This is a genomic window from Nocardia sp. NPDC050718 (genome assembly GCF_040654235.1).
Lineage (GTDB): Bacteria > Actinomycetota > Actinomycetes > Mycobacteriales > Mycobacteriaceae > Nocardia.
The window spans coordinates 511,844-567,842 of sequence record NZ_JBFAHQ010000004.1 but is presented as its reverse complement, the minus strand read 5'-3'; the positions used below and the strand labels follow the sequence as shown (position 1 = coordinate 567,842).

The 55,999-nt window shown below is 69.5% G+C and carries 52 protein-coding genes and 3 pseudogenes (1 of these 55 only partly in view); 28 read left to right on the top strand and 27 right to left on the bottom strand.

Annotated elements, in window-relative coordinates; genetic code table 11:
• Positions 1–10: 10 nt before the first annotated feature.
• From AB0H54_RS21620 to AB0H54_RS21595, 6 genes and pseudogenes are all read left to right on the top strand, one after another.
• Complete coding sequence (locus AB0H54_RS21620; RefSeq protein WP_357347194.1) at positions 11–430, top strand: HSP20 family small heat-shock protein; 420 nt, start codon at positions 11–13, stop codon at positions 428–430.
• A gap of 23 nt (positions 431–453) precedes the next feature.
• Complete coding sequence (locus AB0H54_RS21615; protein ID WP_357347192.1) at positions 454–765, top strand: hypothetical protein; 312 nt, start codon at positions 454–456, stop codon at positions 763–765.
• A gap of 129 nt (positions 766–894) precedes the next feature.
• Positions 895–1,110: a hypothetical protein gene (locus tag AB0H54_RS21610; RefSeq protein WP_357347190.1), complete on the top strand. Its 216-nt coding sequence runs from the start codon at positions 895–897 to the stop codon at positions 1,108–1,110.
• 58 nt (positions 1,111–1,168) lie between these two features.
• Positions 1,169–1,342 (top strand): annotated as a pseudogene (locus AB0H54_RS21605) (cold shock domain-containing protein); the annotation flags it as partial.
• Positions 1,343–1,470: 128 nt separating this feature from the next.
• Positions 1,471–1,677 carry a hypothetical protein gene (locus AB0H54_RS21600; protein WP_357347188.1) on the top strand — a complete coding sequence of 69 codons (207 nt, stop codon included), beginning with the start codon at positions 1,471–1,473 and terminating at the stop codon, positions 1,675–1,677.
• A 343-nt stretch (positions 1,678–2,020) separates the two neighbouring features.
• The gene (locus tag AB0H54_RS21595; protein WP_357347186.1) at positions 2,021–3,025 is read left to right on the top strand and encodes a site-specific integrase; all 1,005 of its coding nucleotides are present in this window, start codon (positions 2,021–2,023) and stop codon (positions 3,023–3,025) included.
• Positions 3,026–3,166: 141 nt separating this feature from the next.
• On the opposite strand, the gene AB0H54_RS21590 is transcribed toward AB0H54_RS21595, so the two are convergent.
• Both AB0H54_RS21590 and AB0H54_RS21585 read right to left on the bottom strand, forming a co-directional pair.
• Positions 3,167–4,294, bottom strand: a complete 1,128-nt coding sequence (locus tag AB0H54_RS21590) for an acyl-CoA dehydrogenase family protein (protein WP_357347184.1) — start codon at positions 4,292–4,294, stop codon at positions 3,167–3,169.
• A gap of 9 nt (positions 4,295–4,303) precedes the next feature.
• The gene (locus tag AB0H54_RS21585; protein ID WP_355271980.1) at positions 4,304–5,467 is read right to left on the bottom strand and encodes an acyl-CoA dehydrogenase family protein; all 1,164 of its coding nucleotides are present in this window, start codon (positions 5,465–5,467) and stop codon (positions 4,304–4,306) included.
• Between the two features lie 71 nt (positions 5,468–5,538).
• On the opposite strand from AB0H54_RS21585, the gene AB0H54_RS21580 reads away from it, so the two are divergent.
• The 3 genes from AB0H54_RS21580 to AB0H54_RS21570 all read left to right on the top strand — a co-directional run bounded on the left by AB0H54_RS21580 (position 5,539) and on the right by AB0H54_RS21570 (position 7,467).
• Entirely contained in the window at positions 5,539–6,123 is a 585-nt protein-coding gene (locus AB0H54_RS21580; RefSeq protein WP_357347182.1) for a QsdR family transcriptional regulator, read from the top strand.
• 145 nt (positions 6,124–6,268) lie between these two features.
• Entirely contained in the window at positions 6,269–7,024 is a 756-nt protein-coding gene (locus AB0H54_RS21575) for a sigma 54 modulation/S30EA ribosomal C-terminal domain-containing protein (protein ID WP_357347180.1), read from the top strand.
• Positions 7,025–7,044: 20 nt separating this feature from the next.
• Positions 7,045–7,467 carry a pyridoxamine 5'-phosphate oxidase family protein gene (locus AB0H54_RS21570; RefSeq protein WP_357347560.1) on the top strand — a complete coding sequence of 141 codons (423 nt, stop codon included), beginning with the start codon at positions 7,045–7,047 and terminating at the stop codon, positions 7,465–7,467.
• Between the two features lie 17 nt (positions 7,468–7,484).
• Here AB0H54_RS21570 and AB0H54_RS21565 read toward each other — a convergent pair whose 3' ends face one another.
• The 7 genes and pseudogenes from AB0H54_RS21565 to AB0H54_RS21535 form a co-directional block, all read right to left on the bottom strand.
• Positions 7,485–8,339 (bottom strand): universal stress protein, encoded by an 855-nt coding sequence (locus tag AB0H54_RS21565; RefSeq protein ID WP_357347178.1) that lies wholly within the window; start codon positions 8,337–8,339, stop codon positions 7,485–7,487.
• Positions 8,340–8,494: 155 nt separating this feature from the next.
• Positions 8,495–10,008, bottom strand: a pseudogene (locus AB0H54_RS21560) (carboxylesterase family protein).
• Positions 10,009–10,257: 249 nt separating this feature from the next.
• A complete protein-coding gene (locus AB0H54_RS21555; RefSeq protein ID WP_357347176.1) occupies positions 10,258–10,989 on the bottom strand; it encodes an alpha/beta hydrolase in 732 nt (243 codons plus the stop codon).
• A 190-nt stretch (positions 10,990–11,179) separates the two neighbouring features.
• The gene (locus AB0H54_RS21550) at positions 11,180–11,719 is read right to left on the bottom strand and encodes a TerD family protein (RefSeq protein WP_355271992.1); all 540 of its coding nucleotides are present in this window, start codon (positions 11,717–11,719) and stop codon (positions 11,180–11,182) included.
• 71 nt (positions 11,720–11,790) lie between these two features.
• Complete coding sequence (locus tag AB0H54_RS21545) at positions 11,791–12,987, bottom strand: PrsW family intramembrane metalloprotease (RefSeq protein ID WP_357347174.1); 1,197 nt, start codon at positions 12,985–12,987, stop codon at positions 11,791–11,793.
• Complete coding sequence (locus AB0H54_RS21540; RefSeq protein WP_357347172.1) at positions 12,984–13,646, bottom strand: hypothetical protein; 663 nt, start codon at positions 13,644–13,646, stop codon at positions 12,984–12,986. Before AB0H54_RS21540 ends, AB0H54_RS21545 begins: the two co-directional genes overlap by 4 nt.
• Before the next feature lie 43 nt (positions 13,647–13,689).
• Positions 13,690–14,484, bottom strand: coding sequence for a CPBP family intramembrane glutamic endopeptidase (locus tag AB0H54_RS21535; RefSeq protein WP_357347170.1), 795 nt, complete (start codon positions 14,482–14,484; stop codon positions 13,690–13,692).
• A gap of 786 nt (positions 14,485–15,270) precedes the next feature.
• Here AB0H54_RS21535 and AB0H54_RS21530 point away from each other — a divergent pair.
• Together AB0H54_RS21530 and AB0H54_RS21525 are read left to right on the top strand one after the other, a co-directional pair.
• Positions 15,271–16,254, top strand: a complete 984-nt coding sequence (locus tag AB0H54_RS21530; RefSeq protein WP_357347168.1) for a hypothetical protein — start codon at positions 15,271–15,273, stop codon at positions 16,252–16,254.
• 10 nt (positions 16,255–16,264) lie between these two features.
• The gene (locus AB0H54_RS21525; RefSeq protein WP_355272000.1) at positions 16,265–16,453 is read left to right on the top strand and encodes a hypothetical protein; all 189 of its coding nucleotides are present in this window, start codon (positions 16,265–16,267) and stop codon (positions 16,451–16,453) included.
• Position 16,454: 1 nt separating this feature from the next.
• Here AB0H54_RS21525 and AB0H54_RS21520 read toward each other — a convergent pair whose 3' ends face one another.
• Entirely contained in the window at positions 16,455–18,164 is a 1,710-nt protein-coding gene (locus AB0H54_RS21520) for a glycoside hydrolase domain-containing protein (protein WP_357347166.1), read from the bottom strand.
• 364 nt (positions 18,165–18,528) lie between these two features.
• Between AB0H54_RS21520 and AB0H54_RS21515 the strand changes: the two genes are divergently transcribed.
• From AB0H54_RS21515 to AB0H54_RS21505, 3 genes are read left to right on the top strand one after another with little or no spacing between them, the layout of a single operon-like run.
• Positions 18,529–19,980 carry a S8 family peptidase gene (locus AB0H54_RS21515; RefSeq protein WP_357347164.1) on the top strand — a complete coding sequence of 484 codons (1,452 nt, stop codon included), beginning with the start codon at positions 18,529–18,531 and terminating at the stop codon, positions 19,978–19,980.
• A gap of 8 nt (positions 19,981–19,988) precedes the next feature.
• Positions 19,989–20,621 (top strand): 1,4-alpha-glucan branching protein, encoded by a 633-nt coding sequence (locus tag AB0H54_RS21510; RefSeq protein WP_357347162.1) that lies wholly within the window; start codon positions 19,989–19,991, stop codon positions 20,619–20,621.
• Positions 20,622–20,658: 37 nt separating this feature from the next.
• Positions 20,659–21,864, top strand: a complete 1,206-nt coding sequence (locus tag AB0H54_RS21505; protein WP_357347160.1) for a GNAT family N-acetyltransferase — start codon at positions 20,659–20,661, stop codon at positions 21,862–21,864.
• A gap of 342 nt (positions 21,865–22,206) precedes the next feature.
• On the opposite strand, the gene AB0H54_RS21500 is transcribed toward AB0H54_RS21505, so the two are convergent.
• The 3 genes from AB0H54_RS21500 to AB0H54_RS21490 all read right to left on the bottom strand — a co-directional run bounded on the left by AB0H54_RS21500 (position 22,207) and on the right by AB0H54_RS21490 (position 26,295).
• On the bottom strand, positions 22,207–23,754 hold the full coding sequence (locus AB0H54_RS21500; RefSeq protein WP_357347158.1) for a serine/threonine-protein kinase: 1,548 nt from the start codon (positions 23,752–23,754) through the stop codon (positions 22,207–22,209).
• Between the two features lie 354 nt (positions 23,755–24,108).
• Complete coding sequence (locus AB0H54_RS21495; protein ID WP_357347156.1) at positions 24,109–25,371, bottom strand: lipase family protein; 1,263 nt, start codon at positions 25,369–25,371, stop codon at positions 24,109–24,111.
• A gap of 207 nt (positions 25,372–25,578) precedes the next feature.
• Positions 25,579–26,295, bottom strand: coding sequence for a helix-turn-helix domain-containing protein (locus AB0H54_RS21490; protein WP_357347154.1), 717 nt, complete (start codon positions 26,293–26,295; stop codon positions 25,579–25,581).
• Between the two features lie 314 nt (positions 26,296–26,609).
• Here AB0H54_RS21490 and AB0H54_RS21485 point away from each other — a divergent pair, with 314 nt between their 5' ends.
• The 3 genes from AB0H54_RS21485 (at position 26,610) to AB0H54_RS21475 (ending at position 30,621) form a co-directional block, all read left to right on the top strand.
• Positions 26,610–28,070, top strand: a complete 1,461-nt coding sequence (locus tag AB0H54_RS21485; RefSeq protein WP_357347152.1) for an NAD(P)/FAD-dependent oxidoreductase — start codon at positions 26,610–26,612, stop codon at positions 28,068–28,070.
• A 282-nt stretch (positions 28,071–28,352) separates the two neighbouring features.
• Positions 28,353–28,961 carry a DUF308 domain-containing protein gene (locus tag AB0H54_RS21480; RefSeq protein WP_357347149.1) on the top strand — a complete coding sequence of 203 codons (609 nt, stop codon included), beginning with the start codon at positions 28,353–28,355 and terminating at the stop codon, positions 28,959–28,961.
• A gap of 280 nt (positions 28,962–29,241) precedes the next feature.
• Complete coding sequence (locus AB0H54_RS21475) at positions 29,242–30,621, top strand: three-helix bundle dimerization domain-containing protein (protein WP_357347558.1); 1,380 nt, start codon at positions 29,242–29,244, stop codon at positions 30,619–30,621.
• A gap of 67 nt (positions 30,622–30,688) precedes the next feature.
• On the opposite strand, the gene AB0H54_RS21470 is transcribed toward AB0H54_RS21475, so the two are convergent.
• The gene (locus AB0H54_RS21470; protein ID WP_357347147.1) at positions 30,689–31,591 is read right to left on the bottom strand and encodes an RNA polymerase sigma-70 factor; all 903 of its coding nucleotides are present in this window, start codon (positions 31,589–31,591) and stop codon (positions 30,689–30,691) included.
• 166 nt (positions 31,592–31,757) lie between these two features.
• Between AB0H54_RS21470 and AB0H54_RS21465 the strand changes: the two genes are divergently transcribed.
• The 4 genes from AB0H54_RS21465 to AB0H54_RS21450 all read left to right on the top strand — a co-directional run bounded on the left by AB0H54_RS21465 (position 31,758) and on the right by AB0H54_RS21450 (position 36,718).
• Positions 31,758–32,492, top strand: coding sequence for an NAD(P)H-binding protein (locus tag AB0H54_RS21465; RefSeq protein WP_357347145.1), 735 nt, complete (start codon positions 31,758–31,760; stop codon positions 32,490–32,492).
• A 211-nt stretch (positions 32,493–32,703) separates the two neighbouring features.
• Positions 32,704–34,329, top strand: coding sequence for a TlrC/CarA/OleB/SrmB family ABC-F type ribosomal protection protein (locus AB0H54_RS21460; RefSeq protein WP_357347143.1), 1,626 nt, complete (start codon positions 32,704–32,706; stop codon positions 34,327–34,329).
• A gap of 86 nt (positions 34,330–34,415) precedes the next feature.
• Positions 34,416–35,783: an MFS transporter gene (locus tag AB0H54_RS21455; RefSeq protein ID WP_357347141.1), complete on the top strand. Its 1,368-nt coding sequence runs from the start codon at positions 34,416–34,418 to the stop codon at positions 35,781–35,783.
• A gap of 107 nt (positions 35,784–35,890) precedes the next feature.
• Positions 35,891–36,718 (top strand): alpha/beta hydrolase, encoded by an 828-nt coding sequence (locus tag AB0H54_RS21450; RefSeq protein WP_357347139.1) that lies wholly within the window; start codon positions 35,891–35,893, stop codon positions 36,716–36,718.
• A 30-nt stretch (positions 36,719–36,748) separates the two neighbouring features.
• On the opposite strand, the gene AB0H54_RS21445 is transcribed toward AB0H54_RS21450, so the two are convergent.
• A complete protein-coding gene (locus AB0H54_RS21445) occupies positions 36,749–37,714 on the bottom strand; it encodes a WYL domain-containing protein (RefSeq protein ID WP_357347137.1) in 966 nt (321 codons plus the stop codon).
• Positions 37,715–37,776: 62 nt separating this feature from the next.
• On the opposite strand from AB0H54_RS21445, the gene AB0H54_RS21440 reads away from it, so the two are divergent.
• Positions 37,777–38,913 carry an epoxide hydrolase family protein gene (locus tag AB0H54_RS21440; protein ID WP_357347135.1) on the top strand — a complete coding sequence of 379 codons (1,137 nt, stop codon included), beginning with the start codon at positions 37,777–37,779 and terminating at the stop codon, positions 38,911–38,913.
• A 51-nt stretch (positions 38,914–38,964) separates the two neighbouring features.
• Positions 38,965–39,366, top strand: a complete 402-nt coding sequence (locus AB0H54_RS21435; RefSeq protein WP_355272023.1) for a PaaI family thioesterase — start codon at positions 38,965–38,967, stop codon at positions 39,364–39,366.
• Between the two features lie 7 nt (positions 39,367–39,373).
• Here the strand turns inward: AB0H54_RS21435 and AB0H54_RS21430 are convergent, their stop codons facing one another.
• Entirely contained in the window at positions 39,374–40,375 is a 1,002-nt protein-coding gene (locus tag AB0H54_RS21430) for a saccharopine dehydrogenase (protein WP_357347133.1), read from the bottom strand.
• Between the two features lie 64 nt (positions 40,376–40,439).
• Between AB0H54_RS21430 and AB0H54_RS21425 the strand changes: the two genes are divergently transcribed.
• Both AB0H54_RS21425 and AB0H54_RS21420 read left to right on the top strand, forming a co-directional pair.
• Positions 40,440–41,045: a TetR/AcrR family transcriptional regulator gene (locus AB0H54_RS21425; RefSeq protein WP_357347131.1), complete on the top strand. Its 606-nt coding sequence runs from the start codon at positions 40,440–40,442 to the stop codon at positions 41,043–41,045.
• 10 nt (positions 41,046–41,055) lie between these two features.
• Positions 41,056–41,391: a hypothetical protein gene (locus AB0H54_RS21420; protein WP_357347129.1), complete on the top strand. Its 336-nt coding sequence runs from the start codon at positions 41,056–41,058 to the stop codon at positions 41,389–41,391.
• Here the strand turns inward: AB0H54_RS21420 and AB0H54_RS21415 are convergent.
• The gene (locus tag AB0H54_RS21415) at positions 41,361–42,485 is read right to left on the bottom strand and encodes an epoxide hydrolase family protein (protein WP_357347127.1); all 1,125 of its coding nucleotides are present in this window, start codon (positions 42,483–42,485) and stop codon (positions 41,361–41,363) included. The genes AB0H54_RS21420 and AB0H54_RS21415 overlap by 31 nt on opposite strands.
• A gap of 112 nt (positions 42,486–42,597) precedes the next feature.
• Between AB0H54_RS21415 and AB0H54_RS21410 the strand changes: the two genes are divergently transcribed.
• From AB0H54_RS21410 to AB0H54_RS21400, 3 genes are all read left to right on the top strand, one after another.
• On the top strand, positions 42,598–43,059 hold the full coding sequence (locus AB0H54_RS21410; protein WP_357347125.1) for a MarR family transcriptional regulator: 462 nt from the start codon (positions 42,598–42,600) through the stop codon (positions 43,057–43,059).
• A 126-nt stretch (positions 43,060–43,185) separates the two neighbouring features.
• Complete coding sequence (locus AB0H54_RS21405) at positions 43,186–44,733, top strand: alpha/beta fold hydrolase (RefSeq protein ID WP_357347123.1); 1,548 nt, start codon at positions 43,186–43,188, stop codon at positions 44,731–44,733.
• Between the two features lie 5 nt (positions 44,734–44,738).
• Complete coding sequence (locus tag AB0H54_RS21400) at positions 44,739–46,247, top strand: serine hydrolase domain-containing protein (RefSeq protein ID WP_357347121.1); 1,509 nt, start codon at positions 44,739–44,741, stop codon at positions 46,245–46,247.
• Positions 46,248–46,265: 18 nt separating this feature from the next.
• Here AB0H54_RS21400 and AB0H54_RS21395 read toward each other — a convergent pair whose 3' ends face one another.
• The 10 genes and pseudogenes from AB0H54_RS21395 to AB0H54_RS21350 form a co-directional block, all read right to left on the bottom strand.
• Entirely contained in the window at positions 46,266–46,874 is a 609-nt protein-coding gene (locus tag AB0H54_RS21395; RefSeq protein WP_357347119.1) for a VWA domain-containing protein, read from the bottom strand.
• Positions 46,875–47,018: 144 nt separating this feature from the next.
• Positions 47,019–47,660, bottom strand: coding sequence for a class I SAM-dependent methyltransferase (locus AB0H54_RS21390; RefSeq protein WP_357347117.1), 642 nt, complete (start codon positions 47,658–47,660; stop codon positions 47,019–47,021).
• A 1-nt stretch (position 47,661) separates the two neighbouring features.
• Entirely contained in the window at positions 47,662–49,284 is a 1,623-nt protein-coding gene (nuoN, locus tag AB0H54_RS21385; protein ID WP_357347115.1) for an NADH-quinone oxidoreductase subunit NuoN, read from the bottom strand.
• On the bottom strand, positions 49,281–50,903 hold the full coding sequence (locus AB0H54_RS21380; protein ID WP_357347113.1) for an NADH-quinone oxidoreductase subunit M: 1,623 nt from the start codon (positions 50,901–50,903) through the stop codon (positions 49,281–49,283). Before AB0H54_RS21380 ends, nuoN begins: the two co-directional genes overlap by 4 nt.
• Complete coding sequence (gene nuoL, locus AB0H54_RS21375) at positions 50,900–52,786, bottom strand: NADH-quinone oxidoreductase subunit L (protein ID WP_357347111.1); 1,887 nt, start codon at positions 52,784–52,786, stop codon at positions 50,900–50,902. Before nuoL ends, AB0H54_RS21380 begins: the two co-directional genes overlap by 4 nt.
• Position 52,787: 1 nt before the next feature.
• Positions 52,788–53,087, bottom strand: a complete 300-nt coding sequence (gene nuoK, locus AB0H54_RS21370; protein WP_189028720.1) for an NADH-quinone oxidoreductase subunit NuoK — start codon at positions 53,085–53,087, stop codon at positions 52,788–52,790.
• The gene (locus AB0H54_RS21365) at positions 53,084–53,899 is read right to left on the bottom strand and encodes an NADH-quinone oxidoreductase subunit J (RefSeq protein ID WP_357347109.1); all 816 of its coding nucleotides are present in this window, start codon (positions 53,897–53,899) and stop codon (positions 53,084–53,086) included. The genes nuoK and AB0H54_RS21365 overlap by 4 nt, the downstream gene beginning before the upstream one ends.
• Complete coding sequence (gene nuoI / locus AB0H54_RS21360; RefSeq protein ID WP_357347556.1) at positions 53,896–54,456, bottom strand: NADH-quinone oxidoreductase subunit NuoI; 561 nt, start codon at positions 54,454–54,456, stop codon at positions 53,896–53,898. The genes AB0H54_RS21365 and nuoI overlap by 4 nt, the downstream gene beginning before the upstream one ends.
• Positions 54,433–55,680, bottom strand: a pseudogene (nuoH, locus tag AB0H54_RS21355) (NADH-quinone oxidoreductase subunit NuoH); the annotation flags it as partial. The gene nuoI and the pseudogene nuoH, both read right to left, overlap by 24 nt.
• A protein-coding gene (locus tag AB0H54_RS21350; RefSeq protein ID WP_357347106.1) for an NADH-quinone oxidoreductase subunit G crosses the window boundary here: on the bottom strand, positions 55,673–55,999 show its 3' portion. 2,133 nt of this gene lie beyond the right edge of the window; only the last 327 of its 2,460 coding nucleotides appear in the window; its start codon lies beyond the right edge, outside the window; its stop codon occupies positions 55,673–55,675. The gene AB0H54_RS21350 and the pseudogene nuoH, both read right to left, overlap by 8 nt.

Here is a 55,999-nt window from a genome sequence, read left to right as displayed (position 1 = left end):
GGTGGCGACCATGCTGATGCGTACCGATCCGTTCCGTGACCTGGATCGTCTGACCCAGCAGGTGTTCGGGACACCCGCCCGCCCGGCGGCGATGCCGATGGACGCCTGGCGTGACGGCGACGAGTTCTTCGTCGAGCTCGACCTGCCGGGTATCGACGCGGATTCGCTGGATCTGGATGTCGAGCGCAACGTGGTGACCGTGCGCGCGTCACGGCCGGGCCTGGACTCGGGCAGGACGATGATCGCGGCCGAACGCACCCGCGGCGTGTTCTCCCGACAGCTGTTCCTGGGCGAGAACCTCGACACCGACGCCATCCGCGCCGACTACCGCGACGGAGTGCTGCGCCTGATCATCCCGGTGGCCGAGAAGGCCAAGCCCCGCAAGATCGAGATCGCCCGCAACGACGAACGCCAGGCCATCAACGCCTGAGCCGTGCGATGGGAGGTTCGACGATGTCTGCCTCGATCATCGACACCACGCCCGACCGCTGGTGCGACGACACCGAACTGTGGGCGCTGGATCCCGACTACGCCGACCTGGTCGCCGAGATCGAAGCCGTCTTCACCGGCATCGATCCACCACCGCGGCCACCGGCTCGCCCCGGCGGCGGTGACCCCCACCGGCACCGGCCACCACGACAACAGCGGGCCTACCCACCACCGGCCCGGCCGAGCTCACCGCAGTGGACACCGACCCAGCGCAGCCCTCCGTGGCGGCGGAACGGCCGCGCTGTCCCGATCACACAAATTCTCGAAGTGAGGTGATGCGCAATCGACAGATCCACGACATCGACTCTTCCGATGAGCTGAACAACGTTTTCCTTCGGTCCCGGTGGCCGGGCACCGCGCCCGGCCACCGACTCCGTCCCACGAGCCCGTACGAGGAGGACCGCCATGACCGTGCTACCGACCGCGTCCGAGGCCGACCGCCTCGAACAGCACACCTTCGCCGACGAGGCCGACCGCGACCTGGGCCCGGACTTCGACGCCGTCCAGACCGCCACACCCGGCCCGGCCGGACTCGATACCGCCGATGTGGCCGATCGTTTCGAGCAAGCCTGGAGCACCCCCTACGACGATGATGACGACCTCGCATTACTGGCCCACTGACCAGCAGCCCGCCACCGACCCCGTTCACCCTGATGAGACGGCATCGGACTGGACAGCGGGACAGGTCGAATGGTTCGACGCGCAGAAGGGTTTCGGGTTCCTGCGCCCCGACAACGGCGGACCGCCGGTGTTCTGCGACTACACCGCCATCGAGTCCCCCGGCTACAAGACGCTGCACTCCGGCCAGCGCGTCGTGTTCACCACCACCGACACCGGCCGCGGCCCCGAAGCCGCCCGGGTCCTGACCTACCACCGACCCGGCACCGAACCCCAGACCGGCGACCGGCCGCGGTTCCGGCCACGATGCCGACGCCGCGCCACCTGAACCACCGCCCCTGTCCTGCCAGGAGTAGACCCCCTATGCCTCGCAACGTCACGCCCACCCCGACCCCCGGCGACAGCGGAGTCGTCTGCTGGCCCGAACCCAGCCCCCTCGACGACTGGTGGACCGAGATCATGGACGGTGTCACCCCGACCCGTGCCCACACCGCCTGTTCCGGCACCACCTGTTCCGGCGAGCACGGTCATCCCCGCCCCACGCCTCCGTCGCGCCGGGGGGCGGCGTGAACACCGCGCTGGCCCTCGTCCTCGCGGCGACCGTGCTGGCCTGCGCCGCAGCCACCGCCGGCTGGGGCGCAGTAGCACTGAGCTACTACTGGGAGATGCGGCGCCGCCGCACCCCCCGACTCGCACCTTGCCGCCCGCCTCGGCCCGGTCACCACAGCCAACGGCCTGACCCCGGCCAGATCACGCCCCTCCCGCGACGGCGTCCACGCGCCCCGGCTGCGCTGATACCCCGGATAACGGTCTGTTATCCGGGGTAACGTGAGAGTCGACCTGCGGCGGACCTACCGTCGCACCGACGCGAAGCGGCCCCGTTATCCGGGGCAAGCCGGAAACGGGGGATTCGATGGCCGCGAAGGTGACCCGGCTGCGCACCGCGCCGACCCGCACCCTGCGCACCGCCGCCGAGGCGTTCCTCGACACGATCGGCTCGGCGAACACCCGCCGCGCCTACGGCATCGCCATCGTCAAGACCGTCGACCAGCTCGACGGCCGTGGCGAGGACGGGCTGATCGGGCCCAGCCGGGCCCTGGACTCGGTCACCGACGACGAGATCGGCGCCGCGCTGGAATCGTTGTGGGGCAGCGCGGCGGTCAATACCTGGAACGCGCGCCGCGCCGCGGTCGGCAAATGGCTGAGCTGGTGCGCCGAGCAGGGCTGGACCGCACCGACGCTCCCGGCCTCGGCTGGGCGCTCGACGCCGCCGGACTCCGACACCCCGGTCCGCTCCCGCACCGCGATCGACCGGCTCATCGGCCGCCGCGAGATCCATGTGCGGGAGAAGACGCTGTGGCGGATGCTGTATGAAACCTGCGCCCGCGCAGAAGAACTGCTCCAGCTCAACATCGAAGACCTCGACCTGGCCGCACGCAGCGCGCCGGTGAAATCCAAGGGCGCCAAACCCCGCACCCGCCGCCGCGGGCCAGCCCACCACGAACACGTCCTCGAGACCGTGTACTGGGACGCGGGCACCGCCCGCCTGCTCCCGCGATTGATCAAGGGCCGCACCCGCGGACCGGTGTTCGTGGGCCACCGCCGGCCCGGGCCCGGCAAGTACCTTGCCGACCGCGATGTCTGCCCCGACACCGGGCTGGCCCGGCTGTCCTATGACCAGGCCCGCGACCTGCTCGACGCCGCTACCGCGCTCGACGGGCCCGGAACCGGCTGGGATCTGCACGAACTGCGCCATTCCGGCCTGACCCACCTCGGGGAATCCGGGGCCAGCCTGTTGCAACTGATGGCCAAGTCCCGGCACCGCAAGGCCGAGAACCTGCGCCGCTACTTCAAACCGTCCCCGCAGGCGATGCGCGAGCTCACCGCGCTGCTCGGCCCGGACGCCAACCGGCGCTGACCAGCAGCTGCGCCATATCCGCCCGATTTTCGGCGGATGCTACGGCTACCCCACCTACTCCCGCACAACACCTAAGCGATCCGACGGTTGCCGCTCGACATCGCCGCGCTCGCTGTGGTGCGGCGATGTCGAGCAGTGGGCTCAGATCTCGGCCAACTGGTGGTCGGCGACGTGGGCGGCCAGGTAGCGCAGGTGGTCACCGGAATCGCCGAGGGTGTGGTCGATGGCGGTGAGGCGGGCGGTGTAGTGGCCGACCGGGTATTCGGCGGTCATGCCGATTCCGCCGTGCATCTGGATGGCTTCCTGCCCGATGTGCTTGCCGGAGCGTCCGATGCGCAGCTTGGCGCGGGCCGCGACGACGGGGTCGGCGATGCCGTCGGCCAGTGACATCGACGCGTACAGGCTCATGCTCCGGGCGAGTTCGAGTGACACGTACATGTCGGCGGCGCGCTGGGTGAGTGTCTGGAAGCTGCGCAGCGGGACACCGAACTGCTTGCGGGTCGACAGGTAGTCGGTGGTGAGCCGCAGCGCTTCCGACATCGCGCCGACCGCTTCGGCGCAGAGCGCGGCCTGCGCGGTGACGAGGATGTCGGCGATGACATCGGTCGCGTCGACCGGCGTGCCCAGCGGCACCGCGGTCGCGCCGGTGAAGGTGAGGTCGGCCCCGCGCCTGCCGTCGTGGGTGCGGAATCCGGCGACGGTCACGCCCGGATCGGTCGGCTCGACCAGGAACAGCCCGGTACCGCCGTCGGGCAGCGCCGCGCTGACGATGAACTGGTCGGCGTCATCGCCGTAGGCCACCGGGTGTTTACGTCCGGTCACCTGCCAGCTGTCGCCCACCGGCGTCGCCTGGGTGGTGGCGCGCGCCGTCACCGGGCGCACACCGGGCTCGCCGTGCGCGAAGACGATGCGGCGTTCTCCCGCGGCGACTTCGGGCAGGATCTCCTTGCGCTGGATCACCGATCCGGCCCTGGAGATGAGCGCGCCCGGCAGCAGCGCGCAGTCCAGTACCGGCTCCGGCGCCAGGACGCGGCCGAGTTCCTCGAGCACGAGCATCGTTTCGATGGGACCGGCGCCCATGCCACCGTCGTCGGCGGCGATGGTGAGTCCGAGTAGCCCGATCTCGGCGAAGGTCGACCACACCTGCGGGTCCCAGCCCGGGTCGGTGCCGATGACCTCGGTGCGGCGTTCATGGGTGTAGTGGCGGGTCAGCACGCTGCGCACGGTGTCGCGCAGCATGTCCTGTTCGGTGGTGAGTTCGAAATCCATGACGGTGTCTCACAATCCGAGGATCGTCGAAGCGATGATGCCGCGCTGCACCTCGTTGGATCCTCCGTAGATCGATGTTTTGCGGTAGTTGAGGTAGGTGGCGGTGCTGCGGCGGGCCCAGTCGCCGCTGTCGCCTTCGCGGGGGAGGGAGTCGGGTCCGGCGATGTCGACGAGCAGTTCGGTGACCGCCTGCTGGAGTTCGGTGCCGCGCAGCTTCAGAATCGAGGACACCGGGTTGGGGGCGCCGTCGGCCGAGCCGGCCACGACCCGCATCTGCACGAGTTCCAGTGCGAGCAGCTCGTTCTCGAGCTCGGCGATGCGGGCGGCGAAGACCGGGTCGTCGAGCAGGGTGCCCGCGTCGAGGCGGGTCTGTTTGGCGTATTCCTTGGCCAGCCACAGCCGCACCTTGGTCTGGCCGACGGCGGCGATGCCGGTGCGCTCGTTGCCGAGCAGGAACTTCGCGTAGGTCCAGCCCTGGTTCTCGGCGCCGACGAGCTGGTCGGCCGGCACCCGCACGTTCTCCAGGAACACCTCGTTGACCTCGAATCCGCCGTCGATGAGTTCGATCGGGCGGACCGTCACGCCGGGGGAGTCCAGCGGGAACAGCAGCATCGAGATGCCTGCTTGCTTCTTGGGGGCGTCCGGGTCGGTGCGGGCCAGGCAGAACATCCAGTCGGCGCTCTGGGCGGCGGTGGTCCAGGTCTTCTGGCCGTTGATCACGTAGTGGTCGCCGTCGCGGACGGCGACGGTGCGCAGCGAGGCGAGGTCGGAGCCCGCGTCGGGTTCGGAGAAGCCCTGGCACCACCAGATGTCGAGGTTCGCGGTGGCCGGGAGGAAGCGGGCCTTGAGTTCTTCGGAGCCGAACTGGGCGATGACCGGCCCGATCATGTTGGTGTTGAAGGTGAGTGGTTCGGGCACCGAGGCCAGCTGCATCTCGTCGTGCCAGAGGTGGCGCTGGATGGGGGTCCAGTCGCGGCCGCCCCAGGCGACCGGCCAGTGCGGGACCGCGAGGCCGTGGGCGTTGAGGATGCGCTGGGTGGTGACGAAATCGTCTTTGGAGAGTTCGGCCATGTGCCTGGCCCGGTTGCGGATGTCGGCGGGGATTTCGCGCCGGAAGAAAGCACGTAGCTCGTCGCGGAAGGCGAGCTCGTCCTCGGTGAGTGCCAATTGCATGGTCGAGTATGTTACACAGAGATCAATATGTTTCAAATGGTGGTCGCGAGGGAGCCCTTATGCTGTGCGATGTGACGCGAGCCGAGGGGACACGAGCGCCGGGACGCCCCGCCGCCGCCAGCCGTGACGATGTGCTGCGCACCGCGGTCGAGGTGTTCCTGTCCGGCAACCGCATCGACGTGAACGCCATCGCCGCCCACCTCGGCCTCGGCCGGACCAGCATCTACCGCTGGTTCGGCTCCCGCGACGGACTGCTCGGCGCCGCGATCGCCAGCCAGCTCGAGCGGATGGTCGCCTACGCCGACCGCACCAGCGAGGCCACCGGCGCCGAACGCCTCAACGAGATCCTCGACCGGTGCATCCACTGGTTGGTCGAAGACGATTCCCTGCGCACCTACTTCGACAACGAATCCACCGCCGCCCTGCGGCTGATCACCCGTAGCGACGGCCCCGTCCACCAGGCCGCGGTCGCCGTCGTCGAAGGACTCATCGCCCGCGCCGAAGACCAGGGCTACGTGCCGCCGATCGACCGTGGAACCCTGGCCTACGCCCTGGTCCGGCTCTGGGAAGCCTTCCTGTACAACGACGCCGTCGCCGGCTTCCGCGGCGATGTCGAGCGCCTGCGCCAGGTACAGGCCGCGCTCCTGCGCGCCTGACCGCACGACCCGACCGCGCAACTTCGGGTCGATGGTCACGACGCACCGGGACCTTCGCCCCTAAGCACGGGCATGCCGGAGTGGTGCTATTGCTCGAAGCCCTTGCGTGAGGGAGTGAGCAGCAGCGGAAGCGAGGTCGGAGTACGTGAGTTCTCCTGAACTACGGTGGGCCGGTCCGGAGATCGGCGTGACGACCGGCGGCGCTGTCGACACGGCGGATGTCTCCCGGACAGCGCGCGCGGTCGCCGCGGTCCTGCGATCCCAGCGCATCGACGGTCCGGCCCGAATCCGCTTGTCCACCACATCTTCCCGCGATGGGTCTGTGCTCGCGCAGGTCAACGCGGGCCGCGCGGGCGCGGCGGTCCGGGTGCAGGTGGAAGGCCCGACCGGCTTCGTCGCCACGATCGTCGCCGAACGACTCGACCGGGCCGTCTCCCGATCGCGGCCGGCGGGACCGGTGCGGCGATGGCCGGATCCGGCGCGACCGCCGCTGACCTCGATCACCGGCGACCGGCCGATCGTGCGGCGCAAGCGCTGCGTGCTGCGCAGCGCGGACCCCACCACCGCGACCCGGGCGATGGACGCCCTGGACTACGACGCGCACCTGTTCGTCGACGCGGAATCCGGCGAGGACGCCCTCGTCTACTGGGCCGGTCCGCTGGGCGTGCGGCTGGCGCGGCAACACCTCACGCGACTACCCGACGGGCCCGCGCTCACGGTGAATCCGCATCCGGCACCGCGGCTGACCGAGTCCGACGCCGCGAGCCGGGTGTGCCGATTCGGGTTGCCGTACGTGTTCTTCACCGACGCGGACAGCGGTCGCGGCCACCTCCTCTACCGCCGCTACGACGGTGATCTGGCCATCGTGCAGCCCGTCCACGACCCGGAGGACCGGTCGTGAGCGCGCCGGCCGGGGACGAGATGGGCGGCCGGGAGGTCGTCGACCTGGACCGCGCCGAAGCTATGCGGCTGGTGGCGGAGGCGCCGTTCGGGCGGGTGGTGTTCACCCGCAACGCGCTGCCCGCGATCCGCCCGGTCAACCATCTGGTCGACGAGCACGGCGTGATCATCGTCCGGACGCGGCTCACCGCGCGGCTGACCGGTGCGGTGGCCGGCAACTCACCGGTCGTCGTGGCCTACGAAGTCGACGACATCGATCCGGTGCGGCGCATCGGCTGGTCGGTCACGGTCACCGGGTTGGCGCGCACCGTCACCGACCCCGTGCGGGTCGCGCATTACGAACGATTGTTGCGGCCGTGGGTCGGCCGGGTGATGGATACCGTCGTCGCCATCGAACCCGAGATCGTCGCGGGCGTGCGGCTGCTCGCGCGGCATCGTCGTTGACCCGCGGGACAGATGTCTCAGCGGCGGTCGAGGATGATGAGCGGGATCTCGGTGGCGTGCAAGACGGTTCGGCTGACGGACCCGAAGCCGTCGCGCCCGCCCCGCCGGTGACTACCCAGCACGAGCAGCTGCGCGCGAGCCGACTCGCGGAGCAACCGCTGTGCCGGATCGTCGCCGGTGACGATCCTGGTGATCGGCACGCCCGGATACTTCTCGCCGTACCCGACCAAGGTGTCCCCGAGGAGCCGATGCGTGTGCTCGGTCATCTGGGATTCCCGCAGTCCGGGCGCGGGTTCCCCCCACGCGCGCAGCGCGACGAGGCCGACACCCCGGCGGGCCGCCTCCTCGATCGCGACATCGAGCGCGCGCTCGCTGCCCGGCGAACCGTCGAGCCCCACCAGCACGGGCAGCCGGTCGGACGCGGGACGTCCGGGCTGGGGAACGACCGCGAGCGGACAGAGTGGTCGTCGCGCGAGGGCGGTGCTGACCGAACCGAGGAGCGTGCGCTCGAAGGTGCCGAGACCGCGGGTGCCGACCGCGAGCAGCTGGGCGTGGCGGGCACGGCGGCGCAGGGCCGCGACCGGGCCCGGGCTGACCACCGACGTCTCCACGTCGAGGTGATGCGGTGCGGCTTCGGCGACGGCGATCGATGCGGCCCGGGCGACCGCGGCGTCACCCGCGTCACGGAAACTCTGCTGGTCGATCGACACGATGCCCGCCCGACCCAGATCCCACCCCGAACTCATCGCGGACACCACCTGCAACGGCGCACCCCGCAGCACCGCGGTCCTGGCCGCCCACCGCACCGCGCCGAGCGCGCAGTCGGAGCCGTCGACGCCGACGACGACGGGATCGCTGTTCGATGCTGACATCGGATCTGCCTCACTGCTCGGCCAGGGATAGCGCAGCCGATTCTCGCGCGCCCGATCACCGACCGGAGAGGGCCGAAATACCCTCCTCGCGAGGACTTCGGTGGACTGATCGGAGCCACAGGGACCCTCGGCTGAACGGTCCGGGGTCTCGACGGCTACCAGTCACCGGTGCCACCAGTATCGGCCGACCTGTCGCGACGCTCGTTCGGCAGGTCCAGGGTGTCGAATCGGTGAGCAGCCCAGATACGGCGGGAGAGTTCCTCGGGGTAGGGCTGGGTGACCGGTTCGGTGTCGTAGACGCGGGTGGTTCGGGACTGTGGATCGTAGGGTGCCCAGCCTGGTTCGCCTGTGGTCGCGAACCGCACCCAGTCGCCGCGCATGTGCTGGGCCACGTGCGGGAATTCGTTCGCGGCGTTCGGGTGGGCCGAGCGGTGGGCGCGGATTTCTTCGGGGGTGAGGGTGCCGAAGAGGAGCAGGAAGTCCAGGCAGTGCGAGGCGCCCTGGTCGGCGTTGAAGCTCCACGCCAGTTCGTAGAGCCAGACGGGGCCGCCGCCGGTGTGGGCGGCGTCGGCCAGATGGAGGCTGGGCATCCGAAACAGCCAATCGGTGTGGAGAACTTCGAATCGTCGGCTGGGCGTGGCGTCCGGGTAGGCGGCGCGGTAGCAGCGGTCGCCGTCGGTACCCGGGGCCAGGTAGTCGAAGGCCGCGGCCACGGCCGCCGGGGTCGGCTCGCTGCCGGGCCGGGACGAGTAGAGCCGGAACTCGTCGCGGGTGTGGCCGATGAGCAGGTCCACCTCACGCGCGGCACCGTCGGCGACCCCACTCCACGGTGTGCACGGCAGCACGTCACCGTCGACGACGGGCGAGAACGGGGTGGGCGTGAGTGCCATCGGGCCCCAGACCTCTACGAACTCCGTCATTTTCGCGATCACCGCGCTGGTCGCGTCGGTCAAGGCCCGGGGTGGTAGCCGGACGAGGGCGGAGCGGGTGGCTCGGACGCCGAGACGGGCGGCGATCGTGGTCGAGATCGCGGCGGCGAGCTGTGGCGTGAAATAGGTGCCGGGCATGCTCTGGCTGATCGCCCGGCGGAACAGTCCGGCCGCCCTCGGCATGACGAGCAACGCCGCGATGGACGCGGCACCGGCGGATTGGCCGAAGACGTGACAGCGGCCGGGTCACCGCCGAACGCGGCGATATTGTCCTGAACCCAGGCCAAGGCGGCGATCTGGTCGAGGAGTCCGCGATTGTCCGGGGCACCGGCGAGATGGGCGAACCCGTCCACCCCGACGCGATAGTTCATGCTGACCACCACCACACCGGCCGCGGCCAGCAGCGCGCCGTCGTAGTGCGGGTTGGCGGTGTTGTTCTCCAGATAGGTGCCGCCCTGGATCCAGACCATCACCGGCAGTTTCGCGGCACCGAGGTCGGGTGACCAGACATTGAGGGTCAAACAGTCCTCGGATCCATCGTCCGTCCGGCCGGACACCGACGACATCACCGCGCCGACGCTCCGGACCTGGGGAACCGGCGGACCGAACCGCCCCGCATCGCGAACTCCGTCCCACGACCGGGCGGGTACCGGGGCGGCGAACCGTCGTGCGCCGACCGGTGGTTCGGCATACGGGATTCCCCGGAAGACCGCGACAGCACCTTCCCACCGCCCGCGCACGACGCCCGCTGCCGTACGGATCGCAGGTCCGACGTCCACGCAGTGCTCGCTTTCCCTAGGTCAGTGCCCCTCGATGCACTGAAACTATCAGCCCCGCAAGGGAAGTCGAGGAACGCAAACGCGCCGATCGGTCGGTGCGCGAGCGGATAACCGGTCCTGCCGGACGGTCGGCGGCGCCCAGAGGACGCCGATCGCTGTCGACGGTCGGCGTCCCGGGCGATCGCTCCTATCCTCGGTGGTCGACCCGGCTCACCTCAGGTGACGGGCGAAGAACCGGTTCCCCGCGTCTCCCTCGAACCGCGGGACTCCGGTGTGCCCGCCCATGTTCGCGTGCAGGGTCTTCTCCTTCGAACCGAAGGCGTCGAACAGGTCGAGGGCCTGTTGCCGGTCGTTTCCTTCGTCGTCCCACTGGAGCAGGACCTGCAGCGGAATGGTGAGCTGCCGGGCCTCCTCGACGATGGCGCGGGGCACGAAACTACCGGCGAACAGGAGGGCGGCGGCGATCCGGGGTTCGACCAGCGCGAGGCGCACGCCGATCGAGATCACCCCGCCCGAGAACCCGACCGGGCCACCGATCCCGGGCAGCGCGAGCAGGGCGTCCAGGGCGGTCCGCCATTCCGGGACCGCCTGTTCGACCAGCGGCAGAACGAGCCGGTCGACGATCTCGTCGTCGACCGCCCTGCCGGACTCGAGGGCTCTCCGCAGGTCGGCGCGAGCCTGGTCCGCGGCGGCGGAGCGGGGACGCGCACCGGCACCGGGGAGTTCGATGGTGGCCGCGGCGAAGCCCGCCGTGACCGTTTCCCGGGCCCGGGCCGCGAGCCGGGGATACAGGGCGGGTAGTCCGCCGGGGTGGCCGACGAGGATCAACGGCGCCGGTGCGGCGGTGGATGCGGGCGTCCACAGGATGCCGGGGATCTCACCGAGGGTGAATTCGCGTTCGAGGACACCGTCGTCGAGGCGGCGTTCGGAAGTGAAGTGCATGGTCGTGCCTTTCGGGAGTGCTGTGCGGCGCTCCCGGACGACCTATCGTCCGACCGTGACCCCGAAGGGGAGCACCCATGTCGAAACTGCGTTCACGGGTACCACCTCCTCGTTCTCTCACACGGCTTCCGGAACGGTAGCAGTGGCCGCCGTCGTCCGCCAACAGGTTTTCTCGACGGTGCCGCACGGCTCAGTTCAGGTAGGCGGTGAGGTGGGGGACCGCGTCGGCGACGTGCTGGGCCGTGATCGGCTCGGCGACATAGGTGAAGGTCCAGTCACGGTCGGCGCGGCGGAGGGTGCCGAGGACCAGACCGGTGTGGGAGTGCGCGGTCGCCAGATCGATGCGGGCGAGTTCGGTGCCGGTGACACTGTCGAGGACACGGCAGAAACCGTTCTCGATCCGGTCGAAGGGCTGGCCGGTGTAGCAGGTGATGAGGAAGACGATGGTGGTGACGGCGGGGTCGAGCCGGGTCAGGTCGGTGACGATGAGTTCGTCGTCGCCGTCACCGACGCCGTCGACGCTGTCACCGAGGTGCCGGATGGCGCCGTCGCGCGAGGTCAGTTGTTCGTGATAGGCGATGTCGACGAAGTCCTGTCCGCGGAACGACAGCGCAGCCGCGTTGAGATCGATGTCCTTCGCGCGGCGCCGGAACTTGCCCGAGCGCACGGGATCCCAGCCGAGACCGAGGGTGACATGGGTGAGAGTGGTGCGGGGGACTGCTCCGGGCATGTGCTGCTCCTGGTCGATCGGCTGCGGCCGGCTGCCGTTCGGATCCCCCGGCCCACATCCCCGCAAACATCTCACACCTCGACCGGGAGCTGGGCCTCGGTGGGCGGGCGCCCGGCGCGCAGGCGGGTGATCTCCGAACGGGCGAATTCGACGCGCGGCGTCTCGGCGCCCCGGTCCGCGGCCAGCGCGTCGGCCAGGTCGAAGATCGCGTCGAGTACCCGGTCGTTGCGGGCGCGGCCCGCCCGGCCCGCGCCGGTCTTGCGGAAGGCCCTGCGGCCCTTGGCGTCGGCGCACGCCGCTGCGGCTTCGTTCTCGGTGATCGTGCCGTTCTCGACCTCGGGCGCGAGGATCTGGGCCAGGAACTCCCGCTCGCGGGGCACCGTCGTGCGGAAGACCGCGACGGCGATCGACAGGGCGACGATCATGGTGCCCACGATGACCCCGATTCCGCCCAGCGCGCTGTTGCCGGCGAAGTTGGCCATCGAGTCCCAGAATCCGTGCAGCAGCATGGCGATCGCGATCAGGGCGGCGCCGCGGCCCACCCGGCGGGGTTCGGCCGGACGTCCCAGCAGGTACACCAGCCCGGCGCAGAACAGCGCGGTGTAGAGCAGGTGGCCGGTGGCGCCGGTGGCCACCCGCAGGACGACGGTGCTCATCGACGCGTCGACCTGATTCGCGCCGAACTGCGAAGCACCGGAGTTCATGCCGTAGGCGATGTCCTCGATGATCTCGAAGCCCAGACCGAGGAACGCGCCGACGATGAAGCCGTCGAACGCGGTCCGGATCAATCGGGGCGCCAGGGCGATGATCAGCAGCAGCCCGAACCCCTTGGCGGTCTCCTCGGTGAACGGCGCGGCCAGGCTCGCACCCCAGTCCTGCGCCCAGGCATGGCCGAAAACCTTGGCGTAGATACCGATCAGCGCGTCGTTGGCGTAGGAAGCCATGGCCCAGGTGGCGGCGAAACCCCCCCAGCAGAACGCGGCGACGAGCAGTTTCGTCGGCTGGCGGGCATAGCGGTCGATATGGGCGACGAACCACCAGAACAGCGCACCGTAGACGGCGAATACCGCGGCGGTGACCGCGATCGCGCGACCGTAGGCGGGGTAGCTGCTCGCGATCCGCGACACGAACAGCAGTGCACCGGAACCGGTGATCAGCACATACACCCAGAACGCGAGATTGCGCGGCTGGTAGAAGGTGAAACCGCGACCCCAACCGGAGTTCTCGATGGCGAGGAACCTGGCCTGTGCCGAGTCGAAGGTGGTCATCGTGTGGCTCCGATGCGGTCGATGCTCGCGATCATGTCGGCGACTTCGCCGAGCAGATCCTGACCCGGCTGCGCCGGTCCGACGGCGACGACTTCGATGCCGGTGCCGTCGACGACGAAGGCGCCCAGCACACCGTCGACCGTGGCGGCCGCGTACCGGGTGATGACGCCGTCCACGCCGCTGCGCGTGGTGATGGCGGTCGGCTCGCCGGACGCGGTCAAGCCCGTGTCGAGAAGTTCGTCGGTGCGTTCGATCTGGGCGAGCAGGGCGCGGGGGTCGCCGTCGAACTTGCCGGTGCGGACCACGAATTGGGATCCGCCGCGGGCCAGCACCGCCTGTGGGGGATAGCCCTGACCGCTGGGCTCGTCATCCCGCCGTTCGCCGGCGATCAGCGACCAGCCGCCGGCGGCGGTGAACCCCACCTGTCCTTGCAGCGCGATCACATCGCCCGTGGTGGTGACGTCCTTCTCCGGGATCGCCGCATCGATCTGTGGCAGCAGGACACCCTGCACGAAGGCCAGGGCGAGCACGATGAGTGCGGGCAGGATGGTCCGCTTGTCCATGCCGAGCCGGCGGCGGTCGACGGGGACCCAGCGGTCGCCCGGGTCGAAATACCGCTCCGAGAAAGCCTGTTCGGATTCTCGCTGATGTGTACCCATGGGGACTCCGTGATCGTTCGGGGCGACACCGCGGCGGTGCGGGTCAGGACGCCGGATTCGTGGTCGGCTCGATGCTGTGACGCTTGACGAGCAGCACGATCGCCAGCAGCGGGTAGACCAGAATCGGCAGCAGTGTGCCCGGATACATGGTCTGATCGGCGAGGATGACGGTCCCGGTGAGCAGGGTGAAGTCGAACAGGCCGTGCAGCACCGAGTTGACGGTGTTGCCGCGGCTGACCCGGCGGGTCAGGTAGAAGAAGTAGCCGGCCAGGCTGACGATGATCGCTTGCGGCAGCGCGCTGATGCCGTGCGTGACCCCGTTGGCCAGGTGCACCGCGCCGAACACGATGCTCGACCACAGCGCGACCCTGCCCTCGGTGAGTCCGTGATCGCGCAGCACCAGAACGCCGATGCCACGGAACATGCCTTCCTCGCCCCACCCCACGAACTGTGTGGCGATCAGCAACACCAGGACATACAGAAAGCCCTTGTCGGCCAACGCGCTGTAGTTGATCCCGAAGACGATCGCGACGATGAAGACGATCGGCACGATCCGCACCCACGACCGAGTCGGCCGATCGTCGTGCAGGACCGGCCGCAACCAGCCCAGATAGCTGATCACGCCATAGGTGAAGGCCAGGGCCGCACCCAGCGGGATGATCATGCCGAAGAACACTCCCCGGGTGGAGAGGAAGTCGTCCTCGCCGCTGAGCGCTGTCATCAGCAGCCCGCCGAGCTGGATGATCGCGAGATAGACGATCACGATCAGAGCGAACATCGGATAGGACAGGCGGCGGCCGACCCTCGTCGCCGATGTCACGGTTTCTGAGGTGTCCATGCGGGAAACATAGCTGTTCGGGATCGCACCCGCAGCGATCACGAAATCTTCAGCAAACTCCAGAATGTGCATCTGGCGACTGTTCAGCTAATCGTCGGGCATGGAACTTGCCCAGATAGTTCTGGTGATCCGCGTCGATCGCGTCGCTAATCAGGTGCGAAGTCCCGCTCTGGGCAATGTTCAGCATTCGGCGCCGATATCCAACCGCAACGAGGCTCGGACCGCGAATGTCTCGGCCACACCACTGCCCGCGCTCGGCGTCGCCTGGCCCGGCTCGATGCGGCGTGATCCAAGCAGCGCCCGACGGCGGGGGAGGTCTGGCCGGGCAGGAGTCTCCCGACCCCGACAATCTCGTCACTGTTCTCAGGAATAGTACGGAAGTACCACCGACCACAGTTCTCGCATGGTTCCGTAGCAGTTACGTTGCGTTGGAAGTGACCAAACGTAAACGGAAATAAATCAAGGTACTCGAGATCTGCCCGTAAGTCTGACCGCCGATAATGTTCACTTATCGGCGGCTAGAAGCTGGACCGTCCGATCCGAGCCCCCAAGGGGCGACACGGTTTTCGTTTCGTCTAATTCGTAATGAATTGACGAAACCAACGTTACGATTCTTCCGTGTCGAGCGTCTGCAACTATCCGGGCTGTGCCCGTCCCATCACCCGTGGCGGCGGCCCGGGTCGTCCCTCCGAATACTGCGATCACCCGGACCACACGCGATGGCGCGCGTGGCGGGAAAGGCAGCGCCTGCAACAGGAGTCGGAGGGTGGGGCCGAAACCGTCACTGTGACGACTCAGGGGCCGGTGACCGTGGCGCGGTTGCGGGCCGATGAGCTGCTCGGTCAGTTCCGTGGCCTGGCCGAGCAATTGGGCACGACGCTGAATGCGGCGGTGGCCGAACTGTCGACGCTCGGTGACCCGTCGGTGGCCGAGGCCCAGGTCCAGGCGGTGCAGGCCGATGCCGCGCGGCGGATCGCGGAAGCCGACATGACAGCGGTCGCCGCCGAACAGGCACGCCGGGACGCGGAGGAAGCGCGGGCCCTCGCCGAATCGGCGGCCGAGGATGCGGCCGGCGCGGCCGAGGACGCCGAGCAGTTGATCGCCGCGGCGCACGCGGCGCGCGACGAGGCGCTGGCCGAGGTGGAACGGCTGACGAAACAGGCCGCCGACGAGGTGTTCGCGGCGCGCAGCGCGGCCGAGGCCGACGTACGCGCCGCGCACCGCGACGCCGCCGAGGAGATCGAGCGGATCCGGCAGGATGCCGCCGAGCACACCGCGCGGGCCGAACAGCGAGCCGACGCCGAGATCACCCAGGTCCGCCGCGAGTCGGAGGCGCGGGTCAACGCCGCCCAGGCCGAACGCGATCTGGCGGTGCAGCGGGCCGCCGACGCCGACCGGGCGACCGAGCGGGCCGAAGCGGCAGCCGCCGAACGGGTGGAAGCCGCGAGTGAGGCGCGAGAGGAATGGCGCAGGGCCAGAAGCGAACTCGAAACCACCCGGGCAGAGCTCGATCGCACGCGCGCCGAACTCGCCGACCTGCGCCGCACCGCCGCCGCCGACGCCGAGACCTGGCGGACCGAATCGGCGGCCGCGCTGGACCGGGTCAGGGCCGAGACCTCGCAGCGCCTCGCCGCGCTCGACGACGCGCGCACCCAGATCCTCGCCCGTGCCGAACGTGCCGAACGGCAACTCGACGAACTGCTGGCCGCGACCCGATCGCCGGTCGAGGCGAACGGGCTAACCGGCGCGGGGAGCGGCGTACTGGACTAGCGTCAGCGCCATGACCGAACAGCCGGGACCACTGGAGTCCACCCGCGAGTTCGCCGCCGTCGACCTCGCCGCGATGCTGAACGAGGACGAGGACACCTACACGGGTCCGTCACCGCGGATCCGGATGATCGCGATCCTGGTGGTGGCGACCCTCGTCCTCGGCGCGGGCGCCACCACCCTCGCGATCCTGCTGTCCTGACCTACGCCGGGCGGGCCAGCGGAGTGTCGGGATCGCCGGAGTTGCGCAGGGCCACGATCTGGTCGGGAACCCAGTAGATGCGGCCGAACTCGAACTCCTGGTATTTCCCGTCGTCGTGGGTGATCTCGTCGGAGGCGGGCCAGCCCAGCTGACCGTTCTCGAACCCGGCCGCCGACCAGCGCGCGCCGATGGCGCCGTGCACGCGGTAGCCGGGCCGACCGGCCCGCCGATAGACGGCGCCGCCCTGGAACGCTTGCGCCAGTCCCGGCCCGGTGCCGCGTGGGTCGGGGAGTTCGGTGTGCTCGGCGATCGGGTAGCCCAGCGGTCCCGCCTCCCAGCCCAGTTCGGCGAACTTGGTCATGATCGCGGTGGGGACGGCGTGGGCTTCGGTGGCCGGGTGCCAGTAGATGTAGCCGTGCTCGAACTCGGCGAACCGGCCCACCCCGTCCGGGGTGGGGATCTCACCGACGGTGCGGCGCGCGCCCAGCCACGGGGACGCCGCGGCGCGGTCGTCGATGGCGTTCGGTGCGGTGCCAGCGAACGCGGCGACATGCGCGGTGAAGACGTCCCACGGGAAGTTCGGGCCGACGTCGGTGTGGCTGCCGATGCCGAGTGCCCTGGTCACATAGTTGTGGTCGGTGATGCCGTCGGCGACGTGATAGTCGGGGGCGATCACCTCGGTCGGATACCCGTGCCGGTGGGCGTTGCGCACGGCGATGTAGGCGGCGATGCGCAGGTCGTCGTCGATGGCCAGCCAGTCCTGGCGGGACCAGGCGACCCGGCTGCCCGCGAAGCACAGGTTCACGGTGAACGGGTTGGCCGAGAGCACCGACCAGGAGGCGCGTTCCTCGGGCACGACCCGAACCAGGATCGCGTCGCGCAGCGTGTAGTGGTAGGAGACGCCGTTGGCCGGATTGTTCAGGTAGGCGGCCAGTGATTCCGCGGTGCCGTTGCCCTCCTGGGTGTGCAGGATGAAGTTGGTGATCCGGGCACCGTCGCGGGAGGAGTGCGAGGGACCGAGCCGGTCGAGTTCGGTGAACTCGGGGCTCGTGACGGAGCGGTCCAGGCTCCACTGCCCGAAATCGGGGGCGAGGATGTCGTCGACATCGACGTGCGTGCCGTCGATGATCGGGCCCGGATTGCTCGGGGTGTCGATCACCCGCTGGTAGAGCACCGCTCGTGGCTCACGCTCGGTGCCCGACCAGGCGCGCGTCTGCCACACCCAGCTGAATCCGCCGCGGCCGCCGACCACGCCGTCCTCGATCGCCCAGGCGCACACCCGGGAATGCCCGTAGATGCCGGTCCATTCGGTGCCGAGGACGGCGTTGACGCCACGGAAGAACTCGACGGCGGTGCTGTTCCACTGCGACAGCGCGATGTCCTCGTCGACGGCGAAGAAGATCGGCGCACGGCGCGGCGCGCCGAGGCTCAGGTGGGTGGCGAGTGCCTGCTCGGCCATCCGCCTGCCGCCGTCGAAACCGGTGGTCCAGTCCGACGGGGTGGGATCGCCCGGTTTGCCGTATTGCCAGATCGACACGATGTCGAGCCCCGCGGCTTCCAGCGCGCGGGCGTAGTCGGCGGTGATCGGTTTGGCGCCGAAGTTCGCGCCGGGCCTGCTCGGCGCGACATAGGCGAGGACCGCCGAGTGCCCGGCCGCGGCGATGGCGGCCGGATCGATGAGACGGGCGGCGAAATCGACAGCTGTGGACATGGTTGACCCCCTGCATGACTGCATATCCGTTGGCATGGTTCACGCTCGCACCCCGCGCGACGGCGGCGGGGTTACGCTGGTACCCGAGAATCGGTACCGGGTGACCGAGGATCTCACCCTGCACCCATTCTAAGCGAAACACTCAGCAGCACACCGTGATTCGCCGACGATGGGCACCCTACCCGGCCGGGCCGACAGGCAGGAACGGCGAGAATCGGGCCGTACGCGGGGGCTGTGCGACACAGCGGTCGTCGTCGCGATTTCGGCGTCGCCGGTGCGTCGCGAAGATCGGGTACGGCGTGTCGCGAATCCGGTTGCGGCGCAATGGTGGCGGCCGGGCCGGGCGCCCTGTTGACTGGTATCCATGGCTCCCACCGCTCGACCCAGCAGGCAGCGACGACCAGGGGTTCCCGGCCCCGCGGTGTCGCCGGCGGAACTGGTCGTCGTCACCACGGCGACCGGTCCCGAGATCACGCCGATCGCGTTGCGGGAGAACCGCTCCGTGCGGGCCCGCGTCGACGAACTGCTGCCCGCCGAGACCTACCTGGTGCCGATCTTCGGACCGGACAACCGGCTGGCGGCGCGGCTGGCCGAGACCCCGCAGGCACCGGTCGCGGGGGAATACCTGAGCTACTACACCGTGCGTGGGCAGGTGGGTGATCTCGCCGAACTCGCGGATCGGCTCCGCCGGGACGACACGGTCGCGGCCGCCTATGTGAAGCCGGCCGCCGAACCGCCCCTGGCCCCGCTGGCCGAGAACACCCTCGCGCCGGACGCGCCGGCGGCCACGCCCGACTTCCGCGACCGACAGGGCTACCTGGACCCGGCGCCGACCGGGATCGACGCGACCTGGGCACACACCCGGCCCGGTGGACTCGGGACCGGGGTGCGGGTGATCGATGTCGAAGGCGCCTGGCGGTTCACGCACGAGGACCTGCGGCAGAATCAGGGCGGCGTCATCGGCGGCACCGCGTCGGCCGATCTCGGCTGGCGCAATCACGGCACCGCCGTCGCCGGGGAGATCAGCGGTGACCGCAACGGCTTCGGCGTCACCGGCATCGCGCCCGAGGCCCACATCAGGGCGATCTCGATCTTCGGGATCGGTTCGGCGACCGCGATCCGCTCGGCCGCCGACGCGCTCGACCCCGGTGACGTCCTGCTCATCGAACTGCACCGTCCCGGACCCCGATTCGACTACGCGGGCCGACCCGATCAGCGCGGCTACATCGCCGTCGAATGGTGGCCCGACGACTTCGCCGCCATCCGCTACGCCGTCGGGCGCGGCATCGTCGTGGTGGAGGCCGCGGGTAACGGCAACGAGAACCTCGACGACCCCGTCTACGACGCGCGCCCCGGCGATTTCCCCGCCACCTGGCACAACCCGTTCCGCGGTGGCGACACCGACTCCGGTGCCGTCCTGGTCGGCGCGGGGGCACCGCCGCCCGGCCTGCACGGCCGCGACCACGGCCCCGCGCGCTCGCGGCTCCCGTTCTCCAACTACGGTGCCCGCCTCGACGTCCAGGGCTGGGGCCGCGAGGTCACCACCACCGGCTACGGCGACCTCCAGGGCGGCACCGACGAAGACCTCTGGTACACCGACGAATTCAGCGGCACCTCCAGCGCGTCCCCGATCGTGGTCGGCGCGGTCGCCGCCTATCAGGGCATCCGCGCCACCGGACCGGGGCGGGCGACCCCGGACCAGGTTCGGGCGCTGCTGCGCGCCACCGGCTCACCGCAAACCGCGGCGCCGGGCCGGCCGATCACCCAGCGCATCGGCGCCCTGCCGGATCTGCGCGCGATGACCGACCACGGGTAGCCTTCGGCATGGCCGTCATCCACCGCACCACCCTGACTCCGAGCAAGCTCGCATTGATCGAGACGCTATTGCCCCGGCGACCGTGGTATCGAGGCCAGTCGCCGCGCCTGCGCAAGGTGGGCGGATTCCGGCTCGACGATCCCGCGGGTGCGGTCGGTATCGAATTCGTACTCGTCGTCGACGATTCCGCCGACGGCCCGGTGCTGTACAACGTGCCACTGACCTATCGCGGCGCCCCGCTGCTCGACGGCGACCGTGCGCTGGTGGGAACCACCGAGCACGGGGTGCTCGGCAAGCGGTGGATCTACGACGGCACCGCCGATCCGGTCGCCCTCGGGGTGGTGGTGGAACTGCTGAGCGGGCGCGCGGTGGCGCAGGCGCAGAATCACAGCGACACGCCCGACCCCTCGGTCCTGGTGACGCCGGCCGACATCCTGCCGAGCGGCATCGGCCTCGGTGCCGCGGTCGACAGTGACACGGCGACCGAGGTACCGATCGGTTCCGCGGGCGCTGTCCTGCGGTTTCCGCGTCGCCTCTCGGGTCGACCGTCCGGTGCGCCGGGGTCTGTCGCCGCGCCCTACGACCTGGGCGGGGAACGGCGGGCCGCGGTCGAGGTGGTCGCTCTGCTGCCGGGAAAATGAGATGTGCCGTGCCGGGCCGGCATGGGAGGGTACGGGGATGGCATCGGCGAAGAGCATCACCGTGCGATCGGCTACCAGTGCGGACGCGGACGCGATCATCGGATTGCAGGAGACCGGGTTCGGGATGCGGTACGGGGCAGATGAGCTCCCGTATCGGTGGGAGTTGTTCCCGATCGAACGGTCACTGGTCGCGGTCGACGGTGACCGGGTCGTCGGGCACACCGTCGACAGGACCATGACGGTGACAGTGCCGGGGGAGCGGCAGGTGCCGGCGTGCGGGGTGTCGGGTGTCGCGGTCGCGCCGACGCATCGGCGGCGGGGCATCCTGCGCGAGCTGTACACCGCCCAGCATGCCCGCACCGAGGCCGACGGCCTGCCGTTGACGATCTTCACCGCCAGCGAGGCCACGATCTACGGCCGGTTCGGCTACGACCCGGCGATCCTGTCCACCACGATCTCCATCGACCGCCGCCGCGCCGAGTTCCGCTCGACCACGCCAGATCCCGGTGGCGTCGAGATGGCCACCCTGGCCGAGGCCGCGCCGCACATCCGGGCGATCTACGAGCGCTGGCAGGCGACGGTGCCGGGCGCCCAGGTGCGGCCAGACGCCAAATGGGACCTGTTCTTCGCCGACGTGGAACGCCATCGCGACGGCGCCACCACCCTGTTCACCCTGGTCCACCCCGACGGGTACGCCCTGTATCGGCGGCGCTGGCGCGACGGCCGGGCCACCGCGTCGGTGTGGGAATACCGTGCGCTCACCCCGGACGCACACGCCGCGCTGTGGCGGGTGCTGCTCGGGCTGGACCTGGTCGAGACCATCGATGTCGAGATCGCCGACGACGATCCGCTGCCGTACCTGCTCGCCGATTCCCGCGCGGCGCGCGTGACCGATCGCGGTGACTCGCTGTGGGCGCGGCTGATGGATGTGCCCGCCGCCCTCACCGCCCGCCGCTACCGGCACGACCTGGACACGGTCCTGGCCGTGCACGACCCGTTCCGGTCGGCCGGTGGCACCTTCGCCCTGCGCGTGCGTGACGGTGTCGCCGAGTGCGAACCCACCACCCGCCCGGCCGCGCTCGGTCTCGACATCAATGTCCTCGGCGCGCTGTACTTCGGTGCGCATCGGGCGGCGAGCCTGGCCGCCGCGCATCGTGTCCGGGTCGACGACGCGGCGGCGCTGCGGAATCTCGACGTGGCGTTCACCTCGGAGCGCGCGCCGGAGTTGGGCTGGTTCTTCTGACGAGCACGTGGATGCCCGGTCGGGGCGAGTGATCTGGGCAGCTCACCGAGGACCTCGGGGGATGGGTTTCCGGTAGTAACCGCCGAAAAGAACCAACGGATACGCGTAGCCGGTAACCGGTCGCTGGTGAGGCCCGGTTCGGCCTGCGGTGATGGCTGATTGCTGGTTGGTGTTGGCTCCCAACGCTATTGGTTGGTGTGGGAGGTCGGGTTCGTGGCGACGCGGGTGTTCGCGGATGAGGAATTGGCGCGTTTGACGGAAACCGTCCGGCTGGACGCCTCGAACTCGCAACAGTTGATTACAAGCCCCTGCCAGTCAGTCGGAGACCTCTGCTCGTCGCCACTACAGTCTCACCGACTGCCACCACGCCAGCATTGGATCACTGGTCAGGTTATCTCCGGTGTCCGCCGCGTAGACAAGTGTGTTCGATCTGGCCGGGTCATTTTCGAACGTGACGACGATCTCGGCCCTCATGGCCGTCGGGAATGCTGGTGGCGGATACGCAAGAGCCGACCAGTGGTGGGCGGTGAATGAGGTGCCCTGCTTGGTGCCCGGTGTGGCGGTATTGCTCGGCAGTCCTGCCACCACCGATCGTGCGGTAGCGGCCGAGTCGAATACGAGCAGAGAATACTGCAGTTGGCGATGTTCGCTGATGTACTTGATGCAGTACCAGTTAGTCGATACCGGCGCATTCTTCAACGCCCCTTTTTCCAGCGGCACCATACTACTGCCGGGGGCGCAATCTCCGGTGTCGTCTTTGGCTAGGAGCGTGGGATACGCGTTGTGTGCTTTCTCGGCGAGGCGAGCAGTCGTGTCGTCCGGCCGCCACAGTAGACCCTTGCCGAGTGCCAATGCGGCTATGAGTGCCACGACGCCCGCCACGAGGAAGAACGCCTTGGTGCGTTTAGGGTGCCATGGTCGATTCCGGTGTTGGTGTGGTGCGATGGATCCGACACCGTGCATCGGGCTGTGGTTCGGTGCGGCGGCCATCGCATGGTTCTGGGCCGATGCTTGCGGCGGATGGTAGACGGTCGGTGCCGGTACCTGCTCCGCGCGTACCTGTGTGGCCTGCCCCGCGGCGGCGCGAACGGCCTGGGCGAAGTCACCGCACGTGCGGTAGCGGTCTTCGGGGCGTTTGGCCATGGCCCTGGTGAGTACACCGTCCAACGCGGGGGGTAGCCCCTGGCGTCGGGTCCGTAGCGACGGTGGATCGAGCTGGAGGTGCCCGCGGATGACCTCACCGGGATGCTGGGCATCGAAAGGCCCTGTCGCGGTGAGGAGTTTGAACAGTGTGCACGCCAGCGAGTACTGGTCGGTCGCGGCGGTGACCGGACCGCCGGTCAGCTGTTCGGGCGCGGCATAGGCGACGGTCGCGGTGAAGGTGCCGGTTCTGGTCAGATGGCTGGTGTCCTCGCGGAGCCGGGCGATGCCGAAGTCGGTGAGGAAGACGCGGTCGATGTCGGCGCCGGCGTGGGTGAGCAGGATGTTGGCCGGCTTCACGTCACGGTGCACGATACCGCGCATGTGCGCGAAATCGAGTGCGGCGGCGATGTTCTCCACGATCAGGATCGCTGGTTCGAGTGCGGTTGTGCCGAGGCCGGTCGCGTCGATGCCGTCGATGTATTGCATCGAGATCCACGGGTAACCGGATTCGACTCCCCGGTCGTAGATGGTGACGATGTTGGGATGCTCGAGCTGCGCGACCAGGTCGGCTTCGCGCTCGAATCGCGCCCGAATCTCGGGGTCGGTGAGCAATTCGCGGTTGAGCAGCTTCACAGCGGTCGTTCGCGGCAACCGCGGATGGCCTGCCGAATACACCGCGCCCATGCCGCCCTGCCCCAGCAGCCGGTCAATCCGGTATCCGGCGAAAAGATCTCCGCTGGTCAGCACGAACGCTCCCCTTTTCTCCTGATGTCCGCCGAAGGCCCACCCTGGTACCTGCCGTGGCCATCATCTACCGCGACAGACTACCGACTGGGGCTGCCCGGGAACCGAACGCTGCGGCCAGCTGGACCCGGTACGACTCCGGCCCACGAGCCCGGAATCCGTCCGGCTGGGCACCTCGAACTCACGACAGTTGATTACGAGACCCTGCCAGTCCGGAACCCCGAGATCCGCACCGTCCCGAGGTTCTGGACCGACCCGGGCCAGGCCTCGACGAGTCGCTGTCGAGCCGGCGGACCGTGTTTCGGACCCGGTGGTGCTGCACGGAGGTGATCGGCCTCGATGAACCTGTTGTTCTGGTCAGCAGGTGCTGGGTGCGGGGATTGCGGCGAATCGGTCGCGTAACCATTGGACGGCGCTGCCGAGGTTGAGGATGAAGGCGTTGGCGATGTGACCGGTGCCGGTGCCGGGCAGGGTGGTGGGGAACGGCGATTCGGCGAGTTGAACGGTGGCGCCGTGGGCGCACCAGTCGGCGGCGAGGCGGCGGACCTGGTCGGGTTCGACGATGTCGTCGCCGGAGCCGGTGGTGACGAGCACGGGTGCGTTCGGGGTGAGGGTGCCGAGGCGGAGTTGCGCGAGCGCGGCGGAGATGACGGGGTCGGCGACCGCGGCGTCGCCGAGGGGGCGGCCGCTGACGGTGAAGCCGTTGGTGGGGTGTAGCCCGTAGCGGGGGGCGAGTTCGGGGATGCATTCGTCGGCGACGGCGGCGAGCATGGCACGGCCGTTGTCGTTGACGATGGCGTCGATCGCGGGGCCGGTGTCGGGGAAGACTGCGCGTAGTCCGTTGAGGACCTGGCCGGTCAGCGCTTTGAAGATGTTGTGTTCGAAGTAGGGCAGTTGGACGAGCAGGTCGGCCGGGGGTGCGCCGACATAGCTGCCGCGGACCGGTAGTTCGGGGGCGTATCCGGCGACGTGTTCGGCGGCGGCCCCGGCGGCGTTGCCGCCTTGGGAGTAGCCCCAGAACGCGACCGGTGCGTCGGCGGGGATGCCGGTGCCGGGCAGACGTCGGGCGGCGCGGACGGCGTCGATGTCGGCGTGCGCTTCGGCGATCGGGTTGAGGTAGGTGTGCACGCCGGGGGTGCCCAGGCCCTGGTAGTCGGTCACTGCGACCGCGATGCCCTGTGCGAGCAGCAGGGTGAGGAAGGCGTACTCGTATTCGGCCATCACGTCGAGCGGCGGCGTGTAGTGCACGAGCTCGCCGAGCAGGCGCGAGGGTGCGCATTGGTCGCCTTGTCCGTGCGTGCCGACGGTGAACCCGACGATCGGGCGCGGCCCGGGCCCGGTCCAGGGCGCGGCCGGGTCCAGCACCGTGCCGGTGACCGCGACCGCCGCGCCGTGGGTGTCGGTGCTGCGGTACATGATCCGGGTCGCGCGTGCAGGCAGCGGCAGAATCGGCGTCAGCGGTTCGGTGCGGATCAGGTCGCCGGGCTGTCCGTCGGGAAGAGGACCGGGCGGGGTGTAGAACTCGGTGGCCGGGGCAGGCTGTGCCAGCACGACGGGTGGACCCGCGAGCAGGACGGCGAGCGGGATCGCCGCGAGCAGAACAAGTGGCCGGAGACGCATCGTCGGGTCCTTCCGTAACCGGGAGCCCACCGGGTCCCGGGTTCTGATGATCTGGCTGTGCAAGGTTTGCCGATAGCGGTTGCCCGGCCCAGGTTCAGGCCTTCTCGGGTGGTGCGAAATCGGCCGTGGAGTCGGTGGATGTCGGTGCCGAGGTCGATAGTGCGTCTGCGCGAGCGCTGCGGACAGGGCGGTCCGGGGCCAGGGCGCTCACAAGTCGGTGCGCCCGGGCACGGCGTCGGGGAACTCGTGTTGGTTCACGGTGGGGGCCACGACGGCGAACACGAGGCGGTTCATCTCCTCGGCCAAATCAGGAAGGGTTGCGGCACTGTGATGCACGAGGTGATGCACGATCATCTCGTGCAGCCCGCCGACGAGGACGTGAACCGTTGTCCGGCTCAGTGGCGGCAGGTCGGGGGATAGTTGTGCGCGCAGCGCCTGCATGCCCGGGGTGGCCTCGTCGACGAATCGGGCGATGGCGGCATCGCGCCGACGGCGTACCTCCTCGCCCGCTCCGAGGACCTCGAGGAAGAACATCCTCGTCGCGGCGGGGGTGTGGGACAACAGCGTGAGCAACGCCAGGCAGACGCGCGCGAGGTCGGCCGATGGGGCGACTTCTCCCGGGTTCCTCGGCACCATGCCTGCGTCGCGGAGCCATCGATCGAACGCGCGATAGGCCGCGACCACCACGTCCTGTTTGGAGTCGAACATCTCGTAGAAGGTCTTGCGGGACACGCCGGCGCCTTTGGCGATGTCCATCACCGTCGTCGCAGCGTAACCGCGTGTTCCGAACAGTTCGATCGCGGCGTTGATGATCCGCGCCGACTGGCTGTCTGCGACCTGTTCGCGACTGAGGTTGTGTCGGTGACGCGGAAGGCTGCCGTTGTGCTCGTCCGGCACGATCTCGCCGCCGACCGCCTCGAGCATGGTAGTGCCTCCTCGTCGATCACGTCACCGCTGTGGTGAGCCTTCGCAGGTCCATGTTCCTTTGACAATCCAGAAACACACTGTACTTTAACTCATGGAACCAGGTACAGACCGATTCTGGTTCGGATGCAGGCCCCGCGCCGCCGCGGGTCTCGGTGAAAGGACACGGCAATGACCACACGACGCGGACTCGACATCGGTTGGGATGGCACCTTGGGCAGCGACTGCCGGGACGTGGTCGAGTGCCCCGTGTCCGCAGCGGGTGAGCGCGTTCGGTCGATGCGGATGGCGGCATCGAGTGAGGTGGCGTTCGGATGATCGGCGCCACAGAGGTCCACGCCGTGATCATCGGTGCAGGAATGTCGGGCATCGCGATGGGTGTGGCACTGAAGAAGGCCGGTATCGACGATTTCGTCATCCTGGAAAAAGGCAGCGACGTCGGCGGTGTCTGGCATTGGAACCGGTATCCGGGCCTGACCTGCGATGTTCCGTCGCATCTGTACCAGTACTCGTTCGCGCCGAAGCCGAACTGGTCACGACTGTTCGCCCCTGGCACGGAGATCCAGGCATACCACCGCCAGGTGGCCGACGATCACGGCCTGGGTCCGCACCTCGTGACCGGCACCGAGGTGGTCTCGGCGGTCTACCGCGCGGGAGGATGGGATGTCGCGACCGCGGCAGGGGATCGCTATCGGTGCGACTTCCTCGTCGCTGCGACCGGTGTTCTGCACCATCCCGCCGTCCCCGAGATCGAAGGACTCGACAGCTTCGCCGGTCCGGTGGTGCACACCGCGCGGTGGGATGAGGGCCTGGACACCGACGGCAAACGGATAGCGGTGATCGGCACCGGTTCGACCGGTGTGCAGGTCGTCGGCGCACTGCAGCCCCGCGCGCGGACCGTCGCCCATTTCACGCGTACGCCGCAATGGATCCTGTGGGGGCCGATGGGCCTCACCCAGCCAAAGCTCGTCGGGGAACTGCTGGCGCGGGTGCCCTACGCCGAGCGCCTGTTGTACCGCGTGTTGTTGCAGGCGTCGGGAATCCTCGCCGATATCACCACCACGCCGAGTTGGCGGCGCAGCCTCGCCCAGTCGCTTGCCCGCATGCATCTACTGCGCGTGCGCGACCGTGCGTTGCGCCGCAAACTCACTCCCGACTACGAGCCGCTGTGCAAGCGGCAGGTGGTGTCCGGCAACTACTACTCGGTCGTGCAGAAGCACAACGTCGAGCTGGTGGACTCGGGGATCGCACGGATCACTCCGACGTCTGTCATCACGGCCGACGGCGTGGAGCGTGAGATCGACATCGTCGTCCTGGCCACCGGATTCGCGGCGCACAACTACATGCGTCCGATGACGCTGGTCGGGCGTGACGGCCTCACCATCGACGACGCCTGGGCGAAGGGGCCGCGCGGCTACCGGATGACGGCTATCCCGCGTTTCCCGAACTTCTTCACGATGCTGGGCCCCAACTCGCCGATCGGATCGGTGTCGCTGCAGTTCACCGCCGAACTCACCGCTGCCTACATCGTCCAGATCATGCAGCGTTTCCGGCGCGGGGAGTTCACCGAGATCGAACCGACCCAGGCCGCCACCGACGAGTTCAACGAGCAGGTCCGCGAAGCCATCGAACCCACGATCTGGCACACCGGCGGCTGTAACTCCTGGTACCAGAACGAGGACGGCACCATCGACCTGTGGCCCTTCGACCGCAAAACCATGGCGACGATGCTCGCCACACCCGATGATCGCCATTTCCATTTCACCCGGTCCTGATACGGCACAGGCAATCCCTGCACCACTTGCCGAGCGAGGCATCGAAGGTGCCCGACCCGTCGCTGAGCATCCGCGACGGGTCGATCGCGTCCTGGCCCTGCGCCGAACCGTGCTGCTGCGCGCGCACGCCGAGCCCAGCTGAATTCGCTCGTCGACGGCGGCGGATCCGGTCAGCCGGACGGCGCCCTCTCTGCGGCAGCGGCTGACGTGAACCGGCGGGCGCACGCGCGGCGCGCCGGGCAAATCTGCGGCTATCGGGTGTGGCGCGCCTATCGTGAGGGAATGCCCGTGAACGACGGGGAGGGAAATCCGGTACCGGACCGAACCCGGCAGGCGATGGTGATCGCCGGCGGGTGCTCGTTCGTCCTCGGCATCGCGACGCTGCTGTGGCCCGGCCGCAGCGAGTCCACGCTGGCCCTGCTGTTCGGTGTCTCGCTGCTGCTCAGTGCCGGAATCCAGGCCTATCTCGCGGTGGTGGCGCGGATCGCGTTCGTGCTGCGGGTCCTGGTGCTGGTGAGTGCCGTGCTGACCGTCATCCTGGCGGCGCTGGCCTTCGGCGGCGGGAACATCGAGCTGCTGGCGCTGTGGATCGGGATCGGCTGGTCGGTGCGCGGCATCGTGCAGGCACTTGTCGCGGCCTGGGACACCGCGGTGACCGACGGCTGGCTGCACGAGATCTGCGGTCTGGGCACGACGGCGATCGGGATCACCATGATCGCGATGAAGTTCGAGACCGTCACGGGACTGGCCACGGTTGCCGGCAGTGCGCTGGTGGTGATCGGCGTGCTGGAACAGCTCGCGGGTGGGATGCTGCGTACGGCACTGCGCGGTGTGCGGCGTTCACAGCCGGACACCGGCACCCTCCCAGGGTCGGCCACCGCAGGGCAATAGTAGTGAATCCCACACTCGCAGAGCGTGTTTCGATGTTTACGCGAACGCGCGGACAACGCGACATTGCGGGCAGCGGAGCGGGTGCTGAACACTGCGTGCCCGGCCGTTCACCGCTGGGGTAACTGTGCTGCGCGCCGGTAGCGTGGCCCGCGGCGTGCGCACGGGAGGGCCCGGTGGACGCGCGCCGTCGTCCGCAGCCCGAAGTGAGCCCAGGAGAAATGTGGTGTCGCGCGTAACCCCCGGCGAAGCCGCCGATACCGTCCAGCGTGAAGAGCTGGCAATGCGGCGCATGACCGAGAGTCTGGTCGAAGACCTGTCCGAGAACGTCCCCGCCGACCAGGTGACCTCGGCGGTGGGTGCCGCGCACCATCGATTCGCGGGCAAGCCGATCCGGGAGTTCGTGCCGATCCTGGTCGAACGGATCGTGCGCAGCGAACTGGCCGATCCCGACCCGACGGTGCGGGTGCCCGCCCCGGCGGCCGGTGTCCGGCCCGCCGAACCCGATCCGGCGCCCGACAAGCGGCAGGAGAATTCGGCCGCCGACCGGGCCGGGCAGCTGGTGAGCAGGCGTGGCGTGCTGCCGCTGTCGATCGGTGCCGTCACCGTCGTCGCCGCCGTCGCGGCCGCGGTGATCCTGCTACCCGGCGGCGGCGACACCCCGGCCGCCGCGCCGACGGGCGCTCCGGTGACGGTCGTGCGCGGCGTCGTCGGGTCGGAGAAGGTGTCGTTCTTCCAGGACGAGCAGGTGGTGAAGGTCCTCGCCGACAACGGCATCCGGGTCGAGGTCGAGCCGGCCGGGTCGCGGCAGATCGCGACCACCGTCGACCTGGACCGCTACGACTTCGCGTTCCCGTCGAGCAGCCCCGCCGCCGAACGGATCCAGCGGCAGCGCAATGTCACCACCAAATACACCCCGTTCGCCTCGCCGATCGCCATCGCCACCTATCGGCCGATCGCGGATCTGCTCACCGCGGCGGGCGTGATCAAGCCGGGCCCGGTCGCCACCTTCGACATGAACCGGTACCTGGAACTGGCGGGCACCGGCGTGCAGTGGGACGACCTGCCCGACAACACCGTCTACCCGGTCGAGAAGAACATCCTCGTCTCGACCACCGATCCGCGCAGCTCCAACTCCGCGGCCATGTACCTGTCGATCGCGAGCTACGTCGCCAACGACCACACCATCGTGCGCGGCGCCACCGCCGAACAGCACGTGCTGCCCGCGCTGTCGAAACTGTTCCTCGCCCAGGGCTACACCGACAACAGCAGCGAAGGCCCGTTCACCCAGTACCTGACCAACGGTATGGGCCCGACCCCGCTGGTCTGCATCTACGAGGCCCAGTTCGTCGAGGCGGCGGGCAAGGGCAAGATCAAGCCGGACATGGTGCTGACCTACCCGACCCCGACCGTGCTGTCGAGCCACACCCTGGTCCCGCTGACCGGCACCGGCGACAAGATCGGCAAGCTGCTCACCGAGAACCCGGAACTGCGTCGCCTCGCCGCCGTCCACGGGTTCCGCACCGGCGACAACGCCCAGTTCACGGCGATCGCCGCCGAGCGTAACGTCCCGGTGCCCGCCGACCTGATCGACGTTGTTGACGCCCCCGCCTACGACACCCTCGAGCACCTGCTCGACGGAGTGGCCAAGTCCTACAACTGATCTCCGCATCGCATCGGGTGCCGCGCGGCCGTTCGCCGCGCGGCACCGCTGCGTTCGGTCCGCGAAGTCATCGCCGTGCTCCGTGCCGGTCCAACGGCCTTTCGCGGTGGACATTCGTGAGCTTGGCCGGGTTGCGGACGAAGTACAGGCCGGTGATCAGGCTGTCGTCGATCCGCAGTGCCACCACGCCGTCGATCTCGCCGTCGAGCCGGACGATCAGCGCGGGCCTGCCGTTGATCTGAGCCGGTGCCACCGAGGTGGTGCCGCCCAGCCACGCCGAACCCCCGGCCAGCACGCGGGCCACCCGGTCGGCGCCGACCACCGGACGCAGCAGAGCCTGTTTGACGCCGCCGCCGTCGCCGAGGAAGACGACGTCGGGCGCCAGCAGATCGAGCAGGCCTTGGAGGTCACCGGTGTCGACGGCCCGCTGGAACGCCCGGAGTGCGGCGCGGGTCTGATCCGGTGACGCCACTCCGCGTGGCCGGCGCGCGGCTACATGCACCCGGGCGCGGTGGGCGATCTGGCGGACCGCCACCGGGCTCTTGTCCACGGCGGCGGCGATCTCGTCGTAGGCCAGGTCGAAGACCTCGCGCAGCACGAACACCGCGCGTTCGACGGGGGCGAGCGTCTCGAGGACCAGCAGCATCGCCAGGGAGACGCTGTCGGCCAAGGCGATGTCCTCGGCGATATCGGGAGCGGTCAGCAACGGTTCGGGCAGCCACGGCCCGACATAGGACTCGCGGCGCCTGCCGAGGACACGCAGACGCCGGATCGCTTGGCGGGTGGTGATGGTGGCCAGGAACGCGCGCTCGTCGCGGACCTCGCCGAGGTCGACTGTGGCCCACTGCAACCAGGTCTCCTGCAGGACGTCCTCGGCATCGGCGGCCGAGCCCAGCATCTCGTAGGCGACGGTGAAGAGCAGATTGCGCTGTGCGACGAAGGCCGCGGTGGCGCGTTCGCTGTCCCGCATGCCGGTCCTTTCCTCGGTGTCGACAGGTGTCGTACACGAGAGGCCCGCGACCGCCGTTCTGTGACATCTGCGGCGCATGGCGCTGCTCACACCGCGGTGGTGTCACAGCTGTCCGGGCGCGGGCTACTCGTGGTCATCCAGCACACACGCGGACAGGAGAACCGACATGGAGCACGAGATCAGGGACGAACAGAGTGGGGTCGCGCGGCGGATCGCCGTCTTCGGGGCGAACGGGCCCACCGGCAGGCTGCTGACCGGCCTGGCACTGGCCGCCGGACATCAGGTCACCGCGGTGACCAGGCGGCCGGAATCGTTTCCGCTGCGCCATGATCGGCTCCGGGTGGCGGGCGCCGACGTCCTCGACCCGGTGGCAGTCGACGAAGTGATCGCCGGACAGGACGCGGTGCTGTCGACGCTCGGGGTGCCCGCGGGCAAGGAACCGATCACCACCTACTCGCAGGGCACGGCCGCGATCGTCGCCGCGATGCGACGCCACGCGGTCCATCGTCTCGCCGTGGTGAGTTCGAGCGGCGTCGCCCCACAGCCCTACTCCGATGGCGGGTTCCTGTTCAACCGGGTACTGCTGCCCTACGTGACACGGGCGGCCGGCCGCACCCTCTACGACGACATGCGGCGGATGGAACAGCTGGTCGGTGACAGCGGACTGGACTGGACGATCGTGCGCCCGAGCGGGCTGTATCACCTGCCCGCACCCACCGACTACACCGTCGTCGACGGCCACGCCGACGGCCGATTCACCGCCCGCGTCGACCTCGCCGCCTACCTGCTGGCTCTGCTCGACGACGACCGGCACATCCACCGAACCGTCGGCATCATCACCACCACCGACACCCCGACCCTGCTCCGATGGCTCCGCACCGAAGCCCTCGCCGGACGCTGAAAATAGGGGTGGCGGACCGTGGCAGGTGTCGTTAGGGTCGGAGACCTCATGGGTATCGGTTTCCTGTTCTTGTGATCGCGCCGAACGCGTCGAGCTGAGCTCCGCGTTCCGCCACCGCACGCACTCTCCCGCAGCGTGTGCGTTCCCTCTCGATCCAGCCCCGCCACGGGGACTTTCGTGCGGCCGGATGCGGCCGAGAACAGGAGCTGCCATGACCAGCACCGCCCAACTCACCTTCCACGACGTCACCGTGCGCTACGACGCCACCGCCGTCCTCGCCGCCGTCGGCCTGTCGATCGCGCCCGGCGACACCGTCGGCGTGATCGGCGAGAACGGATCGGGGAAATCGACCCTGCTCCGGCTGCTCGCCGGAGTCCAGCAGCCCGACAACGGCAGCGTCACCGTGGTCGCGCCGGGCGGAATCGGGTACCTCCCGCAGGCACTCGACCTGCCGGAGACCGCCACCGTCGCCGACGCGATCGACCACGCCCTGGCCGAACTGCGCGCCATCGAAACGCGGTTGCGCGACACCGAGCGGGAACTGGCACACGGCGATCCGGCTGTGCTCGACGCGTACGCGGCTCTGTCGGCCCGGTTCGAGGCACGCGACGGCTACCAGGCCGACACCCGGGTCGACATCGCGCTGGCCGCGCTCGGCCTGCCCGGGCTCGACCGTGCGCGCACGCTCGCGACCCTGTCCGGTGGGGAGAAGGCACGACTCACGCTGGCGGCGACCCTGGCCTCGGCGCCGGAACTGCTGGTGCTCGACGAACCGACCAACGATCTCGACGATGCCGCGGTCGCCTGGCTCGAACAGCAGCTACGCGCCCACCGGGGCACCGTGGTCGCGGTGACCCACGACCGCGTGTTCCTCGAGCGGATCACCGGCACCATCGTCGAGGTCGACGCCGGAACGGTCACCCGGTTCGGCGACGGCTACGGCGGGTACCTGGCGGCCAAGGCGGCCCAACGTCGCAGGGCCGCCCAGGAATACGAGCAATGGCAGGCCGAGATGGCGCGCAGCAGGCGGCTGGCCGAATCGAATGTGATCCGGCTCGACGCCATCCCGCGGAAGCTGCCGCTGGCGGTGTTCGCGGCAGGACCCTTCCGCGCGCGAGGCCGTGGACACGGGACGATGTCGCGCATCCGCAACGCCAAGGAGCGCGTCGCCCGCCTGCACGCCGATCCGGTCACGGCGCCGCTCGACCCGCTGCGGTTCGACGCGACCGTGGCGACGGAGGCGCCGACACCGACCGGGCCGGTCGCCGAACTCACCGGCCTCCGGATCGGTGACCGGCTACGGGTGCCCGCCCTGCGCATCGAACCGGGTGCCCGGCTGCTCGTCACCGGGCCGAACGGTGCGGGCAAGACGACGCTGCTACGCGTGCTCGCCGGAGATCTGCGCCCCGACACCGGGTCGGCGCGCATCGCGGGCCGAGTCGGCTGGTTGCGTCAGGACGCGCCGCGTTACCCGGCGTCGGCGACCGTCCTCGGCGCGTTCGCCACGGGCAGGCCCGGGCATCCCGACGAGCACGTGGACACGCTGCTCGGGCTCGGCCTGTTCCGTCCCGCCGAACTCGGGCTGCGGGTCGGCGAACTGTCCTACGGACAGCGCAGGCGGATCGAGATCGCCCGCCTCGTCACCGAACCCGCCGATCTGCTGCTGCTCGACGAACCGACCAACCACCTCGCACCCGCCCTGGTCGAGGAACTCGAGCAGGCCCTCGACGACTACCGGGGCGCGCTGGTGATCGTCACCCACGATCGGCAGCTGCGTCGCCGGTTCACCGGGCAGCGGATGGCGGTGTGTCACGGTGCGGTGGTCGACGCCGCCTAGAACCGGATTTGCCGTTCCAGCAAGGAATCTGGTCACCCCGGCGCGGCGGTGGTGATACTCGGGCGCTGCTCCGAGGAGGTCTTCCCATGCTGGACAATCCCACCCGCGCCCACACCACGGCCGGCGCCGTCCGTCCCTGGACGGTGCTGGCCGTGTGCTCGCTGAGCCTGTTCGTCGTCGGGCTCGACGCCACCATCGTCACCGTCGCGCTGCCGTCGATCGGGGCCGGGGTGGACGTGGGCACCCAGGGACTGGAGTGGATCGTCGACGCCTACACCTTGGCCCTGGCGAGTTTCCTGATCACCGCGGGCGCGCTCGCGGACCGGTTCGGCAGGCGGCGCGTGTTCCGGCTCGGGCTCGCCGTCTTCGGGCTCGCCTCGGCGGCGTGCGCGGTCGCGCCGACGGTCGAGGTGCTGATTCTCGCGCGGGTCGCGCAGGGGATCGGCGGGTCGATGCTGAGCCCGGTGGCGTTGGCGATCGTGGTCGCCGCGATCGCCGATCCGCGGCAGCGGGCGAAGGCGATCGGGGTGTGGGCGGCGGTGTTCGGGCTGAGCATGGCGGTCGGGCCGCCCCTCGGTGGCGCGCTGGTCGACTGGTTCGGGTGGCGGTCGGTGTTCTGGATCGCGGTGCCGGTCGTGGTCGTCGCGCTCACGCTGACGTGGCTGGTCGTGCCGGAGTCGCGGGGGCGGCCACGCCGGATCGATGTCGTGGGCCAGGCGCTGCTGGTCGTCGTGGTGGGCGGGGTGATCGCGGTGCTCATCGAAGGACAACGGATCGGGTGGACCTCGCCGCTCGCGCTCGCGGCCTACCTCGGAATCGTTGTCGCGGTGGTCGGATTCGTGCGGGTCGAGGCCCGGGTGGCGGCGCCGCTGATGGATCTGCGGCTGTTCCGGCGGCCGCCGTTCACCGCCGCGGTGGCCGGCGCGGTCGTCGTCTTCGTCGCGCTGACCACGACGCTGCTGCTGAGTACCTGGCAGCTGCAACACGATCGGGGCCTGAGCGCGGTCGCGGCCGGTGCGTTCACACTGCCGCTGGCCGTGGCCGCCACCCTGTGCGCGCCGCTGTCGGGCGTGCTGGTCGGCCGGGTCGGCGCCAGGACACCGCTGCTGTTCGCCGGTGGGTTTCTCACCGCCGGTGGGGTGGTGCTCGTGGCCGCCGGGGACGAGGCGAGCAGCGCGATGCTGTTGATCGCGTTCGCGCTGATCGGGATCGGATTCGGATTCGCCAACGCGCCGATCACCAACACCGCGGTGAGCGGGCTGCCCGCCGACCGGGCCGGTGTCGCGGGCGGGATCGCCTCCACCGCCCGCCAGGTGGGCGCGGCGGTGGGGATCGCGGCGGCCGGCGGGCTGATCGCGGGCGCCCACTCCGCCCGGATCGGGTGGTCGGTGGTGGCGGTCTGCGGGCTGCTTCTGCTGGCGACGGCCCGGCTCGCACCGACGAAAGCATCCTGACCTGCGGAAGCGGCAGGTGCGAAAAAGATTTCGCGCGCAGCGATGAGTTCGCCGACCCGGCCCCGTCTCAATGAGTGCTACCTGTAGCCGAGATCCGGGAGAGTCGCATGACCGCCAGTTCCGCCGTCACCACCGGCACCCTTGTGGTGCCCGATGCCCGCCTGTACTACGAGGTCCGCGGGGCGGGGCCACTGCTCGTGCTCGTCGGCGCGCCGATGAACGCCGCCTCGTTCGCGGCCGCGGCCGAGCAGCTCGCCGCCACCAACACCGTCCTCACCACCGATCCGCGTGGCCATTTCGCCAGCCCCCTCGACGATCCGCACCAGGATTCGACGGTGCTCGCCCGTGCCGACGACCTCGCCCGCCTGATCGCCCACATCGACGCCGGTCCCGCCGTCGTCTTCGGCTCCAGCGGCGGCGCCGTCAGCGCGCTGGCTCTCGCCCAGACCAATCCCGATCGGGTCACCACCGTCGTCGCCCACGAACCGCCACTGCGGGAACTGCTGCCCGACGCGTCCGCGCAGCGCGCTGTCACCGAGGAGATCATCGCCACCTACGACCTCGGTGACGTGGTCGGCGCGTGGAAGAAATTCTTCGCCCAGGCCGCCCTGCCGATCCCGGACGAGGTGGTGGAGCACATGTTCGGTGGCGACCGCGATCCGCGACAGGTCGCCAGTGAACGCCACTGGTTCGACCACGAACTGCGCGCCACCACCGGCTGGGTGCCCGACCCGCCGTTGCTGCGTGCCGTGCCCACCCGGGTGATCGTCGGGATCGGCGCCGATTCGGCGGGCCAGTTCTGTGACCGGACCTCGCGCGCCCTCGCCGCGGAACTGCGCTGCGAGCCGGTGCTGTTCCCCGGCGATCACACCGGATTCGTCGGTGATCCTGCGGCATTCGCGCTCCGGCTCCAGGAAGTCGTCGACGAGCCGTGACGCGACACCCCATTTCGGCAGTCGATGCAACTATGCATCAGGTGCGGCGGGGATGGCGTCGCGGCAGCGCACACTCAGACGCTCCAGGGCCGCGAGGAGTTCGGGCGGGCCGGTGACGGTGAAGTCGGTGTCGAGGGCGGTGATCATCCAGGCCAGCGAGGCGGGGGAGTCGGCGCCCAGACGCAGCAGGCAGGTCGCGTCGTCGACCGCTTCGAGCACACCGGTCCCCGGCCACAGCCGCTCGGCCACGTCGGCCGCGGAGCAGTGCAGGGTGACGACGGTGCGCCACGGCCACGAGGCCACCGACAGCCTGCGCGACAGATACGTGGCCGCGTCACCGTCGGGCGGCGGGCGCGGCGTGAAGCGCGGCCCGGTCGGGACGCGCGGCACCAGCCGGTCGACCCGGAACGACCGCCAATCCGCGCGATCGACATCCCAGCCCACCAGATACCAGTGCCTGCTGACATTGACCAGCGAGTCGGGTTCGGTGTCCCGCCGCGACACCCGGCCCGCGTGATCGGTGTAGTCGAACCGGAGCCGTTCGTGCCGACGGCACGCCTCCGCGATCGCCAGCAGCGTCGCCGGACTGACCCGCGGCGCCTCGGCCGCGACCCGCACCATCGACTGCTGCAGGGTGGTCAGCCGGTGGCGCAGCCGGGAGGGCAGCACCTGTTCCAGCTTGGCGAGCGCGCGCAGCGACGCGTCCTCGATGCCGGTGACGGTGCCGCCCGAGGTGGTCCGCAGACCGACCGCCACGGCCACCGCCTCCTCGTCGTCGAGCAGCAGGGGCGGCATCGACGCCCCTGCGCCCAGCCGATATCCCGCCGCCCCCTGCAATGCCTGCACCGGATAGCCGAGACCGCGCAGCCGCTCGATGTCACGGCGGACCGTGCGCGCGGTGACATCCAGTTCCGTGGCCAATTCGGCACCGGACCACGCCCGATGGGTCTGCAACAGCGACAGCAGACGGAGCAGGCGGGCGGAGGTCTCGGACATGCCTCCAGAATGCTCTCGACTTAGGACCGATGTCGACCTAAGTGGTTCGTAGCGTGGTCCGCATGAACGACATCCACCCTTTCCGGATCGACATTCCGCAGTCCGACCTCGACGATCTGCACGACCGCCTCGCCCGCACCCGCTGGGCCGACGACCTGCCCGACGTCGGCTGGACCTACGGCCTGCCCACCGCCTACCTGCGCGGTCTGGCCGACCACTGGCGCACCGGTTTCGACTGGCGCGCCGCCGAAGCCGCGCGCAACGCCCGACCGCAGTTCGTCACCGACATCGACGGACAGCGACTGCACTTCACCCACGTGCGCTCGCCCGAACCCGGCGCGTTGCCACTGGTCCTCGTGCACGGATGGCCGTTCACCGATTTCGGCGCGACCATCGGCCCCCTGACGAACCCCGCTGCCCACGGTGGCGACCCGCGCGACGCGTTCGACGTGGTGATCCCCACCCTGCCCGGCTTCGGCTTCTCCGGTCCCACCCAGCTGCCCGGCCAGGCCGCGACCGAACAGTCCGCCGCCGTGATCGCGCAGCTCATGCGCCGCCTCGGCTACGCACGCTACGGCGCGCAGGGCAGCGACGCCGGCTCGTTCATCGCCCCGCAGCTGGGCCGGATCGACACCGAGCGGGTCGCCGGCGTGCACCTCAACGCCGCCATCACCATTCCCGCCTGGGACGACGACGGCGCCGGCTACTCGACCCAGGACCAGGAGAAGCTGGCCGCGCTGCAGGACTGGAACAGCAACGAGACCTCCTCCTACGCGGCAGTGCACAGCACCCGCCCGCAGACCCTGGCGCACGCCGTCACCGACTCGCCCGCCGGTTTGCTCGGCTGGGTCGTCGACGTGGTCAACACCTACAAGGACCCGGCCGCCGCGCTCCCCGAGGACTCCCTCGATCGCGACGCCCTGCTCGCCGAGATCGCCGTGCTCTGGTTCACCCGCACCGCGGGCTCCTCGATGCGGCTGTACAAGGAATCCCAGCAGTGGGGCGCCGACCTGCCCAGCTCGGGGGTGCCGACCGGCATCGCGGTATTCCCCGGCGACACCACCATTCGCGGTATCGCCGAGAAACAGAACAACCTCGTGCGCTGGACCGAATTCGACCGCGGCGGACACTTCGCGGCGATGGAGACACCGGATCTGCTCGTCGACGACATCCGGGAGTTCTTCCAGACACTGCGCTGACGAACCCGTGTTCGAGGACCACGCGCCGGCCGGTCCTGGCATGCTCGGATCATGACCGATACCGAGGGCACGACACTGTTCCACGCCTCCATGCCGTTCACCGAGCGACTCGGCGTCGAGGTCCTCGAACACGGGCCTGAGGTGGTGCGCAGCAGGCTGGCCTGGGACGAGTCCCTGTGCACGCTCGGCGGCGCGCTGCACGGCGGCGTCCTGATGTCACTGGCCGATGCCACCGGCGCGGTCTGCGCGTTCCTCAACCTGCCCGAGGGCAAGCAGGGCACCACGACCGTGGAATCGAAGACGAACTTCGTGCGCGCGGTGCGCTCCGGCTATGCCGTGGCCACCGCGCGGCCCCTGCACGCGGGCCGCAGCTTCATCGTCGTGGAGACCGAGATCCACGACGACGCGGGCAAACTCGTCGGCAAGACCACCCAGACGCAGGCCGTGCTGTAGTTCGCGGCTACGCGTCGACGAAGACGGCGCCGACCTCGGTCATCCGCCCTGCGGCGTAGCCGGGGTCGATCAACGACTCCGGGGTATGGGTCCCCGGGGCCACCGGGTCGCCGCGCAGGCCGATCAGCCGCTCGACACCGAGGGCGATGCCGAGGGCGGTGAGCGGTCGCTGGCCCGCGGGATGGACCAGGTAGCGGTGCCTGCGCAGCGGCGATCCCGTCGCGTCGGCGCCGTCCAGTTCGATGCGGATCTCGATCGAGGCCGCGTCGCCCCGGCGCCGGCCCGGCGATTCACCGACCGCGAGATCCACCCGGACCTCCGGTGCTCCGGTCGCCAGCGCCAGGCTCGGCACATCGAGGACAGGAACGCTCTGTCCGGCCAGCAGGGAGCCGTCCGCGGCGGGTACGTCCACCTGCGCGTCCTCGGCGGCCAGCCAGGTGAAGACCCCGTCGCGGCGCACCAGGCCCGCCGCGGTCACCGCCGACCACCGTTCCAGGTCGGCGATCCCCGCGGGCCCACCGGTATCCGTCTCGTCCAGGATCGCGGCGAGCCGGACGCTGTCGATCCGGTCGAACTCGCGCGCGGCCGCCAGGGCGGCGAGCGTGGCGAGTCCGGCGAGCAGGTGACTCGCGACCAGAATCGGTGCGGCGCTTGCCCGTCGGGCGCCGGTGACGACTTCGGGCCCGATGTCGAGCAGGCCGCTCGAGATGCTCAGGTAGGGCAGCCCGTGGTCCTGGGCGTAGCCGAGGCCGTTGAGCCGGTCGTCCCACAGGGTGGCGACCACCGCCGCGAAGGTGGCGTCGGTCGGCAGGCCCAGATCATGGCGGCGCAGGTCGATCGTGAGCGCCGTGGCGGTGCCGAGGTCGTCGGCGACCCGCTGGGCGCGGTCGAGATCGCGGCCGGCGATCGTCAGCGGCAGGGTCGGATGCCAGCGCCGCAGCAGGGCGGCCGTGTCCGACCCCGCCTGTCCGGAACCGCCCAGGATCAGGACGGATGGTGCAGTCGACATGGTGTTTTCCTCTCGCCACACAAGCTACATTTTGTAATCTACTCTTTGTAGCTAAACTGTTCCCATGACGCAAGGCAGGACGGCCCGCATGCCCAAGGCGGCCCGGCGTGAGCAGTTGCTCGACACCGCGCTGGCGATGGTGCGCGACCACGGCACCGACGGGCTCACCCTCGTCACGCTCGCCGAGGCCGCGGGCGTGAGCAGGCCGATCGTCTACGACCACTTCGGCACCCGCCCCGACCTGCTGCTCGCCCTGTACCGGCGGCTCGACGAACGGCACCGACTCGCCGCCGAACAGGCCGTCCTCGCGGCCCCGGCCGACGCGAAGGAGATCGCCCGTGTGATGAGTGCCGCCTATTTCGCGTGTGCCACCGACATGCCCGAGTTCGACGCGATCTCGGCGGCACTGAAAGGCAATCCGGAGGTGCTGGCGATCCAGCACGCCATGCTCGACAGCTACCGCGACTGGATGGCCACCACGCTGCTGCCGTATTCGGATCTCACCGACACCGCGCTGCGGCTGCGCTGCGTCGCCGTCCTGGGTGCCGCGGAAACCCTGGGCGCCGAACTCAATCGGGGCACCACCACCGCCGGCGAGGCGATCGACGCACTCGCCGACCTCCTCGTCGGCAGCATCGGCGCCGACCGTCACCGCACCGCTCCTCGGTAGGATGCGGCGCGTGCCAGAGACTGCCGACATCGCCCGGCTTTTCGACAAGCGACCGCGCCAGTGGGGTTCGCCCGCGGATCCGATCGCGTGGAATGCGGTGCGGGACAGGGTCTGCGCGGCCGCGCCGCCCGCGACCGCGACGGAGTTCGCCGTGCTGCTGCGCGACGAGTTCGCCCTCGTGGCAGGCGTCGAGCTCGACGATCCCGATGCCATTCCCGAGCTGTCCTTCGTCGTCGAAGGCGCCTCGGCAGCGGTTCACCTGCCGACCTGGCGCACCATCCTGCTCCCGCTCCTGACCACCCGCGCCCGCCAGCTCTACGGCGAGATACCCACCGAACGCCCCTGATCGACCAGCTGCTCGTCGAGCATGCTCAGGAAGAATGTCCGGATGTCCTCGGCCAGCAGCTCGGGCACTTCCATCGCCGCGAAGTGGCCGCCGCGATCGAACTCCGACCAGTGCCGGATGTCGTAGAGCCGCTCGGCCAGTGGTCGCACCGACTGGGTGATGTCGCGGGGGAACACCGCGACGCCGAGCGGGACCGGGCACGGCGTGACTCCGCGGGTGGTCTCGCGGTGCAGTCGTGCCGAGGACGCCGCGGTGGCGGTGAGCCAGTACAGCGAGATATCGGTGAGCATGCGGTCGTCGTCGATGGGGGAGCGCGGGTCGGTCCACTGTGCGAAGCGTTCGGCGATCCACGCGAGCTGGCCGACGGGAGAGTCGGTGAGCGCGTAGCCGATGGTCTGTGGCGTGGCGGCCTGCAGTGCCTGGTAGGGCGGACGATTCGCCATCAGGTACTTGATCTTGTCGAGGCGGGCCTCGTCGGTGGCGGACAGTGCGACGTCGGCGTCCGGATCGGGCCGTGTCGGCAGGTAGTTCACGTGGACACCGACCACCCGATCGGGCGCCACCGCGCCCAGCGCCTGGGAGACGCCCGAACCGAAGTCGCCGCCCTGCGCGCCATAGCGCTCGTAACCGAGCCGGTGCATGAGCTCGGCCCAGGCGCGCGCGATCCGGGTGACATCCCAGCCGCGCTCGTGGGTAGGGCCCGAGAAGCCGTAGCCCGGAATCGACGGGATCACCAGATGGAAATCGCGAGACAGTGGCTCGATGACGTCGAGGAACTCGAGGAACGACCCGGGCCAGCCGTGCGTGAGGACCAGGGCGAGCGCATCCGGCTTCGGTGACCGGACGTGGACGAAGTGGATGTTCTGGCCCTCGATCTCGGTGGTGAAGTGTGCAAGCTCGTTGAGCTTCGCCTCGTGCGCACGCCAGTCGTAGCTCGTGCGCCAGTACTCGGCCAGTTCCTTCAGCCGGGCGAGCGGGAACCCGTAGTCCGTTCCGGCGTCGATGATCTCGTTGGGCCAGCGGGTGCGGGCGAGGCGGTCGTGCAGGTCGTCGAGGTCGGCCTGCGGGATGTCGATGTGGAACGGCGCGATCATGGTCTCAACTCCAGCGGATTCATTCGGTCGATAAATGTTTGTCATACAAACGTTTGCGTGGCCAACGATAGCACAATCATTTGCCGCACCAACGATTCGCTACACTTCTCCCATGGAGAACCCCGCGGAGCGGACCCGAACCGGCTGGGAGCGCCTGCCCAGCTGGCTGCTCACCCAGACCGCCCACCACGCGCATCGCCTGGTGTCCGACGGGTTCGCGGCCGTCGGCGCCCGCGGCTACCACTACCGGCTGCTGGCCACACTGGCGGAGTTCGGCCCGGCCAGTCAGGCCGAACTGGGCAGGCGCAGCGGCATCCACGTCAGCGACATGGTCGCGACGATCAACGAACTGGCCGACAACGATCTGGTCGAGCGCGCTCCCGATCCCGACGACCGGCGCCGCAACGTCATCACCCTGACCGCCGCGGGCACACGCAGGCTGCGGCGGCTGGAGAAGCAACTCGCCGACTGCCAGGACGAACTGCTCGCCCCGCTGTCGGCCGAGGAGCGCACGCAGCTGACCACGCTGCTCACCCAGCTCCTGGATCACCACACCCGGCAATCGGAACACTGAGCGCGTCGGTGTCGGCTGTGCACCCCGACAGCTGATCTTCCGGTGACGCGGGATCTGTGTGACGATTGATCCGGTGGCGATATCCGCCCCGATTCTTCCGAGCATCCACATGGTCGGGTGATCGAAATGCGGTACGGGAACCAGCTCGCGGTCTACGCGTTCGCGCTACTGCTCGTCGGCACGGCGTGCGGGACGCCGAACACCCCGCCCGATGCGGGCGCGCCATCGACGGTGGCCGCTCCACCGGCGGAATTCCTCGACGGGCCCTGTGCGACGACACCACATCCGGTGCCGATCCTGGGCGGGGCGCGCTGCGGGGAGCTGGTGGTGCCCGTGAATCGCACCGAACCGGACGGCGCGACCCTGCGCCTGGCGGTCGCCGTGATTCCGTCGCAGATTCAGCCGCCGACCTCGGATCCGCTGGTGTTCCTGATGGGCGGTCCCGGGCAGGACGCGATCGCGGATCCCCCGATCAACCCCGACTACCCGCTGAACCGCTCGCGCGACCTGATCCTGATGGGGCAGCGGGGCAACCTGACGTCGAGCACGCCGATGGCCTGCCCGGAGATCGACCGGTTCTATGCCCGCCGGGTCGGATTGCCGTACAACGCGCCGTCCACCGGTGCGGAGTATGTGACCGCGGTACGGGAATGCCACGACCGCCTCGCCCCCACCACCGACCTGTCGGCATTCAACTCGACCGAGAGCACCTACGACCTGATCGACCTCCGAAAGGCTCTCGGCATCGCGAAGTGGAATGTGTTCTCCCATTCCTACGGCACCGACCTCGCCCTCATCTACCTGCGCCACGACGCCGACGCTATCGCCTCGATCGCCTTCGACGGGGTCACCCCGCCCTCGGTCGCCGCCCTGGGCTGGACCTGGGCCAGCGCCGAGGAAGCGTTCGACAACATGATCGAGGCGTGTGCGTCGCAACCGGCCTGCGCGCAGCGCTACCCCGACCTGGAAGCGACATTCCTCCGGCTCGTTGGCGATCTCGAGGCGAATCCGCTCACCACGACGGTCGACGTTCCAGGCGTCGGCCCCACGACGGTGGTCGTCGACGGTGGCATGCTGCTGAACTGGTTCGTTCCCGTGGCCACCCACCTGCCCGCCGACTTCCCGGCGGCGATCGATGAACTCGCGCACGGGAATCCGGACCTCGTCGCGAGCCAGTGGGCCGCAGCATGGACCAATCCGGACAAGGTCGGCTTTCTGGCGTGGGGTCTGACGCTGAGCATCTGGTGCCGCGAATGGGTCCCGTTCGAGACCGTCGAGGATCAACTGGCCGCGGCGAGAGCAGCCTTCCCCAAGTTCCCCGACTCCGTGCTGGCCCAGGCGCCGCAACTGCCCTTCCTGCGCGAAGGATGCGCGGCATGGAACGTGCCGAAGGCTCCCGACTCGATTCGCGACACCACCACCAGTGACGTTCCCACACTGGTGCTGTCGGGCAGCTATGACGGGCAGACCGGCGCGGTGTGGGGGGATTACATCGCGAAGAACCTGTCGCGGTCCACCGTCGTGGTCGTCGCCGGAGCCGCCCACGGCGTGTACGCCGAGCCGTGCGGCGCCGAGATCATCGCCTCGTTCTTCGACAACCCGGGCAATCCGGACGCGAGCTGTGCGGACACCACTCGTCCACCCGCATACGACATCCGCCCACCAGGGCCGTGACCACCATGTCCCCGGTGGTATCGCGGCGATCGGTGCTGGGCGGCGCGGTCGCCGGGCTGGCGATCCTCGGCCTGCAGGCCTGCTCGTCGAACCAGCCGACGAACACGCTCGCGACGAGCACCCCGGCCGGAAGGAAAGTCGCGTTCGCCGAGCTCGACGCCAAGATCGAGACGGCCATGCGGGCGTATCGGATTCCGGGCGTCGCGGTCGGCGTACTGACCGACGGCGAGGAATACATCAAGGGATACGGGATCACCAATGTGGACCGGCCGGTGCCCGTCGACGGCGACACACTGTTCCGGATCGGCTCCACGACGAAGACGTTCACCGGAACGGCGATGATGCGGCTGGTCGACGAGGGCAGAGTCGAACTCGACACACCGGTGCGCCGCTACCTGCCGGACTTCGCGGTCGCCGACCCGGACGCCGGCGCCACCGTCACGGTGCGACAACTGCTCGACCACACCTCCGGATGGCTCGGCGACTTCGTCCAGGACTTCGGGCGCGGCGACGATGCCGTCGCCCGGTACGTCGCGGCAATGACCCGGCTCCCGCAACTGACCCCACCGGGTGCCGTCTTCGCCTACAACAACGCGGGACTGGTGGTGGCCGGGCGGATCATCGAAGTGGTCACCGGAGCGACATACGAGACCGCCGTGCAGAACCTGCTGCTGGACCCGCTCGCCCTCACCAACACCCGGTTCTTCTCCGACCAGATCATCGGACTCAACGTCGCGGCCTCGCACGATGTCGTCGGCGAGAAGGCCGTCGTCGACACCGGCTTCTGGCACTTCCCGCGCAGCTGCAACCCGACCGGCTCGCTGATCTCCACCGCCCGTGATCAGCTGCGGTACGCGAGATTCCACCTCGGCGACGGCACCGGGCTGATGAGCGAGCAGGCGCTGATCGCCATGCGCTCGGACCCGGGGGCGGGCGGCACGCTGCAGGTCGAGCTCACCGGAATGGGCGTGGCCTGGATGCTGCGGCCGTCCGCGGAGAACGAGACGATCGTTCAGCACGGCGGGACCTGGGCGGGGCAGCGATCGGGGTTCTTCCTGGTGCCGACGCGCGATTTCGCGATGACCGTGCTCACGAATTCCGAAGGGGGCGGGCACCTGCTGTCCGAACTCTTCGCCGACGACTGGTCGCTGCGGACCTTCGCCGGGCTCAGCAACCTCCCCGCGGCACCGCAGCGCCTCGGTGCCGCTGAGCTCGCGCCGTACGAAGGCCGCTACGTCGCCGACCTGATCACCGAGACGGGCGCGTGGGACCACGCGGTCATCGACTTCCGCGGCGGTGACGGGCGACTGATCGGCACGACGGTCGACAGCCCGGACGCGAGCACCACACCCGGCCAGCCACCGGCATCGGGCCTCGCCTTCTACAAGCCCGACTACGGCCTCGACCTCGACGCCGACCTCGAACCGGTGGGCACCCGATCGGATTTCGTGCGCGGAACGGACGGCGGCGTCGCGTGGTTCCGCAGCCATGGGCGGCTGTACCGGCGGCAATGAGTCGCGGCGAGCGATCCGCTACGGGTGGCAGGTAAGGCCGGTCATCGCGGCATCTAGCTCGGGAAGACTGGCCGCGGAGTGGAACTCGCCGTCGGCGAGCTCGGCGATCGCCCGCAGCGAATCGGGGTCGGTCGGCACCGGGACCCGCGCGGCGCCCGCCGAGCCGGGAATGTCGACGACACCGCCCGCGGTGCCGAGGGAAATCGTGGACACCGTGACGCCGGCGGCCTTCGCCGCGCGGGCGGCGGTGTAGGCACCGCGTGGCGCGTCCAGATCGGCGGGCAGGGTCTGTTTGCCGTCCGACAGCAGGACGATCCGTTGTGGTCCTGTCGCGGGAGCGAGCTTCTTCGCGGTATCGATCGCGCTCAGGGCGCTGAAGATGCCCTCGCCGGTCGCTGTCCGCTCAGCCAGTGCCGCGTTGTCGAGCGCGTTGGTGAACGCGCCACGGTCGGTCGTCGGCAGTACCTGCACCGAGGCAGTGCCTGCAAAAGTGACCAACCCCAGGGTCGTTCGAGCGGGCTGCCGGTACGCGAAATCGGTCGCCGCGCGCCGTGCGACGGTCCATCGACTCGGCGCGACATCGGTGGCTTCCATGGACAGCGAGACATCCAGGACGAATAGCACCATCGTGGGACAGGCCGCGGCGCCATCGGCCTGCGGTATCGGTGTCCCGGACACGGACTGTCCGCAGGCCGCGACGAGGACACCGACACCGGTCAGCATCGCGCACACGGCGATTCGGATCCCGGGGCGTCGCGGCACCCCGTCACGTTACCTGCGGTGAACGGTCGCCAGCCAGGCGGGCGTGGACTCGCTGAACCGGGTGCGCAGACTCTCCTCGTCGATGGCGACGATCTCCCATTCGGCCAGATCGAAGGCCGCGGTGAGCTCGGCTCGGCTGACCGGGTGCGGTCCGGGGTCGACACCGAAGTCGGCGAAGCACAGCACGTACAGGGTCCCGCCCGGGGCGACGACCGCGCCGAGACTTCTGGCGTAGACGGCTTGTTCGGTGCGGTCGAAGGTATGGAACAGTCCGCTGTCCAGCACGGTCCGGAACCGGCGCTCCAGCCGTTCCAGGTGGAGCGCGTCGGCCACGTCGAAGGTGGCTGCGAGGCCACGGTTCTCGGCGGTGCGCCGGGCGATCGCCACCGCCGTCGCCGCCACGTCGACCCCGTGCACCGGGAACCCGAGCGCGGCGAGGTGGAGCGCGTTGTCACCGGTGCCGCAGCCCGCGTCGAGCACGTCGCCGGCGAAACCGCCCGCCGCGGCCAACCGCACCACCGCCGGTTGCGGCTGACCGATGTCCCACGGCGCTGGCCCGTCGCGATAGGACGCGTCCCACGATCGACCCGACTGCCGCTCGTGACTGGTCGGCAGCCGGTCGGGCAGCGGGTCGTCGGCGAACGAACTCATGTCAGCGCAGGAAGACCGCGGCGCGCTCGGCCAGGTCGAGCAGCGGCTGCGGGAAGACACCGAGGATGAGCGTGGCTCCCGCGCTGAACGCCACCACCAGGGTCGTCGCGAACGGGGCGGTGACGGTCGGGGCATCGGCCGGTGGGTCGGTGAAGAACATCAGCACGATCACCCGGATGTAGAAGAACGCCGCGATCGCGCTGCACAGGACGCCGACGATCACCAGGAACGTGTACCCCGCGCCCGACGCGGCGGCGAACACCGCGAACTTGCTGACGAAACCGCTAGTGAGCGGCAGACCAGCGAACGAGAGCAGCAGCAGCGCGAACACCGAGGCCAGCCACGGGGACCGGCGGCCCAAGCCCGCCCACTGCGACAGCTGGGTCGCCTCGTCACCGGAGGAGTCCCGCACGAGACTCACGACCGCGAACGCGCCGACCGTCCCCAGACCGTAGGCCAGCAGATAGAACAGGACCGCGGCGACACCGGCGTCGTCGGCGGCGACCAGCCCGACCAACAGGAAACCCGCGTGCGCGATCGAGGAGTACGCCAGCATCCGCTTCACATCGGTCTGGGTGATCGCCATGACCGCGCCGACGACCATCGTCGCCACCGCGACCGCGGCCAGGACCGGTCGCCAATCATCGCGCAGCGCACCGACGGCCACCATCAGCACCCGCATGGTCGCGCCCACCGCGGCGATCTTGGTGGCCGCGGCCATGAACGCGGTGATCGGCGTCGGGGCACCCTGGTAGACATCGGGCACCCACGCCTGGAACGGGACCGCGCCGATCTTGAACAGCAGGCCGACGGCCAGCATCCCGATACCGAGCAGGGCCAGCGTCGCGTTCTCGGGCTGCTTGTCCAGCGCCGCACCGATGCCCGGCAGCGACACCGTCCCGGTCTGCCCGTACAGCAGCGCGACACCGTAGAGGAAGAACGCGGAGGAGAACGCGCCGAGCAGGAAGTACTTCAGCGCCGCCTCCTGCGAGAGCAGGCGCCTGCGCCGCGCCAGCCCGCACAGCAGATACAGCGGCAGCGACAGCACTTCCAGCGCGACGAACATCGTCAGCAGATCGTTCGACGCGGGGAACAGCAGCAGACCACCGACCGCGAGGATGGTCAGCGGGAACACCTCGGTCGTCGACACCCCCGCCCGCACGGCGGCGAGCTCGTGCGCGCTCCCCGGCACCGCGGACGCCTGCGGGGTGAACGCGTCGACGCCACGATCGAGCACGGCGGCCGCCCGGCTCCAGGTGCCCGGCCCGCTGCGGGCCCGCGGCACCGCGCCACGCTCGGCGATCAACAGCAGACCGAGCACCGCGACCGCCAGGATCGTGCCCTGCAGGAACAGGGTCACCCCGTCGACGGCGACCGCGCCGGCCACAGCGGTGCCCGTCGTCCCCGCGAGCAGTACGACGGTGACCAGCGCGCCGACCACACCGGCGAGCCCGAGGCTCAGCTGCGTGAGGTACCGATACGGTCGCGGTACGAACGCCTCGACCAGCACACCGACGACGCCGACCGCGAACACGATCAACATCGGTGCGAGCAGGTGGTATTCGATGCTCGGTGCGGGCAGGGTGGCCGCGAGCTCGTTGATGGTCACGGAGTCCGTCCTCATTTGTGTCCGCCCGCGGGCGGGGTGGCCGCACCTGCTTCGGGAGCGGGAACCGTCGGAGCGGGATCGTGCTTACCGATCGTCGAGAGGGTGTGTCCCACGGCGGGATCCACCAGGTCGAGGATCGGTTTCGGGTAGAAGCCGAGCACCAGCAGCGCGGCCAGCAGCGGCACCACCACGGCCAGTTCGCGTGGCACCAGGTCACGCAGGTGCTCGTTGCCCTGCTTCACCGGGCCGGTCATCATGCGCTGGTACATCCACAGCACGTAGATCGCGGCCAGCACCAGTGCGCCGGTGGCGATGACGGCCGCCACCTTGTACTTGGAGAAGGTGCCGACCAGCACCAGGAATTCGCTGACGAACGGCGCGAGACCGGGCAGCGACAGGGTGGCCAGACCGGCGATGAAGAAGGTGCCCGCCAGGATCGGCGCGACCTTCTGCACGCCACCGAATTCGGCGATCATCCGGGTGCCGCGCCGCGAGACGAGGAAGCCGGCGATGAGGAACAGTGCGGCCGTGGACAGTCCGTGATTGACCATGTACAGCGTCGCACCGGCTTGCGCCTGGGTGGTCATGGCGAAGATGCCGAGGATGATGAACCCGAAGTGCGAGATCGAGGTGTAGGCGATCAGCCGCATCACATCGGTCTGGCCGATGGCCAGCAGCGCGCCGTAGAGGATGCCGATCACCGCGAGAGTGATCACCAACGGCGCGAACGTGTCCGAGGCCAGCGGGAACAGCAGCAGGCAATACCGGAGCATGCCGAACGTGCCGACCTTGTCGACCACCGCCATCATCAGCACCGCGCTGGACGGGGTGGCCGAGACCGCGGCGTCGGGCAGCCAGGTGTGCAGCGGCCACAGCGGCGCCTTCACCGCGAAGGCGAACATGAACCCGAGGAACAGCGCGTTGACGACCGCGGTACTGCCGCCGAGCTGCCCGTTGTTGGCCGCGGCGACGACGGTCCGCAGGTCGAAAGTGCCCGCGCCGCTGTCGCCGAGGCCCGCCTGCGCGGTGAGCACGTAGAGCCCGATGACCGCCGCCAGCATGATCAGGCCGCCGAACAGGTTGTACAGCAGGAACTTCACTGCGGCCCGCGAGCGCTGGGCACGCACGGCGGCGTCGCTGGTGCGCGGTCCGAAGCCACCGATGAGGAAGTACATCGGGATGAGCATGGCCTCGAAGAACACGTAGAACAGCAGGATGTCGAGGGCGAGGAAGGAGATCAGCACCATCGACTCGACCAGCAGCATCAACGCCAGGTAGATGTGCGCGGTCTTGCGGCCGTCGCCCGCCGCGGTGTCGTCGTGCCAGCCGGCCAGGATCAGCAGCGGCATCAGCACGGCGGTCAGCAGCACCAGCACGGTGGCGATGCCGTCGAGGCCGAGGGTGTAGCCGACGCCGAACGCCGGAATCCATTCGTGCGCTTCGACGAACTGGTACTGGTCGCCACCGGGATGGAACCGCAGCGCCAGGCTCACCGCCAGCACGAGCACGCCGATCGATACCGCCAACGCCAGCACGCGGGCCACATTCCGGCGCGCGGCGGGCACGGCGAGCACCGCCGCCGCGCCGACCGCGGGTGCGAGCCAGAGTGTCGTCAGCCAGGGAAACGAGTTCACCAGAACCTCACCGCCAGCAGGGCAGCGGCCACCAGGGCCGCGCCGGTGAACATGGACAGGGCGTAGGAGCGCACGAAACCGGTCTGAATCCGCCGGACCCGTGCGGAAAGTCCGCCGATGCCCGCCGCCGTGCCGTTGACGATCCCGTCGATGCCGCGCGCGTCGAGGAACACCAGCGCGCGGGTGAGGTGACGGCCGGTACGCTCGAACGCGGCCTCGTTGATCGCGTCACCGTAGAGATCCTTGCGCGCGGCCGTCGTGAACACCGTGACCGGCTCGGGCGCGGTCTCGGGGACCGGGCTCTCGGCGTACTTGCGGTAGGCGATCGCGACACCGATGGCGACCGAGGTCAGGGCCAGCCCGGTGACCACACCCGCGGGCACGACCGGCTCACCGTGGTGCGAGCCGACGACCGGGGCGAGCCAGTTCTGCAACGACGAACCCCACACGAACAACCCGCCCGCGAACACCGAGCCGAACGCGAGCAGGATCATCGGCCCGGTCATCACCGCGGGGGCCTCGTGCGGGTGGGTGTCGGGCTTCCAGCGGCGTTCGCCGAAGAAGGTCATCAGCATGACCCTGGTCATGTAGAACGCGGTGAGCCCGGCGCCGACGAGCGTGACCACACCGAGCAGGATTCCGGTGGTGCCGCCGTGATCGAACGCGGCCTCGATGATCTTGTCCTTGGAGAAGAATCCGGAGAACGGTGGCACCCCGATGATGGCGAGGTAGCCGAGACCGAAGGTGGCGAAGGTGATCGGCAGCAGGGTGCGCAGACCGCCGTAGCGCCGCATATCGGTCTCGTCGTCCATCGCGTGCATCACCGAACCGGCACCGAGGAACAGCCCGGCCTTGAAGAAGCCGTGGGTGAGCAGGTGCATGATCGCGACCGCGTAGCCGGCCGGGCCGAGGCCGACGGCCAGGATCATGTAGCCGATCTGGCTCATCGTCGAGGCGGCCAGCGCCTTCTTGATGTCGTCCTTGGCGCAGCCGACGATCGCGCCGAACAACAGTGTCACCGCACCGACGGCGAGGACCGCGGTCCTGGCGTCGGGCGCGAGGTCGTAGATCGGGTTGGAGCGGGCGATCAGGTAGACGCCCGCGGTCACCATGGTGGCGGCGTGGATGAGCGCCGAGACCGGGGTGGGGCCCTCCATGGCGTCACCGAGCCAGGACTGCAGCGGCACCTGGGCCGATTTGCCGCACGCGGCGAGCAACAGCAGCAGGCCGATCGCGGTGAGCGTGCCCTCGCTCGCGCCCGGCGACGCCGCGAACACGGTGCGGAAGTCGAACGATCCGAACGTGGCGAACATCGTCATCATGGCGATGGCCAGGCCCATGTCACCGACCCGGTTGACGATGAAGGCCTTCTTGGCCGCCGTTGCGGCCGACGGCTTCTCGTACCAGAACCCGATCAGCAGGTAGGACGCCAGACCGACGCCTTCCCAGCCCAGGTAGAGCACCAGGTAGTTGTCGGCCAGGACCAGCACCAGCATGGCGGCCAGGAACAGATTGAGGTAGCCGAAGAACCGGCGCTTGCCCGGATCGTGGCTCATGTAGCCGATCGAATAGACGTGGATCAGCGAACCGACGCCGGTGATGAGCAGCGCGAAGCACACCGATAGCTGGTCGAGTTGCAGTCCGAACCCGACCTGCAGCTCACCGACCGGCACCCACTCGAACAGTTGCTCGTGGATGGCGCGGTCGGCGTCGGATCGGCCGAGCATGCCGATGAACGCGACCACGGCGACGACGAACGAGGCTACCGCCGCGGCGGTGCCCAGATACACACCCCAGCGGTCGGCGAATCGGCCGAGCAGGAGCAGCAGGATCGCGCCGGCGAGCGGGAAGGCGGGCAGCAGCCACAACGTTGCGGTGCCCATGTCAGAACTTCAGCAGGTTGGCGTCGTCGACCGAGGTCGACCGGCGGGCACGGAAGATCGTCATGATGATGGCCAGGCCGACGACGACCTCGGCGGCGGCGACGACCATGGTGAAGAAGGCGATCACCTGACCGTCGAGGTTGCTGTGCAGGCGGGCGAAGGTGACGAAGGCCAGGTTCACCGCGTTGAGCATCAGCTCGATGCACATGAACACCACGATGGCGTTGCGGCGCAACAGCACTCCCGCCGCGCCGATGGTGAACAGCAGGGCGGACAGGAACAGGTAGTTCTGGGGGTTCACCGGTTGCCTTCCTCGTCGGCCGTCGGGGTGACGTCGCTGCCCGCGCCGACCGAGAGCGCGGCGGCCTCGGTGTGCGCGCGGGTGCGGCGGTGACGCAGGATCGTGCTCACCGAGAGTTCGGCGAAGCTGCCGTCGGGGAGCTGAGCGGGGCTGTCGACCGCGTTGTGCCTGGCGTAGACGCCCGGGGTCGGGAGCGGAGTGGCGCGTTCGCCCGCCGTCCGGAACCGGTCCCGCGACATCTCGCGCTGCCCGCGCCGCGGCGTGAACTGTTCGCGGTGCGCGAGGACCATCGCGCCGATCGTGGCGGTGATCAGCAGCGCACCGGTCAGCTCGAAGGCCCATACGTAGCGCAGGAAGATCAGTTCGGCCAGTTCGGCGATGACGTCGCGGCCACCGAAACCCCGCCCGGGGAAGCTGATCCCGCTGTCGCGCAGGGCCGCGCCGATCCCGCCGATGAGCAGGAACCCGAACCCGACACCGACGACGGCGGCCGCGATCCGCTGGCCGCGCAACGTCTCACGCAGCGATTCGGCCGAATCGACGCCGACCAGCATCAGCACGAACAGGAACAGCATCATCACCGCGCCGGTGTAGACGACGATCTGCACGACGCCGAGGAACAGCGCGCCCTGGGCGATGTAGAACACCGCCAGCGCGATCATGGTGGCGGCCAGGCACAGTGCCGAGTGCACGGCCTTGGCCGCGGTCACCATGCCGAGCGCGCCGAGCACCGCGATCGGGGCGAGCACCCAGAACAGCACCGCCTCCCCGGTGGAGGTCGACGCGATTTCGGCGGCCAGCAGTGCGGTCATCGCAGCACCTCTTCCGACGTGGTGGGACGGACCCGGCCCAGGTAGTAGTCGGCCTCGTCGGTGCCGGGCGCCATGGCGTGCGGCGGGGCGACCATGCCGTCCTGCAGCGGGGCGAGCAGGCGGTCCTTCTCGTAGATGAGGTCGGCGCGGTTGTCGTCGGTGAGTTCGTATTCGTTGGTCATCGTCAGCGCGCGGGTCGGGCACGCTTCGATGCACAGGCCGCAGCCGATGCAGCGCAGATAGTTGATCTGGTAGACGCGACCGTAACGCTCACCGGGGGAGAAGCGTTCGTCCTCGGTGTTGTCGGCGCCCTCGACGAAGATGGCGTCGGCGGGGCAGGCCCAGGCGCACAGTTCGCAGCCGATGCACTTCTCCAGGCCGTCCTCGTACCGGTTGAGCTGGTGGCGGCCGTGATAGCGCGGAGCGGTCGGCACCTTCTGCTCGGGATAGGACTCGGTGTTGGGCTTCTTGAACATCGTCGCCGCGGTGACCGCGAAACCGGCGAGCGGTTCGAACAGGCCGATCTCGGGCTGCTCGTCGGTGGTGCGCGGGGGCATCGGCGGAACCGGGAAGCCGAGGAACACCGGTGATTTCGTCGGCTCCTCCGGCAGCGGCGGCAGGCCCTGGGCCCGGCCCGCGCGCAGGAACATCGCGATCATCGCCGCGGTGATGACGATGCCGACGGTCACCAGGATCGGCGTCTGGCCGGTGACGCCCTCGATATCGAGGACCCGGGCCGTCGCCACGATCATCACCCACACCAGCGAGGTCGGAATGAGCAGCTTCCAGCCCAGATTCATGAACTGGTCGTAGCGCAGACGGGGCAGGGTGCCGCGCAACCAGACGAAGACGAACAGGAACGTCCACACCTTGAGGGTGAACCACAGCAGCGGCCACCAGCCGGAGTTCGCGCCCTCCCACAGGCTGATCGGGAACGGCGCCCGCCAGCCGCCGAGGAACAGCGTCGTCGCGAGCGCGGACACCGTGGCCATGTTGACGTACTCGGCGAGCATGAACATCGCGAACTTGAGCGAGGAGTACTCGGTGTGGAAACCACCGACGAGTTCACCTTCGGCTTCGGGCAGATCGAACGGCGCGCGGTTGGTCTCACCGACCATGGACACGCAGTAGATGAGGAACGAGGGCAGCAGCAGGAAGACGTACCAGGTGCCCTCCTGCGCGGTGACGATGCCGGAGGTGGCCATGGTGCCCGAGAGCAGGAACACCGTCGCGAAGGTCAGCGCCATCGCGATCTCGTAGGAGATCACCTGCGCGGTCGAGCGCAGGCCGCCGAGCAGCGGATACGTCGAGCCCGACGACCAACCGGCCAGCACGATGCCGTAGACGCCGATGGAGGTGATGGCCAGGATGTAGAGGACACCGACCGGCATGTCGGTCAGTTGCAGGGCGGTCTGCTGGCCGAAGATCGACACCTCGGGGCCGAACGGGATCACCGCGAACGCCATGAACGCCGGGATCACCGAGATGATCGGGGCGAGCACGAAGATCGGCTTGTCCACGATGGCCGGGATGATGTCTTCCTTGAGCGCCATCTTCACGCCGTCGGCGATGGACTGGAACATGCCGCCGGGGCCGATCCGGTTGGGGCCGACGCGCATCTGCATCCACGCGACGACCTTGCGTTCGGCGTAGACCGCGATGAGCGGCACCAGCATCAGGTAGATGAACACGCCGAGCGCCTTGACGATCACCAGCCAGAGCGGGTCGGTGCCGAAGACAGGGGCGGTGTCGGCTGCCAGGTGCAGCACGGGATCACTCATGGCGGTGTTCCTTCATCCTGTCGTCGGCGCGGCGCAGGCGCACCACGGCGCCGGGTGTCACGCCGAGCGTGGCGGCGACCGTCGAGCCGGGGGAGTGCAGCGGCAGCCACACCACCCGGTCGGGCAGGTCCGTGATCATCAGCGGCACGGTGATCTCGCCGCGGTCGGTATAGACGATGACGTGATCCGCGTCGGCCGCTTCGATCTCGGCGGCGGTGGCGGCCGAGAGCCGGGCGACCGGTGGGCGGGCGACGCCGGCGAGGTTGGCTTCGCCGTCCTGCATGCGCCCGGCGTCGAGCAGCATCCGCCAGCCGGCCAG

What these genes read in the sequence shown, in the direction of transcription:
- AB0H54_RS21545 (WP_357347174.1), bottom strand. Translation starts at nt 12,987, where the DNA reads ATGACCACCTTCGACTCGGCACAGGCCAGGTTCCTCGCCATCGAGAAC.
- AB0H54_RS21445 (WP_357347137.1), bottom strand. Translation starts at nt 37,714, where the DNA reads ATGTCCGAGACCTCCGCCCGCCTGCTCCGTCTGCTGTCGCTGTTGCAG.
- AB0H54_RS21460 (WP_357347143.1), top strand. Translation starts at nt 32,704, where the DNA reads ATGACCAGCACCGCCCAACTCACCTTCCACGACGTCACCGTGCGCTAC.
- AB0H54_RS21515 (WP_357347164.1), top strand. Translation starts at nt 18,529, where the DNA reads ATGGCTCCCACCGCTCGACCCAGCAGGCAGCGACGACCAGGGGTTCCC.
- AB0H54_RS21405 (WP_357347123.1), top strand. Translation starts at nt 43,186, where the DNA reads ATGCGGTACGGGAACCAGCTCGCGGTCTACGCGTTCGCGCTACTGCTC.
- AB0H54_RS21440 (WP_357347135.1), top strand. Translation starts at nt 37,777, where the DNA reads ATGAACGACATCCACCCTTTCCGGATCGACATTCCGCAGTCCGACCTC.
- AB0H54_RS21415 (WP_357347127.1), bottom strand. Translation starts at nt 42,485, where the DNA reads ATGATCGCGCCGTTCCACATCGACATCCCGCAGGCCGACCTCGACGAC.
- AB0H54_RS21550 (WP_355271992.1), bottom strand. Translation starts at nt 11,719, where the DNA reads ATGCCCGGAGCAGTCCCCCGCACCACTCTCACCCATGTCACCCTCGGT.
- AB0H54_RS21435 (WP_355272023.1), top strand. Translation starts at nt 38,965, where the DNA reads ATGACCGATACCGAGGGCACGACACTGTTCCACGCCTCCATGCCGTTC.
- AB0H54_RS21600 (WP_357347188.1), top strand. Translation starts at nt 1,471, where the DNA reads ATGCCTCGCAACGTCACGCCCACCCCGACCCCCGGCGACAGCGGAGTC.
- nuoN (WP_357347115.1), bottom strand. Translation starts at nt 49,284, where the DNA reads ATGAGGACGGACTCCGTGACCATCAACGAGCTCGCGGCCACCCTGCCC.
- AB0H54_RS21390 (WP_357347117.1), bottom strand. Translation starts at nt 47,660, where the DNA reads ATGAGTTCGTTCGCCGACGACCCGCTGCCCGACCGGCTGCCGACCAGT.
- AB0H54_RS21595 (WP_357347186.1), top strand. Translation starts at nt 2,021, where the DNA reads ATGGCCGCGAAGGTGACCCGGCTGCGCACCGCGCCGACCCGCACCCTG.
- AB0H54_RS21475 (WP_357347558.1), top strand. Translation starts at nt 29,242, where the DNA reads ATGCGGCGCATGACCGAGAGTCTGGTCGAAGACCTGTCCGAGAACGTC.
- AB0H54_RS21565 (WP_357347178.1), bottom strand. Translation starts at nt 8,339, where the DNA reads ATGTCAGCATCGAACAGCGATCCCGTCGTCGTCGGCGTCGACGGCTCC.
- AB0H54_RS21395 (WP_357347119.1), bottom strand. Translation starts at nt 46,874, where the DNA reads ATGGTGCTATTCGTCCTGGATGTCTCGCTGTCCATGGAAGCCACCGAT.
- AB0H54_RS21425 (WP_357347131.1), top strand. Translation starts at nt 40,440, where the DNA reads ATGACGCAAGGCAGGACGGCCCGCATGCCCAAGGCGGCCCGGCGTGAG.
- AB0H54_RS21520 (WP_357347166.1), bottom strand. Translation starts at nt 18,164, where the DNA reads ATGTCCACAGCTGTCGATTTCGCCGCCCGTCTCATCGATCCGGCCGCC.
- AB0H54_RS21470 (WP_357347147.1), bottom strand. Translation starts at nt 31,591, where the DNA reads ATGCGGGACAGCGAACGCGCCACCGCGGCCTTCGTCGCACAGCGCAAT.
- AB0H54_RS21510 (WP_357347162.1), top strand. Translation starts at nt 19,989, where the DNA reads ATGGCCGTCATCCACCGCACCACCCTGACTCCGAGCAAGCTCGCATTG.
- AB0H54_RS21535 (WP_357347170.1), bottom strand. Translation starts at nt 14,484, where the DNA reads ATGGACACCTCAGAAACCGTGACATCGGCGACGAGGGTCGGCCGCCGC.
- AB0H54_RS21450 (WP_357347139.1), top strand. Translation starts at nt 35,891, where the DNA reads ATGACCGCCAGTTCCGCCGTCACCACCGGCACCCTTGTGGTGCCCGAT.
- AB0H54_RS21540 (WP_357347172.1), bottom strand. Translation starts at nt 13,646, where the DNA reads ATGGGTACACATCAGCGAGAATCCGAACAGGCTTTCTCGGAGCGGTAT.
- AB0H54_RS21480 (WP_357347149.1), top strand. Translation starts at nt 28,353, where the DNA reads ATGCCCGTGAACGACGGGGAGGGAAATCCGGTACCGGACCGAACCCGG.
- AB0H54_RS21485 (WP_357347152.1), top strand. Translation starts at nt 26,610, where the DNA reads ATGATCGGCGCCACAGAGGTCCACGCCGTGATCATCGGTGCAGGAATG.
- AB0H54_RS21570 (WP_357347560.1), top strand. Translation starts at nt 7,045, where the DNA reads ATGGGCGGCCGGGAGGTCGTCGACCTGGACCGCGCCGAAGCTATGCGG.
- nuoL (WP_357347111.1), bottom strand. Translation starts at nt 52,786, where the DNA reads ATGGGCACCGCAACGTTGTGGCTGCTGCCCGCCTTCCCGCTCGCCGGC.
- AB0H54_RS21505 (WP_357347160.1), top strand. Translation starts at nt 20,659, where the DNA reads ATGGCATCGGCGAAGAGCATCACCGTGCGATCGGCTACCAGTGCGGAC.
- AB0H54_RS21365 (WP_357347109.1), bottom strand. Translation starts at nt 53,899, where the DNA reads ATGACCGCACTGCTGGCCGCCGAAATCGCGTCGACCTCCACCGGGGAG.
- AB0H54_RS21400 (WP_357347121.1), top strand. Translation starts at nt 44,739, where the DNA reads ATGTCCCCGGTGGTATCGCGGCGATCGGTGCTGGGCGGCGCGGTCGCC.
- AB0H54_RS21555 (WP_357347176.1), bottom strand. Translation starts at nt 10,989, where the DNA reads ATGCACTTCACTTCCGAACGCCGCCTCGACGACGGTGTCCTCGAACGC.
- AB0H54_RS21590 (WP_357347184.1), bottom strand. Translation starts at nt 4,294, where the DNA reads ATGGATTTCGAACTCACCACCGAACAGGACATGCTGCGCGACACCGTG.
- AB0H54_RS21620 (WP_357347194.1), top strand. Translation starts at nt 11, where the DNA reads ATGCTGATGCGTACCGATCCGTTCCGTGACCTGGATCGTCTGACCCAG.
- AB0H54_RS21490 (WP_357347154.1), bottom strand. Translation starts at nt 26,295, where the DNA reads ATGCTCGAGGCGGTCGGCGGCGAGATCGTGCCGGACGAGCACAACGGC.
- AB0H54_RS21495 (WP_357347156.1), bottom strand. Translation starts at nt 25,371, where the DNA reads ATGCGTCTCCGGCCACTTGTTCTGCTCGCGGCGATCCCGCTCGCCGTC.
- AB0H54_RS21525 (WP_355272000.1), top strand. Translation starts at nt 16,265, where the DNA reads ATGACCGAACAGCCGGGACCACTGGAGTCCACCCGCGAGTTCGCCGCC.
- AB0H54_RS21455 (WP_357347141.1), top strand. Translation starts at nt 34,416, where the DNA reads ATGCTGGACAATCCCACCCGCGCCCACACCACGGCCGGCGCCGTCCGT.
- AB0H54_RS21615 (WP_357347192.1), top strand. Translation starts at nt 454, where the DNA reads ATGTCTGCCTCGATCATCGACACCACGCCCGACCGCTGGTGCGACGAC.
- AB0H54_RS21610 (WP_357347190.1), top strand. Translation starts at nt 895, where the DNA reads ATGACCGTGCTACCGACCGCGTCCGAGGCCGACCGCCTCGAACAGCAC.
- AB0H54_RS21410 (WP_357347125.1), top strand. Translation starts at nt 42,598, where the DNA reads ATGGAGAACCCCGCGGAGCGGACCCGAACCGGCTGGGAGCGCCTGCCC.
- AB0H54_RS21430 (WP_357347133.1), bottom strand. Translation starts at nt 40,375, where the DNA reads ATGTCGACTGCACCATCCGTCCTGATCCTGGGCGGTTCCGGACAGGCG.
- AB0H54_RS21465 (WP_357347145.1), top strand. Translation starts at nt 31,758, where the DNA reads ATGGAGCACGAGATCAGGGACGAACAGAGTGGGGTCGCGCGGCGGATC.
- nuoI (WP_357347556.1), bottom strand. Translation starts at nt 54,456, where the DNA reads ATGCCCCCGCGCACCACCGACGAGCAGCCCGAGATCGGCCTGTTCGAA.
- AB0H54_RS21585 (WP_355271980.1), bottom strand. Translation starts at nt 5,467, where the DNA reads ATGCAATTGGCACTCACCGAGGACGAGCTCGCCTTCCGCGACGAGCTA.